This window comes from Flavonifractor sp. An4 (assembly GCF_002161755.1).
Classification (GTDB): Bacteria; Bacillota; Clostridia; order Oscillospirales; family Oscillospiraceae; genus Flavonifractor; species Flavonifractor avicola.
In genome coordinates this window covers 1-50,676 of record NZ_NFIL01000023.1, presented here as the reverse complement: position 1 = coordinate 50,676, position 50,676 = coordinate 1, and the positions used below count along the sequence as shown (strand labels likewise).

Genomic DNA, 50,676 nt, shown 5'->3' with positions numbered 1-50,676 from the left:
CCAACCTGGAGACCATCCTGGCCTACGAGCGGGAGATGGGGTGGCGGCAGTGAGACGACTGTGCTGCCTGGCGCTGATGGCGGCGGCCTGTTCCCCACTCTGTCCGGCGCAGCCGGTACACAGCAGCGCCGCCATCAGCGCCAGGCAGCACAGTCGTCTCACTGCCGCCACCCCATCTCCCGCTCGTAGGCCAGGATGGTCTCCAGGTTGGCCTGCTCGTAGGCATTGAATACGCTGGTGTCAAAGGTGGAGGCGTTGAGCCCCTCCACCGGGGTGTACCAGTTCTGGCGGTCAAAATAGTCCTGGATCTCCTGGCTGGAGAACTGATAGCCATACCGGGCATAGATCTCGTTGCGGATCAGGCTTACCTCCTCCTTGGTGAAGGGGGCCAGATCGCTCTTATCGATGTACTGGCTGTCGGTGGGCAGCAGATAGTCGCCGTCCATGGTGTCCGGATCGTCGTCGTCCCGGCTGCCCAGCAGCTCCAGCCAGATGTCGCCCCAGCCCGCCGATGCGGCCTGGCTGTAGGTGATGCCGTAGTAGGTCCACTCCCGCAGGCCGTCGTCGTACCAGTAGGCCTCATAGGGGGAAGATCCGTCGGAGCTGCCGTTGACATAGAGGTTCATCCACTCATCCAGCCAGCCCTGCTCCCAGGCCTCCCGGAAGGTGGTTCCATTGATCCGGCTAGTGAGCAGTTGGTCCATATCCAGCTGAATGGGATAGCTGCTCTGCTCCTGATCGGGGGTCTGGGTGGGCTTGCCGTCCTCCTCCGGCGGCTCACTCTCAAGGGGCTGCGTCTCCATGACGTCGGTGGGGCTGGGGCTGGCCTCAGCATCGGAAGAAGTGGGCTTCAGAATGCCCATAGCCATCACCAGGACCACAATCGCGCCGATCACCAGCACGCACAGAATCACCGCCAGGGCAATGTAGCCCCCCTTCCGGCGGGGCGGCTCATACCCGGGCTGCTCATACTTGGGCTGCTCGTATTTGGGCGGTTCCTGCCGGGGCGGCTCCGCCGGAGCCTGGGGTCTGAGCCGGGGCGGACGGCTCTCGGGCTTGGTGGTGGGCTTGCCGCACTTGTAGCAAAAGGCGGCGGTATCCGACAGCTCCGCTCCGCAGTATTTACAAAACATGGTGCAGAAACTCCTTTCCGTCAGGCAGGCTTACAGGGTATCCACCTGATAGCCCAGGGTACGGCTCTCGCCGGGGGCCAGGGTGATGCAGTAGGCCTTGTCGGCCAGCTCCGGGCCCTCCCCCGCCTCGGCGGACATTCCGTGCCAGGGCTCGATGCACACATAGGGCGCCGCCTTGCCCGGCATGGACCACAGAGCCAGCAGCGGGAAGTCGTGGAAGCGCACCCGCACGCCCTTGCCGGACTTTTTGCTGTGCAGCTCCACCTGCCGGGACTTGAGGCCCCGGAAAATCAGGGTATCCATCTCGTCAAAGTATTTGTAGTCCAGGGGGAGCACGTCGGTGTCCTCCAGACAGGGCCGGGTGCGGTTCAGGTCCACCCCGTTGGCGTCGGGCACCAGGGTGGGACAGGTCTCTTTCTGCTCAAAGCGCACCTCGTAGTCGGTAAAGGCCTCCCCCTCCTCCAGGGGGCAGCGGAAGCCGGTGTGGGCCCCCAGGCAGAAGGGCATGGGCTTGTCCCCGGTGTTGGTCACCGTCACAGAGGTGGTAAAGCCGGTGTCGGTGAGCTGCTGGCGCACCACCAGCCGGAAGGGATAGGGATAGACCGCCAGAGTGTCGCCGCTCTCCCGCAGCTCCAGCTCCGCCCAGTCCTCCCCCTGCCCGGCCACCGCAAACTCGCTGGTGCGGGCAAAGCCGTGCCGGTTCATGGAGACCTCCTTGCCCTCAATGTGGACCTTGCCGTCCTTCAGGCCGCCCACAATGGGGAACAGCAGGGGATTGCGCCCCGGCCAGTAGGCCGGATCTCCCGTCCAGATATATTCCAGGCCGTTCTCGTCCCGATAGGACACCAGCTCGCCGCCGTGAGTGGCCACCCTTGCGGTCCGCCCGCCCCGTTTCAGTTCCAGTTCCATCACATACGCCTCCTTGTGTTGCTACCTGCATTATACCGGCCCTTTTCCTCCAATGCAAGGCTGCGATGTTTGACATATGGCCGGTTCGGGGATAAAATAGGAGAGACTTTAGAATAGGAAGGAGCAGCCACTATGCTGTTTGCCCCATATGAGCGGTTCCATTATGTCCGTTCCCCTCTGGTGGAGGTCATCTGTCAGCTTCGCTTCCCCACCATTCTGTCCATCGGTGCCAATGAGCCCGCCGCCTTCCAGGAGGCCATCCGGAAGGACTTCCCCAAGTATATGACCCGGCAGGAGCAGCTGCCCCCCAAGGTGGTGAAGAAGGGCAACGCCACCGCCCTGGAGCCCCAGAAGCCCATCACCAACTACCACTTCATCTCGGAGGACGGCCGTTGGAAGATCAACCTGACCCAGAACTTTATCGCCCTGTCCACCCTGTCCTATCAGCGGTGGGAGGACTTTGCCATCCGGCTGGACCAGGCTCTGGCCCAGTTCATCCAGATCTATCAGCCCGCCTACTTTGAGCGCATCGGCCTGCGGTACGTCAACGCGGTGTCCCGGAAGGCCCTGGGCCTGGAGGACCAGCTGTGGGACGATCTGATCCAGAGCCAGTATCTGGGCATCCTGGGCGAGCCCGACGTGGAGGAGAGCGAGATCGTCAAGTGCGCCCTGGATGTGGAGACCCCCCTGGTGGGTGGCTACCGCATGAAGCTCCATGCCGGTCCCGGCCTGGTGGGGGCCAACAATCCCCAGAACGCCAACCAGCCCAAGGAGACCCGGTTTATTCTGGACGGGGACTTCTCCGCCGCCGGTCAGGTCAATGCCGACGCCGTGCCTGAGAAGCTGGAGAAAATGCACCGCTTTGCCGTCTGCCTCTTCCGGGGCGCGGTGACCAACACCCTCCACGAGGCCATGGGCCCCACCCCCGTGGCCGAATGACCGGGGAGGTGACCATCCGTCCCGCCCGCCGGGAGGAACTGGAGGAGATCTGGGCCATGGTGGGCCGGGCGGTGGCCCACATGAACCAGCTGGGCAACCCCCAGTGGGGGGAGGACTACCCCACCCGGGACTTCTACGCCGGGGACATGAACCGGGGGGAGCTCTACGCCGCCTTCCTCGGCGGCAAGTTGGCCGGTGTGGCCTGCGTCAACACCAGCGAATCTCCCGAGTACGATCCCCTGCCCTGGACCACCAGCCGCCCCGCCGTGGTGATCCACCGCATGGCCATTGATCCTACCTTCCAGCGTCATGGGGTGGGCTCCGCCCTCTTCGCCTTTGCCGAGGAGGAAGCCCGCCGCCGGGGCATTGCCGCCATGCGCATCGACACCTATTCCCTCAATGACCGGATGCAGGCTCTGATCCGCAAGATGGGCTTTTCCAAGGTGGGGGAGATCCACCTTCACGGCCGACCCCTCACCTACCCCTGCTTTGAGAAGGATCTGCATCAGGAGGAACAGCCATGAAAAAACTGCTGCTGGTGGTGGACTACCAGAAGGACTTTGTGGACGGCGCCCTGGGCTTTGCCGGGGCGGAAACCCTGGACGGCCCCATTGCGCAGAAAATTGCCGCCTATTACGCCGCCGGTGACGACGTGGCCTTTACCCTGGACACCCACCAGGAAAACTACCTGGACACCCAGGAGGGGCGGAAGCTGCCGGTGCCCCACTGTCTGATGAATTCGGAGGGCTGGCAGCTCTACGGCAAAACCGGACAGGCCATAGACAGGAGCCGGGACATGGTGGTATGCAAGCCCGCCTTCCCCTCCCTGTGGCTGGGCAACTGGCTCAAAAGCCAGGGGTATGACCGCATTGAGCTGGTGGGGCTGGTGTCCTACCTGTGCGTGCTGTCCAACGCCATTATGGCCAAGGCCGCCCTGCCCGAGGCGGAGCTGGTGGTGGACGCCGCCTGCACTGCCGGTCCCGACCCCGTCCTCCACCACAACGTGCTGGACCTGATGGAGGCCCTGCAGATCACGGTCATCAACCGGGAGGTTACAACACCATGAAGGAACATATGAACTACACCCTGCTCTGTGATTTCTACGAGCTCTCTCCCAGGTGAATGTCCCATTCACCTGGGGTCCCAATCCCATTTAATATGCGGGCGGCGAAACTGAATTCCGCCGCCCTGCGCCGCTTACCGCGGCGCCCCGCCTTGCGGGGCCCCATGGTGAGCCATAAACCGGGAGGTTTGAACGCCATGAAGCAACACATGAATTACACCCTGCTCTGTGACTTTTACGAGCTCACCATGGGCAACGGCTATTTCCAGACGCCGGGCTACACCGAGCAGATCTGCTATTTCGACGTCTTTTTCCGCAACGTACCCGACGGGGGCGGCTTCGCCATTGCCGCCGGGCTGGAGCAGGTCATCGACTATGTGGAGCGGCTCCACTTCGATGAGGAGGACATTGCCTACCTGCGGGGCAAGGGCTGCTTCTGCGAGGGCTTTTTGGAGTATCTGAAGAACTTCAAGTTCACCGGCGACATCTGGGCGGTGCCCGAGGGCACCCCCATCTTCCCCCGGGAGCCCTTCCTCACCGTCCGGGCCCCCGCCATTGAGGCTCAGTTTATTGAGACCTTCCTGCTGCTCACCCTGAACCACCAGTCCCTCATCGCCACCAAGACCAACCGCATTGTGCGGGCGGCGGACGGGCGGCCGGTGAGCGAGTTCGGCTCCCGCCGAGCCCAGGGTCCCGACGCCGCCATTCTGGGCGCCCGGGCCTCCTATATCGCCGGCTGCGCAGGCACCGCCTGCACCCTGGCCGACGAGGTGTACGGCTCCCCCGCTGGCGGCACCATGGCCCACTCCTGGGTCCAGATGTTCCCCGACGAGTATACCGCCTTTAAGACCTACTGCCAGCTCTACCCCCACTCCGCCACCCTGCTGGTGGACACCTACAACGTGCTGAAGTCCGGCGTGCCCAACGCCATCCGCGCCTTCAAGGAAGTGCTGCTCCCCCAGGGCATCACCAACTGCGCCATCCGGCTGGACTCGGGCGATTTGACCTATCTGTCCCGGAAGGCCCGGCGGATGCTGGACGCGGCGGGGCTCACCGAGTGCAAGATCGTGGCCTCCAACTCCCTGGACGAGTATATCATCCGGGACCTGCTGCTCCAGGGGGCCCAGATCGACTCCTTCGGCGTGGGCGAACGGCTCATCACCTCCAAGAGCGAGCCGGTGTTCGGCGGTGTGTACAAGCTGGCCGCCATTGAGGACAAGGAGGGGAACATCGTCCCCAAGATCAAGATCAGCGCCAACCCGGACAAGATCACCAACCCCGGCTTCAAGAAGGTGTACCGCCTCTTTGACAACGAGACGGGGAAGGCCTTTGCCGATCTTATCACACTGTGGGACGAGACGGTGGACGAGAGCAAGCCTCTGGAGCTCTTCGACCCGGACGCCACCTGGAAGCGCAGCGTGTTCACCAACTTTACCGCCAGGGAGCTGCTGGTGCCGGTGTTCCAGGGCGGCAAGCGGGTGTACGACTCCCCTCCCATCGCCGAGATGCGGGCCTGGTGCGCTGGGCAGATCGACCTGCTGTGGGACGAGGTAAAGCGGTTTGAGAATCCCCACAACTACTATGTGGACCTGTCCCAGAAGCTGTGGGATCTGAAGCAGAGCCTGCTGACCCGGGAAGGGAAATAAATAAACAGGACTGCCGCAAACTGTGCGGCAGTCCTGTTTTTTGTCTTATTCCAGATCCAGCTCCACCGGGCAGTGGTCGCTGCCGGTGACGTCGGCATGGATGATCTGGTCCTTCACCCGGGGCAGCAGACGCTCCGACACGATGAAGTAGTCGATGCGCCACCCGGCGTTGTTCTTCCGGGCGTTGAAGCGGTAGCTCCACCAGGTATAGGCCCCGGTCTTGTCCGGATAGAGGGCCCGGAAGCTGTCGGCAAAACCGCTCTGGAGCAGGGTAGTCATCTTGCCCCGCTCCTGGTCGGAGAAGCCTGCGTTGCCCCGGTTGGTCTTGGGGTTCTTCAGGTCGATCTCCTCATGGGCCACGTTGAGGTCGCCGCACAGCACCACTGGCTTTTTCTGGTCCAGAGCTATCAGGTAGGCGCGGAAGTCGTCCTCCCACTGCATCCGGTAGTCGATGCGGGCCAGCCCCTCCTTGGCGTTGGGGGTGTAACAGCACACCAGATAGAAGTCCTCATACTCCGCCGTGATCACCCGGCCCTCGGTGTCGTGCTCCGGGATGCCCAGGCCGTAGGTCACGGCCAGAGGCTCGGTTTTGGTGATGAGGGCGGTGCCGGAGTAGCCTTTCTTCTCGGCGCTGTTCCAGTAGATGTGGTAGCCCGGCAGGTCCAGCTCGATCTGGTGGGGCTGGAGCTTGGTCTCCTGGAGGCAGACGGCGTCAGCGTCCATCTCCTTGAAGAAGTCCAGAAAGCCCTTGCCCAGGCAGGCCCGCAGGCCGTTGACGTTCCAGGTGATCAGCTTCATTCCCAGTCCTCCGCCCTCCATTTCATGGGTTTTCCGTCGCTGTCCAGCAGCGGGGTGATACCGCCGGCATATCCGTCGTGCATCTCCAGGTAGAGCATACCGGTCTTGGTATCCAGCAGAACCCGGGTGGCATCGGCCACACCCTGGGTGTAGATCACCTGAAAGCGCTTATCCTTTCCCATAGACACGCTCCTTTATTCCTTTCGCATCTCACCCTCCAGATGGGGGAGGAATTTCAGCATAATGGGCAGATAGGTGGCCACAAAGACCACCACCGCCCCAAGAGCCGCCCATTTCCGCAGCTTTTTGGGAGCGGCCAGGCCCAGCATGACCCCGGCGGCGCACAGGTACAGCTTCACCAGGGCCAGGTCCTTCCAGTTCATTTTGGCGATATAAGCATCGGCGGCAGAAAACAGTTTTTTCATAAGATTCCCTCCAGCCGCAGCAGCCATTCCTTCAATTCCAGCCCACCCCCGTAGCCGGTAAGGGTCCCGTTGGCCCCCACCACCCGGTGGCAGGGCAAAAGGATGGGCAGGGGATTGCGGTGGTTGGCCTGGCCCACCGCCCGGCTCCCCTTGGGACAGCCCACCCGGCGGGCCAGCTCTCCGTAAGTAATGGTCTGCCCGTAGGGGATCTCCGCCAGAGCGGACCACACCTTGCGCTGAAAGGGAGTACCCCGGAGGGCAAGGGGCAGATCGAAGTCCCGCCGCTCCCCCGCCAGATAGGCCAGCAGCTCCTCCTTACCTCGGGAGAGCAGGGGCGTCTCCTCCCCCACCGGAGACATGGGGGAATTGGGCAAATACAGGGCGGTAAGCCCGCCCCCCTCCTCCTCCAGGGCCATGGGCCCCACGGGGGTATCAAAGACCACCCGGTTCATCTCAGTACCGCCGCACCACGGCGGTGACCTTGCCCAGGATGGCGCATCCTTCGCCGTCGATGGGCTCGTAGTCCGGGTTCTCGGGCATGAGCCACACATGGCCGTCCTTCCGGCGGAGGGTCTTCACCGTAGCCTCGTCCTCAAAGAGGGCCACCACGATCTCCCCGCTGTGGGCATCGGCCTGCTGGTGGACAATCACCAGGTCCCCGGGCAGGATACCGGCATACTTCATGGACTCCCCCCGCACCTTCAGGGCAAAATACTCCCCGGGCCGCCCGCCGGTGTCAAACGTCAGATAGTCCTCGATGCACTCCTGGGCCAGGATGGGCGACCCGGCGGCCACGCTGCCCACTACCGGCACCTTATCCTCCGGGACGGCCGGGGTCTCCGGCTGGGCCACGGTGATGGAGCGGGTCTTACCCTCCGCCTTGGTGATGAGGCCCGCCGACTCCAGCCCCTTCAGGTGGAAGTGGACGGTGGAGGGGGATTTCAGCCCCACATAGGCCCCGATCTCCCGGACGGAGGGGGGATAGCCGTGTTCCGCCGAGAAAGAAATGATATAATCGTAGATCTGCTGCTGTTTGGGTGAAAGCGCCTTCATGGCAGACCCTCCTTTGTCAAGTTCGTCCGGTTTCAGTATACCATACTTCCTCCAGCATTGCAAACATTTGTTCTAAAATCCCCCATTTTTTCCGCGCAGGCAGCCACCTGTGGAGCCACAGCGACCATCTGTAAAAAATACGTTGCGTACTGCCTGTCCGCTCTTTATAATGGCATCACCACAGGAAGAGGTGACCGATATGCAAGTGGAAGTGAACATCGACGAGACCTATACCCGGCCCAAGGCGGTAATCCTCACCGCCGCTCTCACCGACGAGGTTCGGCAGGCGGTGGAGTTCCTCTCCCACGCCGACGCCCCTCCGATCACCGGTTATCAGGGCGGGACCGTCCGGCTCCTGGACCCGGCGGAGCTGATCCGGGTGTACGCCAGCGCCGGGAAGGTGCTGGCCGCCACCGAGCGGGGGGAATACACCCTCCGTCTGCGGCTGTACGAGGCGGAGGCGCGGCTGGACCCCCATCTCTTTGTACGCATTTCCAACTCGGAACTCATCCATCTGAAAAAAGTGCAGAGCTTTGATCTGAGCCTGACCGGCACCATTCGGGTAAAGCTGTCCGACGGCACGGTCACCTATGTCTCCCGGCGATATGTATCAAAGCTGAAAAAACAACTTGGTCTGTGAGGTGAACCGTATGAAAAAAGAGTTGCTTTTGCGGGGGCTGCTGGGCATTCCTCTGGGTATTGCCATCGGGCATCTCATCACCGTTTTTTCCTCCCTGTTTTGGGGAACCGGCGCCTTTTATCCCTGTATGCCCGCCTTCGCGGCCCAGGTGGGGAGTGAGGCCCAGGCGGTCCTGCTCCAGACCGCCCTGTGCGGTCTGGTGGGCTTCGGTTTTGCCGCCGGCTCCGTGCTGTGGGAGCTGGAGCGGTGGAGTCTGGCCCGGCAGACTGCCGTCTATTTCCTGCTGGGGGCCGCCCTGCTGATCCCCACCGCTTACGTCTGTCACTGGATAGAGCGCAGTGCGGCGGGCATACTGGCCTATCTGGTCATTTTTACGGTGATTTTTTTCCTGATCTGGATCATTCGGTACCTTCTGGCCCTGCGCAGCGTCAAAAAGCTGAACGCCGCCCTGGGGCACGGAGATCAGAGCGGTTCCTGAGCCCTTCCTCCCCCGGTCTGCTCAACAAACACCGACAGCCGCAGCAGGTACTGGTCGTACCCCTTGCCTGCCAGCTCGTCCAGCAGCACATCCTCCCAGAACAGTTCTCCCAAAGTCAGGCCTTGGGCGTCGGCCCAGTCCAGCAGCCGCTGGTAGCCCTCCCGCACGGTGTCGAAGCTGCCGGCGTGGAAGTAGGTCAAATAGCGTCCCGCCGGGGCGGTGAGCAGCCGCACCCCCCGGATGGGCTTGTCCACCTGGGTGTAGCAGTAGGTATAGCCCTCCCAGTTCCCCCGCCGGGCGGCCTCCACCGGCAGGATGGCCCCCAGGGCGTAGGGGCTGGCCACCTGATGGGCCTCGCAGTATTCCAGGTGGCGGGCCAGAATACGGGCATATTTGCCCGCGTCGGTGAGGCCGGGGGCGGCGGTGGCCACATACCACCGCTGGGGCCACTCCTCCAACCTTACCTCGCCGGGCTGGACGGCCAGAGCCTGCCGGGTCAGCTCCGCCTTCCGGCGGATGAGGGTCCGCAGCCGCCGCAGCCGGGACATCTTCCCGGTCAGGGCTTCCTCTTCCTCCTCCAGCAGCTCCAGCAGGGTCTCCGGGCTGCGCCGGTCCAGGTAGGCCTTGATGTCGGACAGGGGCATTCCCAGCTCCTTGAGGACGGAAATGACCTGGAACACCTCGATCTGCGCGGGAGCATAGTAGCGGTAACCGTTCTCCCCCCGGATGGCGGGAGAGAAGATGCCGGTCTCATCGTAGTGAAACAGGGTGTGCTTGGTGACGCCGCACAGGGCCGCAAATTCCCCGGTGGTAAAGCGCATCTCTGTTTGATCCATGGCGCAAACCTCCCTCTTGACTATCGGGTTACCCGATAGCTTATCATGATTTGTACTGCTTGTAAACGCTTACTGGAAATGGAGGGAACACGCCATGAAAAACCGGTTGGATCAGGACTTTACCCTGGGCGGACTGCTCCGCTTTGCCCTGCCCACCACCATCATGATGCTGGTGACCTCCCTGTACACCATTGTGGACGGGGTGCTCACCTCCCGGCTGGTGGGAGAGAACGCCCTGGCCGCCATCAACATCGCCTATCCCGCTGTCAGCATTGTGCTGGCGGTGGGTATTATGCTGGGTACCGGCGGCAGCGCCGTGGTATCCCACCGGATGGGCGCGGGGGACCTGGAAGGCGCCCGCCGCACCTTTGGTTTTCTGACCCTGGCGGCGGTATGCGCCGGAGTGATATTCGCCCTGCTGGCCGTTTTTGGGGCGGAGCCTCTGGCCCGGCTGCTGGGGGCCAGCGATCTGCTGCTGGCGGACGCCGCCTGCTATCTGCGGATTCTGCTGATGTTTGCCCCCATGGCCATGCTCCAACTGCTCTTTGAGAGCTTTTTTGTGGCGGCAGGCAAGCCCGGCCTGGGGCTGTGGCTCACCATCGCCGCCGGCGTCACCAACGGCGTGCTGGACTGGCTGTACATGGGGCCTCTGGGCATGGGCATCGCCGGGGCCGCCGTGGCCACCGTCACCGGCTACTGCATTCCGGCGGTGTGCGGCGTGCTCTTCTTCCTCACCCGGAAGGAGGGGCTGCGCTTCTCCCGCCCCCGGCCCAACTGGCGGCTGCTGGGCAAGGCCTGCTTTAACGGCTCTTCCGAGATGGTGACCAACCTGTCCACCGCCGTCACCACCTTTTTCTTCAACGCCATCATGATGGAACTGCTGGGAGAGCCCGGCGTATCCGCCATCACCATCGTGCTCTACGCCCAGTTCCTGCTGGTGGCCCTGTTCCTGGGCTTCTCCATGGGCGTAGCCCCGGTGTTCAGCTTCAACCAGGGTGCGGAGCGGTATGACCGGCTGCGCTCCACCTTCCGCCACTGTTCCCGGTTCATCCTGTGCACCGCCGTGGGCATCCTGGCCGCCGCCCTGCTGCTGGCCCCGGTCATCGTGGGGGTGTTCTCCCCTGCCGGTACCCAGGTCAATGCCCTGGCCCTGGAGGGTTTCCACCTCTTTGCCCCCTCCTTCCTCTTCGCCGGGGTAAACATCTTCGCCTCCGCCCTCTTCACCGCTCTGTCCGACGGGCGGACCTCCGCCATTGTCTCCTTCGCCCGCACCTTCGGCTTCCTCATGGCCGGGCTGCTCCTGCTGCCCCGGGTGCTGGGAGTCACCGGCGTATGGATCGCGGTTCCGGTGGCAGAGGCTGTCTCCTGCCTGCTGTCTATCAGCTTTCTGTGGCACTACCGGGCCAAATTCGGCTACGGGACCATCCCAGCCTGACAACAAAGGCCGCCCAATCGGGCGGCCTTTGTTTCTGTCGTTTAGCGGTCCCACTTCTCGATGAGGGCCCGCAGCTGGTCGGCAAACTTGCCCAGGTCCTTGTTGGTGCCGCCCTTGTTGTGGGAGATGACCTCCATCAGCTTGCGGCCCACCTCCTCCAGCCGCTGGTAGGCGGGAGAGGCGCCGGGGGTGGCTGCGGGCTTCTGCTCCGGCGGCAGGCCAGGAGCCAGCATCTTGTTGGACAGCAGGTCGTAGACCTCCTCATAGTTGGGGGCGTGAGCAGCCAGCCCCATCTGCCGCAGGGTGTTGGCGTAGATCTCGGTGACCTCCGCGTCGCCGTGGACCACAAAGACCTGCCGGGGCTTGGGGTTATAGCTCTCAATCCACCGCAGCAGGCCGTCCCTGTCGGCGTGGGAGGACAGGCCGTGGAAGTTGACGATTTTGGCCCGGACGGCGATCTCCTCACCGAAGAGCTTCACCGACGTGACTCCGTTGATGAGCCGCCGGCCCAGGCTGCCCTCGGCCTGGAAACCCACAAAGACCACGGTACACTCGGGCCGCCACAGGTTATGTTTCAGATGGTGGCGGATCCGGCCGGCATCGCACATACCGGAGGCAGAGATGATAACCCGGGGGGTCTTGTCCTCATTAAGGGCCCGGGACTCCTCGCTGGACTCGGTGATGGTGAGGCCGGGGAACTGGAACAGGGCCCCTCCCTTCAGGGCGGCGATGGCCTCTTCGTCCAGATAGCCGTGGAGATCGCCGGAGAAGATGCGGGTGGCCTCGCCCGCCAGGGGGGAGTCTACCACCACCTGGAAGTCGGGCACGCTTTTTACCAGTCCCTGCTCTTTCATCTCCCGCATGAAGTATAAAAGCTCCTGGGTACGGCCCACGGCGAAGGAGGGGATGATCACGTTGCCTCCCTTGCCCAGGGTCTCGTCGATGATGGCGGCCAGGTCGCCGGTGTAGTCCGGCTTCTCGCTCATGTCGTGGAGCCGGTCGCCGTAAGTACTTTCCGTCAAAACATAGTCTGCCTCCCGGATGTACTCCGGGTCCCGGATGATGGGCTGGTCCCGGTTGCCGATATCGCCGGAGAATACCACCTTCCGGGTCTCCTCCCCTTCGGTGAGCCACATCTCCACACTGGCCGAGCCCAGCAGATGGCCCGCGTCCACAAAGCGCACCTTTACCCCGTCCTCGATCTGGAGGCGGGTGCCGTACTCACAGGTGACGATATGCTTGATAGCGGCCTCGGCATCGGCCACGGTATACAGGGGCTCCACCGGCTCGGCGCCGGCGCGCTTGCCCTTCTGGTTCTGCCACTGGGCGTCGCTCTCCTGGATGTGGGCCGAGTCCCGCAGCATAATGCTCAGCAGCTGCCCCGTGAGACGGGTGCAGTAGATGTTGCCTTCAAAGCCCTGCTTCACCAGCAGGGGGATGCGGCCGGAGTGGTCGATGTGGGCGTGGGTGACCACCACCGCGTCGATGTACCCGGCGTTGAAGTCCAGCTCCTGGTTGTCCCGCTCGTCCCTGCCCTGCTGCAGGCCGCAGTCCACCAGAATCTTCTTCCCGCCGCACTCCACACAGTGGCAGCTGCCGGTCACGGCACGGGCTGCGCCGAAAAAGGTCAGTTTCATGGGGCACCTCCTTGTGCATTTTCTACAAGTGTATTGTACTCCCAAAACCCGTCGGTGTAAATAGCGGAGTGACCGGGTCGGCCCGGGATGATTTCTTTCCTTTTTTGCCGGAATCCGGTATAATACGGGGGAAAGGGCGTGAGTCAATGGAGTTTTCCCAACTCAACTACTTCCGCACCGTGGCCCGCACGGGAAATATCTCCCAGGCGGCCCGGGAGCTGTTTGTCACCCAGCCCAACCTGAGCCGCTCCATTGCCCGGCTGGAGGGGGAGCTGGGGGTCCCCCTCTTTGAGCACCGGAAGGGCAAGGTGGTGCTCAACGAATATGGCCGGATCTTTCTCTCCGGGGTGGAGAACGCCTTCGGGGAGCTGAACGCCTGCATCCAGACGGTACAGCGGTTATATGAAAACAACCAGAATATCCTCTCTCTGGGCTGCTCCATCGACGGCTTTCTCCCCGACATCCTCCAGCCCTTCTCCCGGGCCCACCCGGAGATCGGCATCCGCCAGTACCAGGGGGACGCCTCCCGGCTGGCCCAGCAGCTGGTGGAGCGCACCCTCACCCTGGCCATTACCCCCTACCCCCTTAACCACAATCTGCTCACCTTCCGCCTGCTGGGGGAGATGGACTACGGCCTGTTCGTCCACCGGGACCACCCACTGGCAAAGGAAACCGTGGTGGAGCTGAAGGCCCTGGCCGGTCAGCCTCTGATCTGCGACGCCTCCCGGCTGGACGCCAAGACCCTCCGCTCCGCCTGCCGGGCCCGGGGCTTTGAGCCCACCCTGGCCTACGAGGTGGAGAGCACCAACCTGGTCTACCGCCTGCTGGAGCAAAAAGCCGGGGTGGCCCTGATGCCGGTGTCCCAGATGCTGCGGCTGCGGGCTCTCTTCCCCCACAGCCCTATCCTAGTCATTCCTCTGGAGGAAGGGATACCCCCCGCCAGCCTGGGGGTATCCTACCACAAAGGCTATCCCCTCACTGATGCGGCCAACGCCTTCATCCAGTTTGCCACCGACTGGCTGGTGCAGGAGAAGGTTCGGATGACTGCCGCAGGTATAACTTCAAGAGCATAATACTGCGCCGCAAGGGGCATTTTGAAAGTCCCCTCTGTTCCGCTATACTAAAGGTATCACAGCGGAACAGAGGGGACTTTCTCTATACCTATTTTGTATGACTCAGGTCTGTTCTGATTAACGGCGGTAGGGCCGCCCACAACATAGGAAGGATGAACATCAGCATGAAACGTCTGGAAGGAAAAGTCGCTATTATCACCGGCGCCAACGCCGGTATCGGCAAGGCTACCGCAGCGCTCTTTGCCCGGGAGGGCGCCAACCTGGTTCTGGCTGCCCGCCGGCTGGATAAACTGAAGGAAGTGGAGGCGTATGCCGCCGCCCACGGGGTGAAAGCCGTCTCCGTACCCACCGACGTCAGCGTGTCCGCCGACTGCCGCCGGCTGGTGGAGACCTGTGTGGAGACTTTCGGCCGGGTGGATATCCTGGTAAACAACGCCGGTATTGACGACAAGAATATGTCCATCACCAACTGCGGCGAGGAGCTGTGGAACAAGGTCATCGCCGTGGATCAGACCTCTGTGTACTACATGATGCGTGAGGCTCTGCGGTACATGGCTCCCGCCGGTTCCGGTTCCATCATCAACATCTCCTCCATCGGAGCCACCCGCTCCAACGCCGGTGTGTCCTACACCGCCGCCAAGATGGCCGTCATCGGCATGACCAAGAACGTGGCCATCCAGTTCGCCGGCAAGGGCATCCGGGTCAACGCCGTCTGCCCCGGCCCCACCCAGACCGACATCTTTGATCCCGCCAATCTGGCCACCTTCGACAACGAGTTCTGCCACCTGTGCGGCAAGCACTTTGACGGCTCCCTGCCCCGCACCCAGCCCGAGGATCAGGCCAACGCCATCCTCTTCTTCGCCAGCGACGAGTCCAAGGCCATCAACGGCGAGACCCTGGTGGTGGACTACGGCGCCACCATCTGATTCCATACAACACATTCCCTACAGCACAAAGAAGCCCGGCTCCCAAAAGGAGCCGGGCTTCTTTATTATCGCAAATCAGGCAAACGCGCCAATGAGCTTGACGGTACGGTTCTGGAAGCCCAGGGCCTTGGCGCTGGCGCTCCACAGGATATCGGAGATGGCCTCATGGGCCTCCATAATGTTATCCTCGGTGACGGTGATGTCATCCAGCTCACACAGAAGGTCATAGAGCTCTCTGACATACTCCTGCTCGGTGCTGCCGTTGGTCAGCTCCAGATCCACCCGGTTGTCCAGCAGATCCACCGCCTGCTTGATGCTGCGGGCGGCCGACTGGCCGTAGGAGATGGCCTGCTTCAGATAGAGCACCTGCTGGGCGGGCACTCTGGTCTTCAGCGCGTTGTTGAGGCAATCCAGGCCGTTGTTAATGGCCTTGGTGGCGCTGTCGGCATACTTGTTCAGATTCTTGGCGTCGGTGTAGGTAATCTTGCCGTCGCTGTCTCCGGGATCAGGATCGATGCCGGGATCAGGATCGGTGGTGCTGCCGCCGCCTTCCCAACCGCCGCTGGAGCTGCCGCCCAGAGTAATGGTGTAGGTGCCCCGGTCGCCCAGATCGTCAATGATGCGGAAGTCGCCTCCCACGGTGGTGACAGTGGAGGGAGTGGGGCCGCTGTACTCTCTCACGGTGACCTTCACATAGCCGGTGGAGTGGGCCAGGACGGGGTGGGACATGGTGGTGCGGTTGTAGCTTCTGCCGTCGATGACCACGGTGTCGTTCTGGATCAGCACGGTGAAGCCGGTCTTGTTGCGGACCAGCAGGTAGACCTCGATCTCGCTGCCGTCGTCAGAGTAGCGGTATTTCTGGGTCTTGCCGTAGTAGAATTCCACATTTTCGTCGCTGTACAGCTTCTCCTTGCCGCTGACGGCAGGGATGGTGTCGTCGGTCTTGCCGGTGTACAGGTTGGTGGCGTCAAAGCGGGCATAGGTGGTTTTGGAGCCGCTGCCCACGCCGCCCAGGATCACCCGGAACTGTCCGCCCACGGTCTGGACGCTGTTCAGGTTCACCAGGGAGGAATCGTAGTTCTGGATGGTGACCTTGACGGTGCCGGTGGAATTGGCCGACACGTCGTCGCTCATGACCAGGTCGTTGAAGGTGTAGCCGTTGAGGCTCACCGCGTCGGCCTGAACGGTGATGGTGCTCCCCGTCTTGTTGGTCACATTCAGATAGAGCTCGGCCTCGCCGGCGTCATATCTGCTCTTCTGGATCTTGGAGAACTTGATGCTGACGTTGGAGTCCTCATAGAGGGGCTGGGTGGACAGGGCCCGCTTGGACACGGTGACGGTGCAGGTGGCCTTGACGCCGCTGGAGGCGGCGGCGGTGATAACAGCGGTGCCGGGGGCCACGGCGGTGACGGTACCGTCGGCGGCCACGGTGGCCACGCTCTTGTTGGAGCTGGTCCAGGTCAGAGCCTCAGTGGAGTTGGCAGGGGTGACGGAGGCGGTGAGCTTGCCGCTCTCGCCCTGCTGAATGGCCAGGGTGGCCTTATCCAGGGTGATGGCGGTAACGGTCACCGGCTTCTCCTCCAGAATCACCTGGCGGCGCTGGTCGGGCAGAGCCATACGGGAGATGATGGTGGCCACCGAGGCACGGTCAATGGGGGTCTCGGGCAGGAAGGTGCCGTACTTGTCGCTGCCGGTGAGGATGCCCGCCCGGTAAAGGGTGTAGATATCCTCATAGTTGGCGGACCCGGCGGCCAGGTCGGGGATGTCCCCGTCCTCGATGGTGTTGATGGCCTTCAGTTCCTCGGCGGGCAGGGCCTTCACCAGGATACCGGCGAACTGGCGGCGGGTGGCGTTGGCGTTGTAGTCGGTGAACTGGCCGGCGGTGATGATGCCGTTTTTCACCGCGTAATCCACATACACCTGGTACCAGGGCTCACCCTGCTGGAAGCCGGCCTTGCCGGTGTGGTAGATGCTGTGCAGGCGGCAGGCCAGAGCCAGGGTGGAGCTGATGGTCAGATTCTGGGTGGGAGAGAAGGTGTTGCCGCTGCTTCCCTTCACCAGGTCCAGCTCGTAGGCCTTCTGCACGCTCTCGGCGTACCAGCTGGAAGTAGCCACGTCGGTAAATTTCCCGGCGGGATAGTCATTGACCTTTTTGAAGTGGTCCATGTTGTCTGCCGCCAGGGCCGCCGGCATCAGGCCCACCATAAGGGCAAGGGCCATCAGCAGGCTCAGCAGTTTGCGTTTCATCTCAGTTCCTCCTTGTCATTGACTTGCGGGCTTGTCATCCCAGAGTGGCAACAATCTCCTGTATGGCGGCGATCCGCCTCTCAGCTTTGTCCATGGACGCGCAGCCCTGATCAAAATAGAGACTCCAGGTATATTTGTTGATCTTGTTCTGGTGCCCGCTGCACTCATTCCACAGGTCATCCCGGGTCACTTTGATCAGCTCCTGAAGGCTGGTGTATCCGTCATAGGAGATGGGAATGGCATCCACATTCTTCAGCACATCCCGGGCCAGATCCAAAAACCCCACAGCCGTCACACCATTGGTCATGATTAAAAGGGTAGATGTGGGACCTACCAGATTGGGCATGGAAGAGTCCTCCACGATCTTGGCCGATCTCTGTCCGCCGGCAATGGCCTCACCGGCTTTGTCGATGTCATTCTTCAGGCTGCTCAGCTGTCCGGGGGTGAGCGTCGGGGTGCCGGGGGTGGGCTCCGGCTCCTTCTCCTCCAGGGTCAGCTGCTTGCGCTGGCCAGGCAGAGCCATACGGGAAACGATGGTGGCTACCGATGCCCGGTCAATGGGCGTCTCCGGCTGGAAGGTGCCGTACTTGTCGCTGCCGGTGAGGATGCCCGCCCCGTACAGGAAATAGATAAGCGCCCCGTAGGAGGAGCCAATATCCACATCGGGGATGTCCCCCGGCTCAATCTGGTTGATGACCTTCAGCGCGTCAGAGGGCAGAGACTTAGCCAGGATGCCGGCGAACTGGCGGCGGGTGGCGGTGGCGTTATAATCGGTAAACTCGTCACTGGCGATGATATCGTTTGAGATGGCGTAGTCCACATACACCTGGTACCAGGGCTCCCCCTGCTGGAAGTCGGCCTTGCCGGTGTGGTAGATGCTGTGCAGGCGGCAGGCCAGCGCCAGGGCGGAGCCGATGGTGATGTTCTGAGTAGGAGAGAAGGTGGTGGCGCTGCTCCCCTTCACCAGGTCCAGCTCGTAGGCGTCCTTTACGCTGCCAGCATACCAGCTGTCGGCGGCCACATCGGTAAAGGTCCCGGCGGTGTAAGTATTGACCTTCTGAAAGTTATCCAGGCTCTCCGCCGCCAGGGCCGCCCCGGGCAGCAGGGACACAGACAGCGCCAGGGCCAGCGCCCCGGCGCAGATCTTTTTTCCAATGAATCTCATGTGCTTTGCTCCTCTCATTTGGTGGACCGCATCAATACAGGGTCTTTTCATTTTCGGCAAACAGCTTGTCGTTGATCTCTCCCAACTCCATGTGATGTACGATGCCGAAACTGATGATGGCATCCCGCTTCAGCCGGGGATAGAGGGGGGCGTAGCCGGCCTGCTTAAGCAGCCGCTGGGCCTCCTCCAGGGTGGTCTCCAGGCCCACGCACAGGCAGAGCAGCCGGTCCCGGGAGGGATTGCGCCGGCCGGCAAATACCTGGTGGAGATAGACCTCGCTCATCCCCGCCCTCCGGGCCAGGGCCGCCTTGGAAAAGCTCTTCTTTTCATACAGCTCCGCCAGCAGCTCCGCAACGCTCTGGTTGGCAAAGAACGGCTGATTGTCGTGGAGATAAGAGTCAATGTTGGCCTCGCTCATCAGATCATGGCTCAGATCGCCCGTGGTCTTATTTTCCAATCCTATCACTCCCTTTACTTTCAAATGGAAATCGTTTATACTAAATTTACAACAATTTGTACCTGGATACAATATGCCCACTGCATAGTGTACAAGGTTTTTCAGGGGTGATTTCTATTTATACCTGGCTGTCAAATGCGCTTCAGGAAGAGTATGAGCTGGTCCAGATCTTAAAGGAAAGCCCCCGGGGCAGCGTACAGCTCATCCGGCACAACGCCACCGGCAGGCGTCTGATCCTGCGCCGTTTCACCGGCAATCCGGAAGTCTACCGAAAGCTGCTGGACTACACCTGCCCCAACCTGCCCACCGTGTACGAGGTGGCGGTAGAGGGAAGCAAGGTCCTGACGCTGGAGGAATTTGTGGAGGGCGACACCATGGGCTTCCTGCTGCAGGAGGCCCTCTTTTCACCGGAGGAGACCCGAAAGATCGTCCGGCAGGTGTGCAAGGCCCTGTGGGTCCTGCACTCCATCGGCGCCGTCCACCGGGACGTGAAGCCGGAGAACATCATCCTCCGGGGAGACGAGGCGGTACTCATCGACTTTGACGCCGCCCGTTTACATAAACCCGAGCACAGCAACGATACCCAGATTCTGGGCACCACCGGCTTTGCCGCCCCGGAGCAGTACGGTCTGTCCCAGTCGGACATCCGCACCGACATCTACTCCCTGGGGGTACTCATCAACGTGATGCTCACCGGCCAGCACCCCTCCAAAAAGCTGGCGGGGGGCAAAATGGGCCGCATTGTGGACCGGTGTACCCACGTCAACCCCCAGCACCGCTACCGCAATGTGCTGCGGCTGATGGAGGTCCTGTGACATGACCGGCGGGACCAGGCCCTGCCCTGTCTGCGGCGCCACCCTCCCCAGCGAGGCCTCCTTCTGTCCCTACTGCATGGAAGCTCTCCGCCCCCGGCGGGAGGCGAAGGCACCGGTCCGCCGGTGGCTCCGGCCACTGAGGCGGGTCCTTTTTCTGCTGGCGCTGGCCACCTTGGCTGCGGCGGTCTGTTTGCTCTATGACGCCGTTACCCCCGACACATACGACGCCCGGGGGGAGCTGACCTACCGTCTGAACGGCAACGATTACCATTTAGCGGCCACCTTCCGTAACGACAGCGCCCCGGAGCCGGTATACACCATCCAGACCATCCAGGACTGGGACTATGACCGGGCCGCCAGGCTGTTTGTCACCCATGTGGACTCCGGCGCCGATGCCGGGCAGGTCTTCCGCCAGCAGGTCGAGACTATCCAGGTCCAGGTGACCCAGCCCCAGGACAACCCCTCCCCCATCACCTGGCAGCAGCCCACCTATCAGGGCGATCCTGCCGCCGAGGGAATGGCCCTCTCGCCACTCTATTTTGACGGTCAGAGCCGGGGGGAGGCAGAGGTTCGGTGGGACATCCGCATGAAAAACGGGGACACCATCCTTCTGCGGCACAAGATGGTGATCGAGCCGGTGGATGTAGTGGACTACACCCCGGAGGAGTACGACATGGACACCATTGAGGATCTCCAGGCCCTGGTGGATCAGATCCAGGCGGAGGTCCCCCTGCCCACGGTGGTGCGGCTCAATCTGCCCGCCGTCCACTATGAGGGGGGCCTCACCATCAGGGGGCGGCCCATCAACCTGTACGGCGCCGAGGATGACAAGAAGATGCGCACCGCCTTTCTGGGCCCGGTGACGGTGGACGTGGACCAGGGCCCCCAGTGCTTCATCGAGAACATCGACTTCCGGGGCAGCGGCTCGGGCACCGGCCTCACCGTGGAGGCCGACGGCCGGGTGCAGGACTGCCTCTTCACCGGCTGGGACACCGGCCTGCTGGTGGGCGGAGACGACTGGGCCGACCCCACCGGGTGCTGGTTTGAGGACAACGGCGTGGGCTTCCGCTTTGACAGCGTGGGGGACTACGTCAACGGCACCATGCTGGAGGGCAACACCTTCCGGAACAACGGCACCGCCGTGGAGCTGCTCCGGGTACCCGGAGCCAAAACCCTCTACTTCAACGGCTGCGCCTTCTCCGGCAACGGCCTGAACCTCTCCAACCCCGCCGACCACCCCACCGACCTCACCCGGGCCACCTTTGACTGAGGGAGGCGAGTGCTATGAATTTACGCTGCCCCCACTGCGGCACGCCCCTTCCAGCGGAAGCCTCCTTCTGCCCCCACTGCGCCCAAAACCTCCGCACCCGACATGAGGTGGATACACCCGTCCGCTGGTGGCTGAAACCGCTGCGGCGGGCCCTCCTGCTGCTGGTGCTGGCCGCCCTTGGCTGGGGAGGCTGGCTGGTATCCGACGCCCTTGCCCCGGACGTATATAGGGCCTGGGGGGAGCTGACCTATACCCTGAATGGCAGCGACTACCACCTGTTCCTTACCTGCCGCACCGACATAGTCCCCGAGGCGGCCCACACCATGCAGGTGGAGGAGGGCGGGGTCTACGACCGGGTCTCCCGGCTGTTTGTCTCCCATGTGGACTCCGGCGAAGACGCAGGACGGGCCTTCCTCAACCAGACGTCTGAGGTTCAGGTCCGGGTGATCCAGCCGCCGGACAGCCCTTCCCCGGTGGTCTGCTCCCTGCCCATAGACCCCAATGACCCCTATGACGGCCTGGCCCTGACCACCCTGGATTTTACCGGCCGCAGTCAGGGGCCGGTGGAGGTAGAGTGGACCATCACCATGAAAAACGGGGACACCATCTTCCTCCGCCAGAAGATCGACTTCCAGAGGGTGGACACCGCCCACTACTACCCGGAGGACTACCCCATGGACACCATTGAGGACCTCCAGGCCCTGGTGGATCAGATTCAGGCGGAGGTCCCCCTGCCCACGGTGGTGCGGATCCACCTGCCGCCGGTGACCTATGAGGGAGGCCTCACCATTGACCGGCGGGGGATCAACCTCTCCGGCTCCACCGACGGGCAGGGCCGGCGCACCACCTTCTTAGGGCCGGTGGTGCTTGCGCCGGAGGAGGACCCTCTGTGCGACATCGAACACATCGACTTTGTGGGGAACAGCACCGGCACCGGCCTCACCGTGGCCGCCCAGTACCGGGTGCTGGACTGCTCCTTCACCGGCTGGGAGATCGGCCTGCTGGTGGGCGGGGAGGCCTGGGCCAACCCAAAAGACTGCCTCTTTACCGACAACGACATCGGCTTCCGCTTCGACAGCGGCGGAACTTACTGCAATTACACTGACTTTACCAACAACACCTTCCGGAACAACACGGTGGCGGTGGACCTTTTGCGGGTGCCCGGCCTCAGGACCATTGACTTTAAGTTCTGCCTGTTTGACAGCAACGTGGCGACCATCCTCAACCCCAACAACCTTGCCATTGATACCGGAGGCGCTACCTTTACATGAAAGGGATGATCCCTATGGAACACAAATGCCCCCACTGCGGCGCAGTTCTTCCGGAGGAGTCCTCCTTCTGCCCCCACTGCGCCCGGAGCATCCGCACCCGGGAGGCGGCCCCCGTCCCCACCCATATGTGGCGGAAGGGTCTGAAATGGGTGCTGGCTCTGGCCATCGTGGCGGCGGCCGCCCTGGTGGGCTGGGCGCTGCTCCATGAGCATCCCACCGGTCTCCCCGCCGGGGAGACCACACCGGTGGTCTTTCAGGAGGACGAGGACGGCATGGTGACGGCCACTCCCGAATATCTGGAGGAGTTCTTCCCCACCCTCACCTGCATCGACTTCCGCACCACCATCAAGACCAGCGACAACATCGACGACTATCTGGTGGACAGCTTCCAGATGGCCACTCTGGTGTCCTCCCGGGGCGCCCAGAACGCCGTGGGGGAACGGGGGATGTACAACGCCGGCAGCGACTCCAATAACCGGGTGGCTCTGATGATCTTTGACGACAACACCCACCTGATGGGCTATTTCATCGGCTCCCCCACCAACCTGGGGGGCGGCAAGTGGCAGATGGACGTGGTGAACTGCGACTACGACTTCACCCACCTCTACGAGGCGGAGCTGGCCGCCTTTGAGGGCAACTGGGAGGAGGATTTCTCCACCTACATCCCGCCGGAGGAGATCGAGTCCTCCGGGGCGGTGTGGTTCTTAAACGGTTACAACACCGGCCGTGGTCCGGTGCTGCGGGAGGACGACCCCCAGATCTACGCCCTGTGGCACACCCTCCACGGCCCGGAGCCGGGGCGCCAGTGCCGGGAGATCCAGCGGCTGGAGGAGTTCCTGCCCAATGAGGGCCGGTGGCGGTGCTACCTGCTGCTGGACCGGGACTACAACCTGCTGGGCTACACCATGCTGGATTACCAGGGGAACGGAGGATAAGTCATGGCGCACAAATGCCCCCACTGCGGCGCACCTTTGCCGGCGGAGTCCTCCTTCTGCCCCCACTGCGCCACCGACATTCATCCCCGAAAACAGGCGAAAACCGCCACTCCCCTGCTGAAAAAACTGCTGCTTGGACTGCTGGCTCTGGCGGTGCTGGCCGCCGTGGGGTTCGGGCTGTGGCTGGCCTTCGCCCCCAAGGCCTACGACGGCTATGGGGAGATCCGCTACGGGGACTATCAGCTCCTGCTCACCCAGCACGCGGACCGCTACACCCCCGTGCCGGAGATGACCATTCCGGGGGAGCCGGAGGGCCAGTACCGGGTGCCCTCCCGGCTGTTTATCAACGACAGCACCGGCAACGACGTCTCCGACGCCTTCCTGGCGGAGGTGGAGGAGGTCAGCGCGGCCTTCATCGGTCAGGAGGACAGCTCCTCCCCCTACCTGTGCTCCCAGCCCGCCTACAACGAGGGAGCGCCTGAGTGCCCCCTTATCTCCCTCATCGACTTCACCGGGGAAAGCGGCACGGCAGAGTTGGTATGGACCTTCCAAATGAAAAACGGAGACACCATTTACCTCCGGCAGACCTATGAGGTGGTTCCCATCCCGGTATATGACTACCACCCGGAGGACTACCCCATGGACACGGCTGAGGAGCTCCAGGCCCTCATCGACACCATCGGCGGCCAGGCGAACGACCCGGTGGCGGTGATCAACCTCCACCTGCCCCCGGTGACCTATGAGGGTGGGATCACCATCCGGGACCGGAGCCTGAACCTGTACGGCTCCGCTGACGAAGGCGGAAGCCGCACCACCTTCACCGGCCCTGTTCAGGTGGTGGCCCCCGACGGCGAGATTGCCTATCTCCAGGACATCGATTTTGTGGGGAGGGGCAGCGGCACCGGTCTCTCCGGCTCCGCTCCCTTCCGGGCCACCAACTGCACCTTCACCGGCTGGGACACCGGGGTCTATGCCTACGGCACCAGCTGGGTCAACGTCATCGGCTGCTCCTTCCAAAGCAACGGCATCGGCTTCCACTTCGACAGCACGGGAGACTACGCCAACCACTCCATGTACAACGACAACCGCTTTTTTGGCAACGATGTGGCGGTGCGGCTGGACAACGTACCCACCGACATAACCCTCAACTTCCAGGGCTCCATCTTCCGGGCCAACGCCCAAAGCATCCTCAACCTCTGCGACCAACCCCTGGATCTGTCCCAGGCCACCTTTGAGTAAAGGAGAATCCCACCATGGAACACAAATGCCCCCACTGCGGCGCGGACCTGCCGGAAAACGCCGCCTTCTGTCCCCACTGCGCGAAGGATATCCACCCCCGTAAGCAGGCAAAAACCGCCAACCCCCTGCTGAAAAAGCTGCTGGTGGGCCTGCTGATCCTGGCGGTGGCCGCCGCCATTGGCGGAGCAGTCTGGTACTTCAACCGGCCCTATGAGCCCCAGGAATTTGACGCCCTGGGAGAGGTGTACTACGAGAGCGGGGAGAAGACCTACCAGTTGCTGGTGGCCTGGCCCGACGACCGCTGCGCCCCCGCCCCCGACATCTACCAGCAGGGCTCTCCCGACGAGCAGTACCGCTGGCCCTCCCGTTGGTACGTCAACGACGCCGCCACCGGCGCCGACGCCTGGGCGGAATTTGAGCCTCTGGTGGAGCAGGTCACCGTGGAGGTGGTCCCCGACGAGAATGCCGCCGATCCCCTCACCGCCGGGGAGCCCCGTCATGACGAGGACTACTCCCCCGACGCCGCCATGATCTGCTCCCTGGACTTTACGGGCAATTCCGGGGAGTCCCAGATCGTCTGGACCGTCCAGATGAAAAACGGGGACGTGATCCGGGTCCGCCAGAACATCCACGTCACCGCCATTATCACCCACGAGTACCACTGGGAGGACACCCCCATGGACACCGTGGAGGACCTCCAGGCCCTGCTGGATCAGACCGCCAAGGAGATCGCCCCTTCCGATCTGGTGTACATCTACCTGCCCCCGGTGACCTATGAGGGAGATCTGAATCTGAGCCGCTCCTATGAGTTCTACGGCTGCACCGACCAGGGGGCGGACCGCACCACCCTCAAGGGTTCCATAACCATGGACGGCAGCGCCAGCTTCTACTGGATCAACTACTTCTACGACATGGATTTCGTGGGGGACGGCGCCGATACCGGCATCATCGCTCCCACCAAGGCCTGGGCCATCGGCTGCTCCTTCACCGGCTACAAGACCGGCTTCCAGTCCCAGGGGGAGGCCTGGATCAATGCGACCGAGTGTACCTTTATGGAGAACGAGGTGGGCCTCCACTTCAACGCCACCGGCCAGTCCGCCTCGGACAGCCGCTACCACGACAACCAGTTTGTGAACAACGGCACCGCCGTGCTGTTGGAGAACGTGCCCACCGACATCACCCTGGACTTTGCGGGTACCGTGTTCTCAGGCAACGACACCGACGTGGACAACCAGTGTGACCATCCCATTGATTTGTCCAACGCCATCCTTGATCCGGAAGGATAACCCATATTGATAGACACACAGCCAAACCGACTGATTGCCATCTGGACGAACAAGGGCCTGCTGTCTGCGTATCGCAGACAGCAGGCCCTTTCCTTATCGGTGGGTTTCTGCATTGCAATGGAAAAAGGGCAATGCTATAATAATATACAAAATATCCAGCTTTTGCATAGAGCGATCATTTGAAGAAACTGGGAGCGTGGATCGGGTGAACTTTGAACAGGTATATCGTGACTATTATCTCAAAGTATTCCGCTATGTAAAACAGCATACGCTATCCCGCCAGGACGCAGAAGATCTGACCCAGGAGGTCTTTGTGGCTTGCTACCGGAATTTTGACAGCTTTGACCCCCAAAAGGCCTCTGTGGGGACCTGGGTTTATGTCATTATGAAAAACCGCCTGAAAAACTACTACCGGGACAAGAAGGAGTTCCTGTCCCTGGACGATGAGAATATCCCGGAACTGCCCGGGGACACCTCTGTGGCCCAGGCTATCCTGCTGGAGGAGGAGCGGCGGGCCCTGTCCTCTGCCATGAACATTCTGTCTGAGCGTGAACGCACCATCATTGCAGAGCGGTATTTCCATAAAAAGACCTCGGGGGAGATTGCCGGCATCCTGAAGATGACGGACGTCAATGTCCGGGTGACCCTCAAGCGGGCCCTGGAGAAGATCCGGAAATACTTTGAAGCCCACGGACTGTGAGGTGCATGATCCCATGACAAGCGTATTTCGCAAAACCGCGTTGGAGCGGCTCAGCTCCCCCGACCGACTGGATGGTATGCTCAAGCTCACAAGCCCCATGTCCTGGCTGGGCATTGCCGCGGCGGCCGTCCTTGCGGCCAGCGTGGTCATCTGGTCTTTTGTGGGGCGCATCCCCACAACGGTGGATACATACGGCTTTTTGACCTATGACTATGGCGCCAACTCCCTGTACAATACAGCAGCCGGAGAGGTGTCCTCCCTGCTGGTGCACAGCGGCGACTCTGTGGAGGCAGGAACGCCGGTGGCGGAGATCCTGACTTCCACCGGCCAGACCGTTGTGGTACCGGCGGACCAGTCCGGCATGATCCGGGAGGATCTGGTGGCGCCGGGGGAGTATGTGGTGCCCAATCAGGCCCTGTTCCGCATCTCTCCGGACAGTGACAGCGGGCTGTCGGTGGTCTGCTATGTGAGTCAGGAAACCGCCCTTCAGCTGGAACCCGGCATGGAGGCGGTGATCTATCTGGACGGCGTGGGGGATGCCTGCGGCTGTATGGAAGGCCAGGTGGCCTGTGTGGACCGGGTCCACACCACCGCCGAGGCGATGGCCGCCGTGGTGGGAAACGACGCCCAGACCATCGAAATGCTGATGAGCTCAGGGCCTGTGGTGGCGGTGACCTGTACCCTTCGGGAGGACAGCACCACCGCCAGCGGATATTATTTTTCCGGCGCCGCCGGGGCTGAGCAGGTCCTGTACGGAGGCTCCTCCGCCTCGGTGCAGATCACGCTGGGACAGAGCGCCCCCATCGCCTGGGTCTTTCCCATGTTTGGAGGGGAGGGCTCATGAGCAGATTATACTGCAAAACCCCCACCATCTTTCAAATGGAAGGAACGGAGTGCGGCGCCGCCTCTCTGGCCATGATCTGTGCCTATTGGGGCAAATATGTGCCGCTGGAGCAGATGCGGGTGGAGACGGGCGTATCACGGGACGGCTGCAACGCCCGCAACATCATGTACGCCGCCCGCAAATTCGGGCTGGAATGCCACGGCTACCGCAAGGAGCCGGAAGCTTTGAAGCAGCTGGAGATGCCCTGTCTGATTCACTGGAACTTCAACCATTTTGTGGTGCTGGAGGGCTTTAAGGGGTCCTTTGTCTACCTCAACGACCCGGCCCTGGGCCGGCGCAAGCTGACCATGGAGGACCTGGACGAGGGGTTTACCGGCGTGGTGCTCACCTTCCACCCCACCCCCCAGTTTGAAAAGGCCAAACGGGAAAACACCCTGTTTCCTCTGATCAAACAGCGCATCCGGGGGCAGAAGGGCGCCCTGGCCCAGATGCTGTGTCTGGGTCTGCTGATGATCCTCCCCGGCCTCATCCTCCCTGTCTTTTCCCAGGTGTTTCTGGACCGGGTCCTGGGGGCGGGCGCCGTCCCCTGGTTTTACCAGTTCATTGGCTTTCTCATCCTGACCCTCCTGTTCCGGATTCTGTTGGAGGCATACAGCGCCAGGCTCCTGTTGAAGATGCAGAACAAACTGACGCTGCTCTCCTCCCGGGAATTGCTGGAGCACCTGTTCCGCCTCCCGGTGGGCTTCTTTGCCCAGCGCTCCCCCGGCGACCTCCTGGGCCGGGTGGGCAACAACGACAACGTCAACAACTTCATCGCCGGCGATCTGGCAAACATTTTCCTGGACATTTTTGTGGCTGCCTTTTATCTGGTGCTGCTGCTTTTCTACAACCCCCTGATGACCGCCATCGGACTGGTGGGGATTCTGTTCAATGTTGTGATCGCCAGAATTACCGCCAGCCGGATCTCCAACCGGGTGCAGAAGCTGCAGCAGGACAGCGGCAAACTGACCGGCGTGGTGTGCGCCGGTCTCAGCGTTACCTCTACCCTGAAAGCCTCGGGCGCGGAGAGCGCCTACAGCTCCCGTGTCCTGGGCTACCAGGCCAAGGCGGCCTCCACAGAGCAGGCCATCAGCCAGACCCAGTCCGTGACAGGGGCGCTGCCCGGAATGGTGGACAACCTCATCGATATTCTGCTTTTGCTGGTGGGCGCTGTCTTTGTCATCCAGGGCCACATGACCCTGGGTATGCTGTCGGCGTTTACCTCCCTGTTTGCCTCCTTCTCCGCACCTGTGGAGACGCTGGTGGCCTTTATTCAGCAGATTCAGACGCTGAAAGCCGATATCGCCCGGGTAGACGACATCCTGCGCCATCCGGTGGATGAGAAATTCCAGGAAACCACGGTGCAGAAATTTTCTCAGGCCAAGCTCTCCGGCCGGGTTGCTCTGGAGGAGGTCTCCTTTGGGTACAGCCATCTGGCCAAACCCCTGGTCACCGGCTTTTCCTTTTCTCTGGAGCCCGGCAGTTCGGTGGCCCTGGTGGGCGGCTCTGGCTGTGGAAAGTCCACCATTGCCAAACTCGTCAGCGGGCTGTATCGCCCCTGGGCAGGCAGGGTCCTGCTGGACGGAGTCCCGCTGGAAGAGATCCCGTCGGACGTGCTCCATGCCAGCGTGTCCACCGTAAGCCAGAATATTACCCTCTTTTCCGGTACCATCCGGGACAATCTGACCATGTGGAATCACGCCGTTCTGGAGCGGGACATGATTAACGCCGCAAAGGACGCCTGCATCCACGAATTGATTACCCAAAAGCCGGGCGCATATGAGTTCAGGCTCACCGAGGGAGGAAGCAACCTCTCCGGCGGCCAGCGTCAGCGCCTGGAAATTGCCCGTGCCCTGGCGACCAACCCCACGGTGCTCATCATGGATGAAGCCACCAGCGCCCTGGACCCCATCACCGAAAAACAGATCATTGAGAACATCAAGCGCCGCGGGTGTACCTGCATCATTGTGGCCCACCGGCTCAGCGCCGTACGCAACAGCGATGAGATCCTGGTGATGGATGGCGGCAGCATTGTGGAGCGGGGTTCCCATGCTCAGCTGGCGGCTCTGGACGGACTCTACTGCCGGTTCATGTCAATGAACTGAAAGGAGGCTGCATCATGCAGACGGAAACCGCCAATCTCATTGGATTGACCGGCGGCGCATATTACATCACCGAAACTCCCACAGACGCATACCGGGTGCTGTCAGGCAGCGTCCACATCTATGTGGTGCCCTGGACGGAGGGCCAGCCGGGACGCCGCTCCCTGATCTGCACCGCAGAGCAAAATACCATTTTTCCCGCCTTTTCTCACACAGATGCTGAGGGCGGCCTGTGGCGCTTTCTGGTAACACCGGCGGAGGAGCACGCCCAGCTGGAGCGTCTGGAGGGGCTCTCCACCGGACCCCTGCAAAAAAAATTCCTGGGCAGAGCGGGGATCGAGAACCCCGGCCAGGAGACTTACGGCAATCTGCTGGTGGACCGCTACCGCCTGAACCTGGTGCAGGAGGACGGCTACCTGATCCGCACGGACAAGGAAAAAGAGGATGTGCGGGCCCGCACCGATGAGATGATCGCCTCCTTCTTTTCCAAGGAAAAGGACATACCCAGGGAAAACGGGGAGCACCCGGTCTATCAGGTCATGGCAGAGCTGTGCCACCGTATGCGCATCCCCATCGCCCCCTACGAAAAGATCACAGCCTGCTGCCGGCAGGAGGTCTCCGTGGAGGAAGTGGCCCGCATTTCTCACATTCCCTGCCGGAAGATTTTGCTGGAGGAAAACTGGCATAAGGCGGATGCCGGGCCCATTATGGTACAATTTGGCCGGGAAAAGGAACCGGCCGCCTGTATTCCCAGAGGGCGGGGCAAATATCTGCTCTGCCGCAGCGGGAAAAAGGCGGTCCCTCTGACCCGAGCGCTGGCGGAGCAGTGCGACCCCCAGGCCTATGTCATCTACCGCCCCTTCCCCCTTCAGGGAATGACGGCGAAGGATCTGGCGGCCTACTGCTGGTCCTGTCTGTCCCGGGCCGATCTGGCGGTTATCATCGGGCTGACCATCCTGTCCGCCCTCATCGGCCTGCTGATCCCCACCCTGAATCAGATGCTCTACGACCGCTTCATTCCCTCCGGACAGATGGGAATGGTGTTTCAGATTTGCTGTCTGGTAGGCGCGTTTATGGTGGGCAATCTGCTCTTTTCCGTGGTAAAAAGTCTGGCCACCTTCCGTTTGGACAGCCGGATCCGGTACGATGTGCAAAACGCGGTCTACCACCGGATCTTTGAATTGCCGGAAAACTTCTTCCGCAACTACGAGAGCGCCGATCTGGCCCAGCGGGTTATGGAGCTGGGCAGCCTGGTCAGCTCTGTATCCGGAATGCTGTTGGGGCTGGGGCTCAGCCTGATCTCCGCCCTGTTCTACGGCATACGGATGTTCACCTATTCTCCCCAGCTCTCGCTGGTGTCCCTGTCGGTCACGCTGCTGTTCTCCTTGATCAGCTATCTTCTGACGCGCCGCCGTATGGTCTATCAGGCCCAGGTCATGGAGATGGACGGAAAGAGCAGCTCTCTCCTGTTCCAGTTTTTGCTGGGGATCGAGAAGATCAGAACCGCCGGCGTGGAGGAGCGGACTATTTTTGAATATATGCGCGCTTTTATGGAGCAGCGCCGGCTGGAAACACGGCTGGGCCGGCTGTCCAACCTCAGCGCCCTGCTCTCCTCCGCCAGCAGCGGGATCTTTCTGGTATTGATCTATTGGATCGCAGCCCAGTCCGCTTCCATCACCATGGGCAGCTTCGTCGGTTTTAACTCGGCGTTCGGCATGGTCTCCGGCGCCATCAGCAGCCTGTTCAGCGCGCTGATCTCCTATCAGCTGCTGAAACCCACCTACCGGCGGGTGAAGGCCATTCTGGAGACGGTGCCGGAAGGGGGCGGCGACAAGCGTCTGCCCGGCCAGCTCACCGGCAGCATCGACTTGGATCACGTGGCCTTCTCCTACGACCCGGAAACCCCGCCTGTGTTTCGGGACCTCTCCCTTCACATCCGGCCCGGCGAATATGTGGGGATCGTGGGCGCTTCCGGCTGCGGAAAATCCACCCTGCTCAAGCTTCTGCTGGGATTTGAGAAGGCCACCTCAGGCCGGATCTACTATGACGACCAGGATATGGACGAGCTGGACCTGCAGGAGCTGAGAAAACACTTCGGCGTGGTGCTGCAGGACGGCGAGCTCATCTCAGGGAGCATCTTTGAGAACATCACCCTTACCGCCCCCAACGCCGGACGAACCCGGGTGGAGCAGGTGGTGGAGGCGGTAGGCCTGGCCAGAGATATCCAGGAGATGCCCATGGGGCTGGAGACCATGGTCAGCGAACACTGCAACACCATCTCCGGCGGCCAGAAGCAGCGCATTCTCATTGCCAGGGCCATCATCAACAGGCCCAACATTCTCTTCTTTGACGAGGCCACCAGCGCACTGGATAACCTGACACAGGCCCAGGTGTGCAAAGCGCTGGAGGAAATGGGCAGCACCCGGGTGGTCATCGCCCACCGGCTCAGCACCATACAGAGCTGTGACCGCATCCTGGTGATGGACCATGGAGATATTGTGGAAGAGGGAAATTATGAACAGCTGATGGCCCAGGGCGGGCTCTTCCATGAGCTGGCCAGCCGTCAGATCCTGTAAGGATTCGCATTCCTTGTAACAAGTCCGGTTTTGGCGTGTATATCAGTTTAGAATAACCATAGCAGTTGATTGGCCGCAGAGCGATCCATGCCGGACCGGCCCGACCAGAACATATACCCGGGGAGGTAATCTGATGGAGCCAGATCAAATCAAAAACATCAACCATATGCCGGAGGAGATCCCGGAGGAACTGAAAGCCATCGACCAGCGGCTGAAGCGGGTGTCCGATCTCCAGTGTTTTGACGGATGCTCCGATGAACTGGGAGAGGACGAGCTGGAACTGGTCACAGCTGCAGGCAGTTCCAACCCATACAAAGATTTTATCAAGCAAATCGACAACAAAAACCATTGAGCGCCAGCGCTGAGGGGCCGCAGTCTGTCTGCGGCATTGTGGGCAAATAAGACAGCCGGCGGGAAGGGGCTAGTAACATGAACAGGCACATAGAGCAGGACTGCGTGCGCTGGGAGGAGGACGATGGGAAACTGCTGTTTTCCATCACAGAAACCCTATCAGGAGATACCGTAACCCTAAGTTTGTCGGGCACACTCTCCTCGGTTGTGGCGCCCGCCTTTGAGGACGAGCTGATGGCTGCGGCCTGCGTCCGCAGCAGGATTGCCGTGGATTTTTCCGGCTTGCAAGTCATTTCCAGCGGGGGCCTGAAGGCCCTGCTCACCGTCCAGCGCCTGCTGGACCAACGTCCCGGCTCCATGCTGAAGCTGTGCGCCATGAGCCCTGCGGTCCACGCCACCTTTGCAGAGATCGGGTTTGACGAACTGTTTGAGATTGAGAGCTGAGGTGAACGTGGATGTTGATGCAAGAGGACTATACAGAGAACCTTCCCTTTGTTTACGCGCTCTGCTGCCCGGCCGACTGGAAGCGGGTGTCCCCCCTGCTGGAGATCCTGCAAAAGAATGACTGCAGGCTCTGTTGGGACCAGCCGTCCGCTGCTGGAAACGCCCCTGTCCCCCAAAACGCCGAGGTCATACTGGCCTTCTTATCCCGGCAGTCGGTGGAGGACCACAGCTTTCGCAGCCGCTTCAACCGCAGCATTCTGGGCGGCAAACCGGTGGCGGCGGTGCTCCTTGAAGCGGTGGAGCTCTCCCCCGTCATGAAGGCCCAGCTGGAGCTGGAGCAGGTGGCGGCGGTGGACTACGCCGTCTGCCACACCGACGGTGCCTGCTGTCTTGCCCTGCTGCAGCTGCCCGCGATGAAGCCCTGCCTGGAGGAGGGCAAGACCATCCACATCCCCAAGGCCAGTATCAAAAAATATTACCTGAAACGGCGGTCTACGGGAGAGGCCATCCAGATCTCCAAGGACGAGTTTACCGTGGGAAGAAAGCTCACCTGCAGCTACGCCATTCCGGACAATGAGAGCATCAGCCGCATCCATGCGGTGTTTCATCTGAAAAACGGGATCTGTACCGTGATGGACCATCATTCCACCAACAAGGTCTATGTCAATGACCGGGAGTTGGATGAGGAGGAGCAGTGCCAAATCAAGAGCGGGGATGTGCTGGAGTTGGGTACGGAAACCTTTATTGTGGACGTCATAGAGTAAGGAGGCCTCCCCATGAACGTCAGCGCATCCTATTATTCGGATATCGGCGGCCGGAAGGAAAATGAAGACGCCGTTGCGCTGCTGGAGAGCGGCGACACCATGGCAGGCCTGATCGCAGATGGGCTGGGCGGGCATAAGGGCGGCAAGGCCGCGGCCCAGCTGGCCGTCCAGACAGTGGGGGGCGGCATCATGGGCAAGCCCGTCTCGGTGGTCGCCCTCAGGGGGGCTGTGGAGCAGGCCAACACCCTCATTTGGGAGCAGCGTCAGACCTCCGGCATGAAAAGCACCCTGGCCGCCGTGTGGTTTGACGGCCGGGCCGCTTTGGCCGCCAATGTGGGCGATACCCGGATCTATCAGTTCCGGGAAGGCAGTATCCTGTATCAGTCCCGGGACCACAGCACCGCCCAGCTGGCCCTGTGGGCCGGCGACATCACCCCGGCCGAGCTGCGCACCTGCAAGGACCGCCACCGGCTCACCCGTGCCCTGGGCGCACAGGATGATGTGACGGTGGATATTGCCCATCTGGAGCTGGCTCCGGGGGACGGGCTGCTCCTGTGCAGCGACGGTTTCTGGGAGAAGATCCAGGAGTCGGAGATGGCATACGACCTCTCCGGCGCCTCCACCGCCCTGCAATGGCTGGAGGCCATGCGCGCCCGCCTTGCCGTCCGGGGCGCCCACACCGGAGATAACCATTCCGCCATCGCCATGCTCATCCGGTGAGCGCGGGAGCAACCGTGTTAAGAGAAGGAGAATACAGGATATGACAGATTACTGCTTACACTGTATGCTGCCCACCGGCGGAGCGGATGTGTGTCCCCACTGCGGATATCAGGGCGGGGATACGGAGCTGCTCCACCACCTTCGCCCCGGCAGCAAACTGAACGGCAGATATCTGGTGGGGCGTTCGCTGGGTCAGGGTGGATTCGGCATTACCTACATTGGCCGGGATCTGCTGTTGGATACCCGGGTGGCTATCAAGGAATATTACCCCAGTGGGATCGCCAGCCGAAACGTGGCTTTTTCCCCTGAGATCACCATCTCTGATCAACGACAGGTGGATTCCATCGAGGAAGGAAAACGAAAATTTCTCAGCGAGGCCCGGGCATTGGCACAGTTTGCAGATGACCCGGGCGTGGTTACGGTCCGGGACTTTTTTGAAGCCAACAACACCGCCTACATCGTCATGGAGTACCTGGACGGACATGACCTGCGCTCCATCCTGAGACTGACCCGCTTTTCTGCCGACGATATCTTTGAACGGATGCGGCCCGTTATGGACGCTCTGGAAAAGATCCACCAGGTGGGCATCATTCACCGGGATATCAGTCCGGACAACATCATGCTGCTGAAGAGCGGCACCGTCAAACTGATGGACTTCGGCGCCGCCAGACAGCTGGACCTCAGCGGCAACACCAGCGTATCGGTGATCCTCAAGACGGGCTTCGCCCCGGAGGAGCAGTACCGCAGCAAAGGCCATCAGGGGCCGTGGACCGACGTCTACGCGCTGTGCGCCACCATCTACTGCTGTATCACCGGTCTGAAGCCGGACGACGCCCTGGAACGGGCCCAGCTGGATGAATTGAAGTGGCCCTCCGAACTGGGGGTAGAGATCAGCGCCCTGCAGGAAGCGGTATTGAAAAAGGGAATGGCCGTCCGGGCGGAGGACCGGTTCCAGACCATCGGTGAGATGAAGGAGATGCTCTTCCGGCCCGCAGGGGAAAATCATGCGCTGGAGCTGGATGACGACGACGATGTGACCCGTCCCATTCCCCGCCGCGCAGAGCCCGACCCCCACCACACCCCGCCGGAACCTCAGCCGGTCCCGGAACAAAAAGCCCGAAAAAAATGGCTGCGGCCGCTGGCCGCGGTGCTGGCCGTGGCGGTGCTGGCCGCAGGGATCTGGGGGGCCAGCCGGTTCATCCCCCAGGGAACCGGACGCAATGGCGGCGTCAGCCAGGCGGATATCGATTCGGGCAACTATATGCGGATCATTTTGACCGCCCACGAGGAGATGCCCGTCCACGATTTTGCTCAGGCAGCGGAGACGGTGGAGCAGCGGATCGATCTTCTCTGCGACGGCCAGCCCTACGATTTTGCGGTGGAGGACGATCAGATCAAGCTGTTTCTGCCCCGCTCGGTGATCGAGCCGCTGGGGCTGGAAAAGACCATGCAGTGCTACATCAGCCGGTCCATGGAATTCAGCCTGATCAATTTTCAGGAATACCAGACAGACCGTAGCGACTCCATCCGGGTGACCCCCTCCGATGTGGAATCCATCACCATTGAGACCCAGGCGCCGGAAGATTGCAGCGCACCCGATCTGGCGGAGGCTCTGGAGAAGGGCGGCCTGGAGAAGCTGGTATTCACCGAGGAATTTGTCCAGAAAAACCGGGATAAAATGGCCCAATGGGGCACCGATATGGCCCTGGCCCAGGATATTGAGAGTTCCTCCAATCTCTGGTACACCTATCTCTATTCAGCGGGGGACGGACGGACCTTCTACATCACCAATACGGACGGCGCGGCATTTGCCCGGCTGCTTCAGCACAACCTGTCCCAGGAGCCCCTGCCAAACCCCTTCTACTACCAGCTGGATGTAAACTACGAGGCAGCGTGGGAGACTCCGGACACCGGCAATCAGGCCGAAACCTTCCAGCGCTCCCCTGACCAGGTGACCGGCCAGACCGTCACCCTGCTCTATCCCTGGGTGGACAGCGATGCCCTCCCCGGGGAAGGCCGGTGGGCCGACGCCTGCGCCGCCATGAAGCGCCGCCTGGACCTTCTGGGTGAGGAATACGCATTTGGTACCATCTGCTCCGGGGATACCTATCAGATGGTGGTAAAAACCGGCGCTGAACATATGAGTATCCCGCTGCTTCAGCTGCTGGAATTCAGGCAGGTTACCTTTTATCTCAGCGCCGGCTTAAACAATCTATATGTCCGGCAGCTGGACTGGATCAGCCGCCCGGACGGCACCTACGCCCTGGAGGCCACGGCAGGCAGCAGTGAGGAGGACCTGGCAAACTTCCTCCAGCTGGCTCAGGACGCCGGGTATGACAAGATCTATCTCAAGGTCAACAACATTCCCTGGCTTGCCTGCGACCTGGAGGATGGGGCCGACGGCACGGTGGTGACCCTGGATCAGGGCTGCTTCTGGGACAATCAGCCCATCGGAGAGGAGCAACGCTGGCTGGTGCAGCTGCTGACTGCCATTTCCCAGGACGTCAATCTGCCCTCCGGGGCAAGTACGGCCCAGTACCAGTGCAACGAGGACGAGAACGGCGTTGCCTTTGACGATGCCAACTTCTCCATGCAGTACGGCGACCTGACCAAGCAGGTGCGGGACAACATTGAGAACTGTGATGCCGCAGCTCAGTACGAGCAGATGGAAGTGGTCAGCGACGGAATGAACATCCGGGTCTATCTGCACATGAACACAGGCAAGAACTTCGCCTCCCAGGTAGTAGCGCTGACCAAGGCCTTATATGAGCAGTCTGATTTGGAGCACTCCCCCGCCGACGGCCTGTATCTCTATTTTATCGACGAAAATGACGTGCTGAAAGAGCGGGCGCGCATCTGGTTCAGCAAAACCTACGGCACCGGCAGCATCCTGCCCGGCTATGTCACAGGCGGCGGAATCTTTACCGGCGGCCGTATGGAAGAATATCTGGAGGAGCTGCAGGCTCTGATTGAAGAAGATCCCTTCTTCCTAGAGAAAAAAGGATCACCGGACCGCACATTCTGCGAGTATACTGCGTGGTGGTGATCCCAGACAGACACAAAATGGAGGTGTTGTATCTTACAACACCTCCATTTAACCACCTGCGCCGTCCAAACCAGACCGCAGCAGAAGGGGCGGGGCAAACAGCCCCGCCCCAACAGAGACCGGCGTTCCGGATCAGCTGAACTTCTTGATCCAATTGGGAATGGCCTCATCCAGGTCTTTGCTGACCTTTTGGACTTCCTTCTCACTGTAAGTCCGGTACGGATCGCCATATCTGACGGCGTCGTACAGGCATCTGGCAGCCATCTTGGTGCCTTTCCAGGTCAGCTTGCCCCAGTCAGTATTTTTCAGCAGCCACTTCAGCGCGGAAAACTCGGTCACACCTCCGGTGACATTCTCCAGATCGGCCTCTCCCAGCTCATCGCCGGACTTGGCACCGGTATCATAGCCGTACTCCTTCAGGATGCTGTTTACAGCAGCCTCGTCCTCCGCCTGCTCCAGCTTGTCAGCAAACAGTTCCAGGTCCTTCACGTCCTGCTCGGAAAAATTCTTCTGCATCTCCATCTCTGTGTCCTCCTTATAAATTGTATTTGTGTCTTGCTTTGCCTGTTCTGCCTATATATACCCGCGACCTGCAAAACTGTTACAGTGGTTACACAAAATTCAAGTAAAAAAAGAAGGGCTGCTATATGAGCATAAACCACGACTCCAACAGCATCACCAGTCCCCTGGAAAGCGCCCCCATGGCGCCTCTGCGCCCCGTAGGGCTGATATATACACCTCTGACGAAAAAGGCCCTGCTGATCTGCTTTGCGGCCCACAACGGCCAGACGGATAAAAGCGGACTGCCCTATGTGATCCACCCCCTCCATCTGGCCGAGCAGCTGGAAACAGAGGAGGAGGTGTGCACAGCTCTGCTCCACGACGTGGTGGAGGACTCCCACTATACCATCTGCGATCTGCGGGATGAGGGGTTCCCGGAGGCGGTACTGGAGGCCCTGGGGCTTCTGACCCATGACGAATACACTCCCTATCTGGAGTATGTGGTCCGGCTGCGCAGCAATCCCATCGCCCGCCGGGTGAAGCTGGCGGACCTGACCCACAACAGCGACCTGGCCCGTCTGAACACGGTCACCGTCCGGGACAGACGGCGTGTTCTCAAGTACCGCATGGCCCAGGCCATGCTGGAGGACGACCGGTTCCATGCCTCCCTGAGTCTGTTCCACAAGCGCCTTCCCCTCTCCCTGGAGCACCCTTTCTTCCTCTCTGTGTTCTATGACCAGCGCGGCACAGTGGAGCGCTACAGCATCGACGTGGAGGCTGAGAAGGAGTATCACTATGGATTGGAGGCGTCCCAGGGAGAGCGGCTTCAAATGTCCCTGAATCCAAACCGTACCCTGCCGGAAGCTCTGGCGGACTGGGCGGAAGGGGGCTGCACCGCCTGCCACGTGGAGTCCATGCTCCGGCAGCTGGGCATCACCTTCCAGATCCATACTGCAATGTAAGCCCACGCGGCGGATCAAAAAAAGCGCACTGGAAAGGAAATGCTTCCTGTCCAGTGCGCTTCAATTTTTACAACAAAAAACCCTTGAAAGGTTCGGCTTTCAAGGGTTTTTGGAGCTGCTAGCCAGATTTGAACTGGCGACCTCATCCTTACCAATTATAGTTGGCCCTGTTTTAGCTTACTGTATTTTGTCGTATCTTAAACCTTGTACCCATTGTGGCACAATGGATTTACGGTTTTCCCCTGTTGTGCTTTGTCGTAGATTGTTATAGCCTTACCTCAATCCTTTTAGCGTGTAGCTCAATCCTTTGCTCAATCCTTTTCAGAGGGCATGAAAAAGCGATGCGGAAATCCGCACCGCTCTTTTTTATCCGTTTTGTGCGTTCCGTAATGCGTCCCGGACAGTCTGCCCGGCCCGCCGGATGCTTTCCTCATTGGCGTGGGCGTACATCCGCAGCGTTACCGCCGTGTCGCTATGGCCCAGCCGCTCCGATACGCTGACCACATCCGCGCCGTTGGTGATCGCCACCGAGGCGGAGCTATGCCGGAGCAGATGCGGGTGGAAGTTTGGGATGCCGTACTTCTTCCCGAACTTCTTAAAGTATCGTGTGGGGCTTTGCGGGTGCATGGGAACCGTCTCCCCGTCCTGGGTAAACACATACTTGGAAATGCACGTTGCAGCCTGTTCCCGCTGGAGCTGTTTCAGCATGGACAGTGTTTCCGGGCCAATGTCCACCGTGCGGGCTTTGCCGTTTTTGGGAGATGTCTCAAAAACCCCCGCTTGCGCCGTGTACTGGAGGTTTCGTCTAATCGTCACCGTCCCGGCGCTCCAGTCAATATCTGACCACCAGAGGCCGCACAGCTCCCCTCTGCGCGCCCCTGTATCGGCGGCAAGGTTGATATATGCCCTCCACTTCAACGGCTCCTGAGCGGCACAGGAAAGGACATGGGCCAGCTCCTGGGCCGTCAATGCCTTTTCCCCTTCCTCCTGCACCTGCTCCCCTTTGCGGGGTGCTGGCCGCTTTACTTTCAGCATGGGATTCATGGGGATGCTGTCATCCAGAAACGCCATTTCAAAGACACCATTCAGGATGTTATACAGCTTTACCGCCGTAGCGTGGGCATATCCGGCCTTTTGGAAATCCACCAGCAACTTGGAGATCATGGCCGGGGTGACTTCCGTTAACAGATGCTCCCCCAGAACCGGGAGAATGTGCCTGTCCAGGAACATCCGATAGCTTGACCGGGCATTTTCGGAAAATGTCGCCTCTTTGGTGGGCATAAATACCCCGTCCGCATATTGGCGCACCGTTTTCAGCTTTGCCGCCTCCGCCGCCTCCTGGGCGGCTTTTTCACGCTCCTGGGCACGGTTTAGGACTTTCCCGTTTTTACAGGCCAGCTCAAAGGCTGCGGCCCGTTTTGCGGCCTCCCGCTCCGCTGTCCGCTTGCTCCAGCCGTCCGGCCAGTACCAGCGCGTTTTATAGGGGGCCTTGCCATATCCACGGGAAACGCTGATTTGAAAGAACCGGCGACCGTCCTTTGTCTCTGACAGTTTAATGCTGGCCATGTTATTACCCTCCTAATTCGTCCAACGCAGATCGTGTAACATCATCAATCACCATTTTCAACCATTCCGCAATTCTGTACTCCAACACAGAAAGGTATTCATCCCCACCAACTACATATTGTCCACACCCTATTTCTCTGGACGGTGTAAAGTCACAGCTGAATCGGTCAAACTCCGCTGCAATCTGCACTTTTTTTAATTCATATACAGACGGCAATATTGCTTGAAAGGTCTTATTCCCCAAAATTGCATTGAGCATTTCCAGACGAACAGGATCTCCAGTGATCGACTTCAACCAATTTATGACCCCCGCAGAAAGGCCCAAATCATTTGAGCATACATAGTTTTCTGCTTGTACTCCTGTCATAAGGTAATGGCAATCTACGCCCAAATAATCTGCTATTTTAATTATCATCGAAAGGCGCGGCTCCTTTTTGCCATTTCTCCATGATGAAATACTTCCCGTTGAGATGCCAAGCGCCCGAGCCATATCGTCTTGATGCACATTTTTTTCAACTAATAGAGCATTTAAAGTTTTCGCAAATATAGCCATTTCCGGACTTTGCGCGTTTTCTTCTATCGCGGCAGTATCAACCTCATGCGGTATCCTTTTCCGTGACATTTATTTCCCCTCCAAAGTGAAAGTTTTTCGTTTGTTTCACCAGAAAAAATTATAGTGAAATTTTTTCCTGTTTTTCACTTTCGCATATATAATTCAATTAAAGTGAAAGATTAAGATAACTTTCATCTTTATCTTATCACGGCGTATCGCACCAGTCAAGATAAATGTAATGGAAAGGACTGATTATTTTGGATTCAGTAAAGCAGCTTGACGAACAGGCGAGAGCAGCACGGGCAGCATATTTTCGTGAGTGGAGAAAAAAGAACCCGGATAAAGTCCGGGAAAGCAACCGGCGCTACTGGGAGCGGCGTGCGCAAAAACTCCAGGCCAGCGAAGGGAGGACGGACGATGCCAAAACGCATACTTGACCTCACCACCCCCTATCAATCCATCCGGGGGGCCAGCAGAATCAGCGGATTAGCGCAGGGGTACATCCGGGCCGGGTGCAAAAACGGGACAATTCCTTGCCTGCGAGTGGGACAGGAATACAGAGTCAATATGCCTCTCTTCCTCCAGCAACTGGAGGCGGCAAGTACAGCGAATTTGAAAGGAGTACACGCATGACAACAAAAGAAAAAGCCCCCACCAGCGCGGCAACGCTGACAGGGGCGGCGACGGAAATGACGGCTTGCAGGGCGTCTATTCCTGTTTTTAATTGTACCACGGAGACGGCGGGCCGTCAATGGAAAGTCTCTGACCTATTGAACCGTGGCCGGGAAAACGCCGTTCCCCTCCGGCACCTAAAAAAGCTGCTGGGCGTTGATGGAAGAACCGTCCGCCTGATGATCGAGCGGGAGCGCCGGAGCGGGACACCGATTTGTGCAGACAACCTGACCGGCTACTATCTTCCGGGCAGCGAGGATGAGAAAGCCGCCTGTGTTCGCTCCATGCGGCACCGGGCCGGGGAGATCATGCGGACAGCACGGGCAATCGAGGAGGCGGCTGCGCTTGACTGATGTTTTCCGGGAAGTCCGGGAACGGGTGAGCGCCCAGGATGCCGCCCGGCACTATGGCCTGACATTTGATCGCCGTGGGTGGGCACTGTGTCCCTTCCACAATGACAAGCACCCCTCTATGAGCTTCCGCAATGGCCGCTTCCGCTGCTGGGTGTGTGATGTGGGCGGGGATTCTATTGACTTCACCGCCCGCCTGCTGGGCCTGGACGCTATGGGAGCCGTTGAGCGCCTATCTCTGGAAGAGGATCAGCAGCACCGGCCAGGATGAAATGAGCAAGCGAGATTTGTTCCGGCTGTGTAAAGGGAAATTTAAGCGTGTTGAAGATATGGAGCCCGCCCTGCAAGCCCTTGTAAATATGGGGTATGTCCGAGAGGTTGAAATAGCAACCGGCGGCAGACCGACAAAAAAACTATTGATAAATCCCTGTGACAAAAGGGCCAAAAGGGACAAAAGGGGGCTTGTAGATGGCCGGTAGATCGTCGCAGAGGAAGGGTGCAGACGGAGAGCGGGAACTTGCCGCCCTGCTCCGTGAGTATGGCTATCAAGTCGAGCGGGGCGGTTCTCTGTCCTTTGGTGATGTGCCGGACTTGACCGGCCTCAGAGGGGTACATATTGAAGTCAAGCGTGTTGAGCGGTTGAATGTGCCGGAGGCAATGAAACAGGCAGTAAGGGATGCAGAGAAATTCCACGATGGAGTGCCCGCCCTGTTCCACCGCCGGAGCCGTGAGCCGTGGCTTGTAACCATGCGCCTCCATGATTGGGTTGCCCTCTATGACCGCCAGAAAGCCGCAGAAACCAACGAAAGAAAGGGGTGATACCCACGACACCGAGAAAAGAAAAAGCCCTGCAAGCCCTCCTTGTGAGCCGCACACGGGCAGAGGCGGCAAAGGCCGCAGGGATAGGAGAAAGCACCTTGCGGGAGTACATGAAAGACCCGGAGTTTATGGAGCGATACCGAGAAGCGTTTGGAAACCTTGTCCATGACGCAACCCGGCAGGCACAACAGGCCCTTGCCCTTGCCATTTCCACACTCACAGAAATCATGGGCAACACGGACGAACAGGCCACGGCCCGCATACAGGCTGCCCGCTCAACGCTGGAATATGCGTTGAAGCTGACCGAACAGACCGACATTCTGGAGCAGCTGCGGGAACTGGAGAAATGGAGGGAAGAAACCGATGGCAAGCACTGAACAACGCCTTTCCGCACTGCGGGAATATCTAAAAACGCTGTCCGCCGGTCAAACAACCTTTATTGTCGAGGGCGGCGGAGAATTTCACACCAGCAAAGACCCCTTTGCCTATCTGCTGGAGCATGGCGCATACACCCCGGACGGGCGGAGGATCGTCCTTTACCCTCATCCCATAGAGGGCATAGACGCTTTGAGCCTGTCCTTTTACCAAATGATTGATGAGGCAATAGAGGCTGGCAAGCTGGAACTGCCAGAACTGGAGAGTGATGAACCATGAACGATGTAATGGCGCGGCTGAAGCGCCTCCAGGCATACATGGCCAGCAAGCGTGGAGTCCCCTTGTGGATTCTATACAGTGTAGCCGGGACAGAGAAAACCGGAACCGTTGATGATATGAAAGCGGATCAAGGCGAGTTTGCGCGTGTTCTTGGCGGCAGCAGTTTAGACGATCTTGACCGGATATTACAATTTGAACTTGATAATATCCATGTAGTGGAGGGGTAATATGACCGATATTCAAAAGCGGCTAGAGAGGCTGAGAAAAGCGATACCAGGCCCAAACGTCGGGATTATCATACAGACCTCCAGCGGATGGGAGGCAAACTATACCGGGCACGAAACAAGGAATTTTGCCACCGAGCAAGAAGCCCGGCAATATCTGAACAAATGCAAGACCGTTATCATTATTGACATCTGAAAGGATTGAACTATGAAACAGATTGAACCTGAACACTGGGAAATAGATGAACACGGGCGCAAATTCCGCCGCGTCGGAAGGGCCGCGATTGAGTATGCTCCGACCATTACAACATCTTACGGAGAATTTGAGGTAGGGAGCGCGCCGCCGGTTCAGAAGATCGCAGAGGACAACCGCCCCAAACCCGGGGATTGCCCTTTACTCTCCAAGTGTACCCAGAAATGCGCCCGATACGGGGAGCACGGATGCGGACTTGTGACCGGCGAGGCCCCGTCCATTGGGGGGCGCTGTCCTTTTGGCAGTAAGCAAACCCCATTCATGTGCAGTGAAAAATGCGCACTTTGGAATTTATGCAACAGAAAGGAAAATAAAAATGACTAAATTTAACCACTTTGCAAAAGACCTTGACGCCGCTTTTCAGGCGGCACGGCGGGAGTATATGGAAGCATGGGACAAATTCCAGGCGGCAAGCGATGCCCACAGAATGTCCAGGGGCAGCGACATGGAACGCCAGCGGGCCAAACTGAAATACCAAGAGGCAGAACTGACCTTTAAGGAAGCGGAAGCCCGTATCTGGCCGGAGTTCAACCGGAGGCGGTCGGAACTGCGGGCTGCCCTGGAGCGGGAGGTGCGCGGAGGAAACCTTGCAGACCCGGACGCGGTTGACCCTAACGGCCTGGAACTACTGAAAAGCGGTATCCTCTCCACCGATGACTTCTATTCCCTAGTGGGCAAGTACGATGATAACCCCGTCATGCTGCGCTTTGTGGCAAAGTACGCAAAGGAAGCCGCCGATGATATGGACAGCACCCAGGCGAAAGAGCGTGGAGCGCTGTACCATTTGGCCCAGGTATGCAGCCAGGGGCAGGGCCGAACGATGCGGGCATGGGATGACCTGTCCCGGATTGCGGACTATTGCAGCGGACAGAGCCGGGCACGGCGGGACACCCCCGCCCACACTGTCAGCATGGGCCAGCGGTGGGAGCAGCTGTCCGGCGAAGCTGTAAATAACTTTTGACCTGGGAGGAATCTTGTAATGGATCGAAGCCACGCACAAGGGCAGGAAACCCGCAAGCGCAATGAACAGGCCAGGAGAGAACTCCGCGAGCAGGAACGGGCCGAGCGGGAGGCGCAGATCACCACGCTGCGGCAAATCCGTCAGAATCCAAAATCTAGCCCCGGCGAAAAATTGCGGGCCGTGGAGCTGCTGCTGGAGCTAGAGAAGCAAGGCTATTTCTATTTATGACAAACAAAGCCGGGGAGCAATCCCCGGCCCATTTTTTGCCCTACCTCAATCCTTTGCTCAATCCTTTTACCACAAGTCAACCATTGGAAGAAAAAGTAAAAACCCGCTATCCCTTGTGGGACAACGGGTTTGTGTGGAGCTGCTACCCAGATTTGAACTGGGGACCTCATCCTTACCAAGGATGCGCTCTACCGACTGAGCTATAGCAGCATAATGGCGACGCGGAAGGGACTTGAACCCTCGACCTCCGGCGTGACAGGCCGGCGTTCTAACCAACTGAACTACCGCGCCATCGTGATATCTATATCCACAGCAAAGGCTGAATATTTGTTTGGCAGGGGCAGAAGGATTCGAACCCTCGGCACTCGGTTTTGGAGACCGATGCTCTACCAGCTGAGCTATACCCCTAAATGGTGGGCCTTCACGGGCTCGAACCGTGGACCGGCCGGTTATGAGCCGGCTGCTCTAACCAACTGAGCTAAAGGCCCATACCGATCCAACTGTCTTAAAAAGAGGCTCGCCGTCACACTTGTGGCGGCGAGCCACATTGTCTGGCTCCCCCTGTTGGACTCGAACCAACGACCCTGCGGTTAACAGCCGCATGCTCTACCGACTGAGCTAAGGAGGAATGTAAAAGGGCCCGGTCTGGTCAGACCAGACCCTTCTTTGTGTTGGCGTTACCTATCTTCCCGGTCCGTCTCCAGACAAGTATTTTCGGCGCAGGTGAGCTTAACTTCCGTGTTCGGGATGAGAACGGGTGGACCCTCACCGCAATCAACACCAACTTACTTTCTTTTGAAAAAGAAAGTAAGCAAAGAAAACTTCATCTGAACTTTTCTCTCCTTACCGTCTTTCTCAACGATAAGTTATTATATTCTATTTTCTTCTCACTGTCAAGACCAATTTTAAAAAAATTGGTGACCCGTGCGGGAATCGAACCCACGTTTGCGGCGTGAGAGGCCGCCGTCTTAGCCGCTTGACCAACGGGCCATTGGTGCGCCTTCACGGATTCGAACCGGGGACCCACTGATTAAGAGTCAGTTGCTCTACCAGCTGAGCTAAAGGCGCATCTGGAGCTTTGTCAGCACCCTCAAAACCGAACAATGCAGTTTCCTGTACCAGGCAAGCGCCTGCAATCATCATGTTAAGGTCAAGCCCTCGGCTTATTAGTATCGGTCAGCTGCACGCGTTACCGCGCTTCCACCTCCGACCTATCAACGTCATAGTCTACGACGTGCCTTACTCCCGAAGGATGAGAGATCTAATCTTAGGGGGAGTTTCACGCTTAGATGCCTTCAGCGTTTATCTCGTCCGTACATAGCTACCCAGCCATGCCCTTGGCAGAACAACTGGTGCACCAGAGGTACGTCCATCCCGGTCCTCTCGTACTAAGGACAGCTCCCTTCAAATCTCTTACGCCCGCAACAGATAGGGACCGAACTGTCTCACGACGTTCTGAACCCAGCTCGCGTGCCACTTTAATCGGCGAACAGCCGAACCCTTGGGACCGAATTCAGCCCCAGGATGTGACGAGCCGACATCGAGGTGCCAAACCTCCCCGTCGCTGTGGACGCTTGGGGGAGATCAGCCTGTTATCCCCAGGGTAGCTTTTATCCGTTGAGCGACGGCACTTCCACTTGCATACCGCCGGATCACTAACTCCAACTTTCGTTACTGCTCGACCCGTCGGTCTCGCAGTTAGGCTCGTTTATGCGTTTACACTCACTGCACGGTTTCCGTCCGTGCTGAACGAACCTTTGAGCGCCTCCGTTACCTTTTAGGAGGCGACCGCCCCAGTCAAACTGCCCACCTAACAGTGTCCCCCGACCGGATTCACGGCCGCAGGTTAGAAAACCAGCAAATCAAGGGTGGTATCCCAAGGGTGACTCCACCAAAGCTGACGCCCTGGCTTCCAAGTCTCCCACCTATCCTGTACATGATTTACCGATTTCCAGTATTAAGCTACAGTAAAGCTCCATGGGGTCTTTCCGTCTAGTTGCGGGTAACTGGCTTCTTCACCAGTACAACAATTTCGCCGGGTGGGCTGTTGAGACAGTGCCCAAATCGTTACGCCATTCGTGCGGGTCAGAACTTACCTGACAAGGAATTTCGCTACCTTAGGACCGTTATAGTTACGGCCGCCGTTTACTGGGGCTTCGATTCAAACCTTCGCTTGCGCTAAGCTCTCCTCTTAACCTTCCAGCACCGGGCAGGCGTCAGCCCCTATACGTCATCTTTCGATTTAGCAGAGACCTGTGTTTTTGGTAAACAGTCGCTTGGGCCTATTCGCTGCGGCCTCCCGTAGGAGGCTCCCCTTATCCCGAAGTTACGGGGTCATTTTGCCGAGTTCCTTAACAACCCTTCTCCCGTTGGCCTTAGGATTCTCTCCTCATCTACCTGTGTCGGTTTGCGGTACGGGCACCTTAGCATACCACACACCTTTTCTCGCCACAGAGCATCGCGGACTTCCCTACTCTATTTCGGTCCCTTACGCCCGGGTCAACCAACGCCCGGGTCCCGCTATCTCCATGTGTCAGTGTGCTTAAGGTTCGGTGGCTACGGAATTTCAACCGTATGTGCATCGACTACGCCTTTCGGCCTCGCCTTAGCTCCCGGCTTACCCTGGGCGGACGAACCTTCCCCAGGAAACCTTAGATTTTCGGCCATTATGATTCCCACATAATTCTCGCTACTCATTCCGGCATTCTCACTCGTGTAAAGTCCACCGCTGCTTCCGCTGCGACTTCACCCCGTACACGACGCTCCCCTACCCCTGTCTTACGACAAGCCCAAGCTTCGGTGTTACGCTTAGCCCCGTTATATTTTCCGCGCAGAGTCACTCGACCAGTGAGCTATTACGCACTCTTTTAATGAGTGGCTGCTTCTAAGCCAACATCCTGGTTGTTTTCGCAACTCCACATCGTTTTCCACTTAGCGTATCTTTGGGACCTTAGCTGTGGGTCTGGGCTGTTTCCCTTTTGTCCACGAGACTTATCTCACGTAGACTGACTGCTAACCATCAATTATCCGGCATTCAGAGTTTGATAGGGTTCAGTAACCTTATCGGCCCCTAGCCCATTCAGTGCTTTACCTCCGGTAATCTAAGTTAACGCTAGCCCTAAAGCTATTTCGGGGAGAACCAGCTATCTCCGAGTTCGATTGGAATTTCACCGCTATCCACAGGTCATCACCGACCATTGCAACGGGCGTGTGTTCGGTCCTCCATGGGGTTTTACCCCCACTTCAACCTGCCCATGGATAGGTCACCCGGTTTCGGGTCTATTGCCACTGACTTCATACGCGCTGTTCACACTCGGTTTCCCTTCGCCTCCGGTACTGAATACCTTAAGCTTGCCAGTAACAATAACTCGCCGGACCATTCTACAAAAGGTACCTCATCACTCATTAACGAGCTTTGAGTGCTTGTAAGCACAAGGTTTCAGGTTCTCTTTCACTCCCCTCCCGGGGTCCTTTTCACCTTTCCCTCACGGTACTGCTCCTCTATCGGTCATCAGGTAGTATTTAGGGTTGGAGGGTGGTCCCCCCAGTTTCCCACCGGGTTTCACGTGTCCGGCGGTACTCTGGAACTCGACTAACAAGATTCGGTTTTCGCCTACGGGGCTCTCACCCGCTATGGCCGGCCTTCCCATACCGTTCGGCTAACCTATCCTGCCGTTGTGTCGGTCCTCAACCCCGAAGGATAAATCCTTCGGTTTGCCCTCTTCCGCGTTCGCTCGCCACTACTTGCGGAATCTCTGTTGATTTCTCTTCCTCGCCCTACTTAGATGTTTCAGTTCAGGCGGTTCCCCACCTACGCCTATTTGATTCAACGCAGGCTGACAGAGTATTGCTCTGCCGGGTTTCCCCATTCGGAAATCTGCGGGTCAAAGCTTATGTGCAGCTCACCGCAGCTTATCGCAGCTTGTCACGTCCTTCTTCGGCTCCTGATGCCAAGGCATTCCCCTTGCGCTCTTTATAGCTTGACCTTAGTAGAACAGTCTCATTTCTGAGCTGTTCTCTATTCGATCATGAATTATGCAGGCCTCACAGAAGTTTTGCAATTTGGCTACATTGTTTTACCCATTCACTAAAACGGCTTTCGCCATTCTATCTTTAAGTTCCACAACATTGCTGTTATTGCCCTCTGTTGCTTGCTCTTCATACTTTCAATCTGCATTGTTCAGTTTTCAAGGTGCTGACTTCCAACCTCTTTCAAGGTCAGATCGAAACATCTGTCTCCAGGTGCTTCGATCTGATATTGAATTGGTGGAGATAGTCGGGCTCGAACCGACGACCCCCTGCTTGCAAAGCAGGTGCTCTCCCAGCTGAGCTATACCCCCATCGAGAGAGAAGTGGTGGGCCCAAGTGGACTCGAACCACCGACCTCACGATTATCAGTCGTGCGCTCTAGCCAGCTGAGCTATGGGCCCGTAAATAGGTGCCATTCACTTCTTGCCTACCTGGCCCGCGTCGGCATAGCCGCCGCGGTACACGCTAAAAATATGCCGGCGGCATATTTTCTTAACGCGTGTACCCTCTAAATTAAACAACGTGAAAGCTCATTCGCTCCAGAAAGCTGACCGTAGGACGTTACAAACAACTCTCGGTTGCTTGAAGTCTCCTTAGAAAGGAGGTGATCCAGCCGCACCTTCCGATACGGCTACCTTGTTACGACTTCACCCCAATTATCGAACCCACCTTCGGCCGCGCCCCCCTTGCGGTTAGGCTACGGACTTCGGGTGTTCCCGACTCTCATGGTGTGACGGGCGGTGTGTACAAGGCCCGGGAACGTATTCACCGCGGCATGCTGATCCGCGATTACTAGCGATTCCAACTTCATACAGGCGGGTTTCAGCCTGCAATCCGAACTGGGATGGCTTTTAGGGATTTGCTCCACCTCGCGGTTTTGCCTCCCTCTGTTAACCACCATTGTAGTACGTGTGTGGCCCAGGACATAAGGGGCATGATGATTTGACGTCGTCCCCACCTTCCTCCGTTTTGTCAACGGCAGTCTCGCTAGAGTGCTCTTGCGTAGCAACTAACAATAAGGGTTGCGCTCGTTGCGGGACTTAACCCAACATCTCACGACACGAGCTGACGACAACCATGCACCACCTGTCACCGGCGCCCCGAAGGGAAACTCCATCTCTGGAGCGGTCACCGGGATGTCAAGCCCTGGTAAGGTTCTTCGCGTTGCTTCGAATTAAACCACATACTCCACCGCTTGTGCGGGCCCCCGTCAATTCCTTTGAGTTTCAACCTTGCGATCGTACTCCCCAGGTGGGATACTTATTGTGTTAACTGCGGCACGGAGGGGGTCAGACCCCCCACACCTAGTATCCATCGTTTACGGCGTGGACTACCAGGGTATCTAATCCTGTTTGCTCCCCACGCTTTCGCGCCTCAGCGTCAGTTACTGTCCAGCAATCCGCCTTCGCCACTGGTGTTCCTCCGTATATCTATGCATTTCACCGCTACACACGGAATTCCGATTGCCTCTCCAGCACTCAAGAACTACAGTTTCAAATGCAGGCTATGGGTTGAGCCCATAGTTTTCACATCTGACTTGCAGTCCCGCCTACACGCCCTTTACACCCAGTAAATCCGGATAACGCTTGCCACCTACGTATTACCGCGGCTGCTGGCACGTAGTTAGCCGTGGCTTATTCAT

At 59.5% G+C, this 50,676-nt stretch carries 49 protein-coding genes, 9 tRNA genes and 3 rRNA genes; 34 read left to right on the top strand and 27 right to left on the bottom strand.

Annotated features, from left to right (window positions below; all coding sequences use genetic code 11):
* Positions 1–158 precede the first annotated feature (158 nt).
* Together B5F94_RS10940 and B5F94_RS10935 are read right to left on the bottom strand one after the other, a co-directional pair.
* On the bottom strand, positions 159–1,133 hold the full coding sequence (locus B5F94_RS10940; protein ID WP_087330116.1) for a YARHG domain-containing protein: 975 nt from the start codon (positions 1,131–1,133) through the stop codon (positions 159–161).
* Between the two features lie 30 nt (positions 1,134–1,163).
* The gene (locus B5F94_RS10935; RefSeq protein WP_087330114.1) at positions 1,164–2,042 is read right to left on the bottom strand and encodes an aldose 1-epimerase family protein; all 879 of its coding nucleotides are present in this window, start codon (positions 2,040–2,042) and stop codon (positions 1,164–1,166) included.
* Positions 2,043–2,174: 132 nt separating this feature from the next.
* On the opposite strand from B5F94_RS10935, the gene B5F94_RS10930 reads away from it, so the two are divergent.
* The 4 genes from B5F94_RS10930 to B5F94_RS10915 all read left to right on the top strand — a co-directional run bounded on the left by B5F94_RS10930 (position 2,175) and on the right by B5F94_RS10915 (position 5,690).
* On the top strand, positions 2,175–2,981 hold the full coding sequence (locus tag B5F94_RS10930) for a TIGR04255 family protein (RefSeq protein ID WP_087330112.1): 807 nt from the start codon (positions 2,175–2,177) through the stop codon (positions 2,979–2,981).
* Positions 2,978–3,505, top strand: coding sequence for a GNAT family N-acetyltransferase (locus B5F94_RS10925; RefSeq protein ID WP_087330110.1), 528 nt, complete (start codon positions 2,978–2,980; stop codon positions 3,503–3,505). The genes B5F94_RS10930 and B5F94_RS10925 overlap by 4 nt, the downstream gene beginning before the upstream one ends.
* Entirely contained in the window at positions 3,502–4,047 is a 546-nt protein-coding gene (locus tag B5F94_RS10920) for a cysteine hydrolase family protein (protein WP_087330108.1), read from the top strand. The genes B5F94_RS10925 and B5F94_RS10920 overlap by 4 nt, the downstream gene beginning before the upstream one ends.
* A gap of 194 nt (positions 4,048–4,241) precedes the next feature.
* Entirely contained in the window at positions 4,242–5,690 is a 1,449-nt protein-coding gene (locus B5F94_RS10915) for a nicotinate phosphoribosyltransferase (protein ID WP_204247487.1), read from the top strand.
* Between the two features lie 45 nt (positions 5,691–5,735).
* On the opposite strand, the gene B5F94_RS10910 is transcribed toward B5F94_RS10915, so the two are convergent.
* From B5F94_RS10910 to lexA, 5 genes are read right to left on the bottom strand one after another with little or no spacing between them, the layout of a single operon-like run.
* On the bottom strand, positions 5,736–6,488 hold the full coding sequence (locus tag B5F94_RS10910) for an exodeoxyribonuclease III (protein ID WP_087330105.1): 753 nt from the start codon (positions 6,486–6,488) through the stop codon (positions 5,736–5,738).
* Positions 6,485–6,670, bottom strand: a complete 186-nt coding sequence (locus B5F94_RS10905; protein ID WP_087330103.1) for a DUF6440 family protein — start codon at positions 6,668–6,670, stop codon at positions 6,485–6,487. Before B5F94_RS10905 ends, B5F94_RS10910 begins: the two co-directional genes overlap by 4 nt.
* Positions 6,671–6,682: 12 nt before the next feature.
* Positions 6,683–6,913, bottom strand: a complete 231-nt coding sequence (locus tag B5F94_RS10900) for a permease of phosphate ABC transporter (protein ID WP_191433448.1) — start codon at positions 6,911–6,913, stop codon at positions 6,683–6,685.
* Positions 6,910–7,365 carry a methylated-DNA--[protein]-cysteine S-methyltransferase gene (locus B5F94_RS10895; RefSeq protein WP_087330101.1) on the bottom strand — a complete coding sequence of 152 codons (456 nt, stop codon included), beginning with the start codon at positions 7,363–7,365 and terminating at the stop codon, positions 6,910–6,912. The genes B5F94_RS10900 and B5F94_RS10895 overlap by 4 nt, the downstream gene beginning before the upstream one ends.
* A 1-nt stretch (position 7,366) precedes the next feature.
* A complete protein-coding gene (lexA, locus tag B5F94_RS10890; protein ID WP_087330099.1) occupies positions 7,367–7,966 on the bottom strand; it encodes a transcriptional repressor LexA in 600 nt (199 codons plus the stop codon).
* Between the two features lie 199 nt (positions 7,967–8,165).
* Here lexA and B5F94_RS10885 point away from each other — a divergent pair, with 199 nt between their 5' ends.
* Both B5F94_RS10885 and B5F94_RS10880 read left to right on the top strand, forming a co-directional pair.
* Positions 8,166–8,606, top strand: a complete 441-nt coding sequence (locus B5F94_RS10885; protein WP_087330097.1) for a LytTR family DNA-binding domain-containing protein — start codon at positions 8,166–8,168, stop codon at positions 8,604–8,606.
* Between the two features lie 10 nt (positions 8,607–8,616).
* A complete protein-coding gene (locus tag B5F94_RS10880) occupies positions 8,617–9,084 on the top strand; it encodes a DUF3021 domain-containing protein (protein WP_087330095.1) in 468 nt (155 codons plus the stop codon).
* Here B5F94_RS10880 and B5F94_RS10875 read toward each other — a convergent pair.
* Positions 9,069–9,920, bottom strand: coding sequence for a MerR family transcriptional regulator (locus B5F94_RS10875; RefSeq protein WP_087330093.1), 852 nt, complete (start codon positions 9,918–9,920; stop codon positions 9,069–9,071). The two genes, B5F94_RS10880 and B5F94_RS10875, sit on opposite strands and share 16 nt — an antisense overlap.
* Positions 9,921–10,014: 94 nt before the next feature.
* On the opposite strand from B5F94_RS10875, the gene B5F94_RS10870 reads away from it, so the two are divergent.
* Positions 10,015–11,355, top strand: coding sequence for an MATE family efflux transporter (locus tag B5F94_RS10870; protein ID WP_087330091.1), 1,341 nt, complete (start codon positions 10,015–10,017; stop codon positions 11,353–11,355).
* 41 nt (positions 11,356–11,396) lie between these two features.
* Here B5F94_RS10870 and B5F94_RS10865 read toward each other — a convergent pair whose 3' ends face one another.
* Positions 11,397–12,992, bottom strand: coding sequence for an MBL fold metallo-hydrolase RNA specificity domain-containing protein (locus B5F94_RS10865; protein ID WP_087330089.1), 1,596 nt, complete (start codon positions 12,990–12,992; stop codon positions 11,397–11,399).
* 146 nt (positions 12,993–13,138) lie between these two features.
* On the opposite strand from B5F94_RS10865, the gene B5F94_RS10860 reads away from it, so the two are divergent.
* Together B5F94_RS10860 and B5F94_RS10855 are read left to right on the top strand one after the other, a co-directional pair.
* Complete coding sequence (locus tag B5F94_RS10860) at positions 13,139–14,065, top strand: LysR family transcriptional regulator (protein ID WP_087330087.1); 927 nt, start codon at positions 13,139–13,141, stop codon at positions 14,063–14,065.
* A gap of 164 nt (positions 14,066–14,229) precedes the next feature.
* Positions 14,230–14,991, top strand: a complete 762-nt coding sequence (locus B5F94_RS10855) for an SDR family NAD(P)-dependent oxidoreductase (protein ID WP_087330118.1) — start codon at positions 14,230–14,232, stop codon at positions 14,989–14,991.
* A gap of 75 nt (positions 14,992–15,066) precedes the next feature.
* Here the strand turns inward: B5F94_RS10855 and B5F94_RS10850 are convergent, their stop codons facing one another.
* From B5F94_RS10850 to B5F94_RS10840, 3 genes are read right to left on the bottom strand one after another with little or no spacing between them, the layout of a single operon-like run.
* Positions 15,067–17,238, bottom strand: coding sequence for an S-layer homology domain-containing protein (locus B5F94_RS10850; protein ID WP_087330085.1), 2,172 nt, complete (start codon positions 17,236–17,238; stop codon positions 15,067–15,069).
* A gap of 34 nt (positions 17,239–17,272) precedes the next feature.
* Positions 17,273–18,403, bottom strand: a complete 1,131-nt coding sequence (locus B5F94_RS10845; RefSeq protein WP_158094704.1) for an S-layer homology domain-containing protein — start codon at positions 18,401–18,403, stop codon at positions 17,273–17,275.
* Between the two features lie 31 nt (positions 18,404–18,434).
* Positions 18,435–18,869, bottom strand: coding sequence for a helix-turn-helix domain-containing protein (locus tag B5F94_RS10840; protein ID WP_087189125.1), 435 nt, complete (start codon positions 18,867–18,869; stop codon positions 18,435–18,437).
* A gap of 98 nt (positions 18,870–18,967) precedes the next feature.
* On the opposite strand from B5F94_RS10840, the gene B5F94_RS10835 reads away from it, so the two are divergent.
* From B5F94_RS10835 to B5F94_RS10765, 15 genes are all read left to right on the top strand, one after another.
* Positions 18,968–19,675, top strand: coding sequence for a serine/threonine protein kinase (locus B5F94_RS10835; RefSeq protein WP_087330083.1), 708 nt, complete (start codon positions 18,968–18,970; stop codon positions 19,673–19,675).
* Position 19,676: 1 nt separating this feature from the next.
* Complete coding sequence (locus B5F94_RS10830) at positions 19,677–20,945, top strand: hypothetical protein (protein WP_087330081.1); 1,269 nt, start codon at positions 19,677–19,679, stop codon at positions 20,943–20,945.
* 14 nt (positions 20,946–20,959) lie between these two features.
* Positions 20,960–22,216 carry a zinc-ribbon domain-containing protein gene (locus B5F94_RS10825; protein ID WP_087330079.1) on the top strand — a complete coding sequence of 419 codons (1,257 nt, stop codon included), beginning with the start codon at positions 20,960–20,962 and terminating at the stop codon, positions 22,214–22,216.
* A 14-nt stretch (positions 22,217–22,230) separates the two neighbouring features.
* On the top strand, positions 22,231–23,151 hold the full coding sequence (locus B5F94_RS10820) for a zinc ribbon domain-containing protein (protein WP_158100281.1): 921 nt from the start codon (positions 22,231–22,233) through the stop codon (positions 23,149–23,151).
* A gap of 3 nt (positions 23,152–23,154) precedes the next feature.
* Complete coding sequence (locus B5F94_RS10815) at positions 23,155–24,390, top strand: zinc-ribbon domain-containing protein (protein WP_087330075.1); 1,236 nt, start codon at positions 23,155–23,157, stop codon at positions 24,388–24,390.
* A 14-nt stretch (positions 24,391–24,404) separates the two neighbouring features.
* On the top strand, positions 24,405–25,676 hold the full coding sequence (locus tag B5F94_RS10810; protein ID WP_087330073.1) for a zinc ribbon domain-containing protein: 1,272 nt from the start codon (positions 24,405–24,407) through the stop codon (positions 25,674–25,676).
* A gap of 205 nt (positions 25,677–25,881) precedes the next feature.
* On the top strand, positions 25,882–26,376 hold the full coding sequence (locus B5F94_RS10805) for an RNA polymerase sigma factor (protein ID WP_158100280.1): 495 nt from the start codon (positions 25,882–25,884) through the stop codon (positions 26,374–26,376).
* Positions 26,377–26,389: 13 nt separating this feature from the next.
* Positions 26,390–27,220 carry an HlyD family efflux transporter periplasmic adaptor subunit gene (locus B5F94_RS10800; RefSeq protein ID WP_143383286.1) on the top strand — a complete coding sequence of 277 codons (831 nt, stop codon included), beginning with the start codon at positions 26,390–26,392 and terminating at the stop codon, positions 27,218–27,220.
* On the top strand, positions 27,217–29,364 hold the full coding sequence (locus B5F94_RS10795) for an NHLP family bacteriocin export ABC transporter peptidase/permease/ATPase subunit (protein WP_087330067.1): 2,148 nt from the start codon (positions 27,217–27,219) through the stop codon (positions 29,362–29,364). Before B5F94_RS10800 ends, B5F94_RS10795 begins: the two co-directional genes overlap by 4 nt.
* Positions 29,365–29,378: 14 nt before the next feature.
* Positions 29,379–31,937 (top strand): NHLP bacteriocin export ABC transporter permease/ATPase subunit, encoded by a 2,559-nt coding sequence (locus tag B5F94_RS10790; RefSeq protein WP_087330065.1) that lies wholly within the window; start codon positions 29,379–29,381, stop codon positions 31,935–31,937.
* Positions 31,938–32,070: 133 nt separating this feature from the next.
* Positions 32,071–32,289, top strand: a complete 219-nt coding sequence (locus B5F94_RS10785) for a hypothetical protein (protein ID WP_087330063.1) — start codon at positions 32,071–32,073, stop codon at positions 32,287–32,289.
* Between the two features lie 77 nt (positions 32,290–32,366).
* Positions 32,367–32,732, top strand: coding sequence for an STAS domain-containing protein (locus B5F94_RS10780; RefSeq protein ID WP_087189113.1), 366 nt, complete (start codon positions 32,367–32,369; stop codon positions 32,730–32,732).
* A gap of 11 nt (positions 32,733–32,743) precedes the next feature.
* The gene (locus tag B5F94_RS10775; protein WP_087330061.1) at positions 32,744–33,496 is read left to right on the top strand and encodes an FHA domain-containing protein; all 753 of its coding nucleotides are present in this window, start codon (positions 32,744–32,746) and stop codon (positions 33,494–33,496) included.
* Positions 33,497–33,508: 12 nt separating this feature from the next.
* Positions 33,509–34,216 carry a PP2C family protein-serine/threonine phosphatase gene (locus B5F94_RS10770; RefSeq protein WP_087330059.1) on the top strand — a complete coding sequence of 236 codons (708 nt, stop codon included), beginning with the start codon at positions 33,509–33,511 and terminating at the stop codon, positions 34,214–34,216.
* A 40-nt stretch (positions 34,217–34,256) separates the two neighbouring features.
* Positions 34,257–37,262 (top strand): serine/threonine protein kinase, encoded by a 3,006-nt coding sequence (locus B5F94_RS10765; protein WP_087330057.1) that lies wholly within the window; start codon positions 34,257–34,259, stop codon positions 37,260–37,262.
* Positions 37,263–37,394: 132 nt separating this feature from the next.
* Here the strand turns inward: B5F94_RS10765 and B5F94_RS10760 are convergent, their stop codons facing one another.
* Entirely contained in the window at positions 37,395–37,784 is a 390-nt protein-coding gene (locus B5F94_RS10760) for a hypothetical protein (protein ID WP_087189109.1), read from the bottom strand.
* Positions 37,785–37,909: 125 nt separating this feature from the next.
* Between B5F94_RS10760 and B5F94_RS16715 the strand changes: the two genes are divergently transcribed.
* Positions 37,910–38,725 (top strand): hypothetical protein, encoded by an 816-nt coding sequence (locus B5F94_RS16715; RefSeq protein WP_204247486.1) that lies wholly within the window; start codon positions 37,910–37,912, stop codon positions 38,723–38,725.
* 366 nt (positions 38,726–39,091) lie between these two features.
* On the opposite strand, the gene B5F94_RS10750 is transcribed toward B5F94_RS16715, so the two are convergent.
* Positions 39,092–40,291, bottom strand: a complete 1,200-nt coding sequence (locus B5F94_RS10750; protein WP_087330056.1) for a tyrosine-type recombinase/integrase — start codon at positions 40,289–40,291, stop codon at positions 39,092–39,094.
* A gap of 4 nt (positions 40,292–40,295) precedes the next feature.
* Positions 40,296–40,913, bottom strand: coding sequence for a helix-turn-helix domain-containing protein (locus tag B5F94_RS10745; RefSeq protein WP_087330054.1), 618 nt, complete (start codon positions 40,911–40,913; stop codon positions 40,296–40,298).
* Positions 40,914–41,473: 560 nt separating this feature from the next.
* Between B5F94_RS10745 and B5F94_RS16250 the strand changes: the two genes are divergently transcribed.
* The 9 genes from B5F94_RS16250 to B5F94_RS10695 all read left to right on the top strand — a co-directional run bounded on the left by B5F94_RS16250 (position 41,474) and on the right by B5F94_RS10695 (position 45,005).
* Positions 41,474–41,869 (top strand): hypothetical protein, encoded by a 396-nt coding sequence (locus B5F94_RS16250; RefSeq protein WP_143383285.1) that lies wholly within the window; start codon positions 41,474–41,476, stop codon positions 41,867–41,869.
* Entirely contained in the window at positions 41,862–42,137 is a 276-nt protein-coding gene (locus tag B5F94_RS10735; protein ID WP_158100279.1) for a CHC2 zinc finger domain-containing protein, read from the top strand. The genes B5F94_RS16250 and B5F94_RS10735 overlap by 8 nt, the downstream gene beginning before the upstream one ends.
* Positions 42,138–42,334: 197 nt before the next feature.
* The gene (locus tag B5F94_RS10725; RefSeq protein ID WP_087330046.1) at positions 42,335–42,685 is read left to right on the top strand and encodes a putative PDDEXK endonuclease; all 351 of its coding nucleotides are present in this window, start codon (positions 42,335–42,337) and stop codon (positions 42,683–42,685) included.
* A gap of 98 nt (positions 42,686–42,783) precedes the next feature.
* A complete protein-coding gene (locus tag B5F94_RS10720; RefSeq protein WP_087330044.1) occupies positions 42,784–43,062 on the top strand; it encodes a hypothetical protein in 279 nt (92 codons plus the stop codon).
* Positions 43,049–43,339, top strand: a complete 291-nt coding sequence (locus B5F94_RS10715; protein WP_087330042.1) for a hypothetical protein — start codon at positions 43,049–43,051, stop codon at positions 43,337–43,339. The genes B5F94_RS10720 and B5F94_RS10715 overlap by 14 nt, the downstream gene beginning before the upstream one ends.
* Entirely contained in the window at positions 43,336–43,566 is a 231-nt protein-coding gene (locus tag B5F94_RS10710; protein ID WP_087330040.1) for a hypothetical protein, read from the top strand. The genes B5F94_RS10715 and B5F94_RS10710 overlap by 4 nt, the downstream gene beginning before the upstream one ends.
* Position 43,567: 1 nt before the next feature.
* Complete coding sequence (locus tag B5F94_RS10705) at positions 43,568–43,759, top strand: hypothetical protein (RefSeq protein ID WP_087330038.1); 192 nt, start codon at positions 43,568–43,570, stop codon at positions 43,757–43,759.
* A gap of 373 nt (positions 43,760–44,132) precedes the next feature.
* Positions 44,133–44,777, top strand: a complete 645-nt coding sequence (locus B5F94_RS10700; protein WP_087330036.1) for a hypothetical protein — start codon at positions 44,133–44,135, stop codon at positions 44,775–44,777.
* Between the two features lie 18 nt (positions 44,778–44,795).
* Positions 44,796–45,005 carry a hypothetical protein gene (locus tag B5F94_RS10695; protein WP_087330034.1) on the top strand — a complete coding sequence of 70 codons (210 nt, stop codon included), beginning with the start codon at positions 44,796–44,798 and terminating at the stop codon, positions 45,003–45,005.
* A gap of 134 nt (positions 45,006–45,139) precedes the next feature.
* On the opposite strand, the gene B5F94_RS10690 is transcribed toward B5F94_RS10695, so the two are convergent.
* From B5F94_RS10690 to B5F94_RS10635, 12 genes are all read right to left on the bottom strand, one after another.
* Positions 45,140–45,215, bottom strand: a tRNA-Thr gene (locus tag B5F94_RS10690).
* Positions 45,216–45,219: 4 nt separating this feature from the next.
* Positions 45,220–45,296, bottom strand: a tRNA-Asp gene (locus B5F94_RS10685).
* Between the two features lie 41 nt (positions 45,297–45,337).
* Positions 45,338–45,413 (bottom strand) — tRNA-Trp (locus B5F94_RS10680).
* Positions 45,414–45,416: 3 nt separating this feature from the next.
* Positions 45,417–45,493: transfer RNA gene (locus tag B5F94_RS10675), tRNA-Ile, on the bottom strand.
* A gap of 64 nt (positions 45,494–45,557) precedes the next feature.
* Positions 45,558–45,633, bottom strand: a tRNA-Asn gene (locus tag B5F94_RS10670).
* Between the two features lie 41 nt (positions 45,634–45,674).
* Positions 45,675–45,790: ribosomal RNA gene (gene rrf, locus B5F94_RS10665) — 5S ribosomal RNA — on the bottom strand.
* A gap of 130 nt (positions 45,791–45,920) precedes the next feature.
* Positions 45,921–45,995: transfer RNA gene (locus B5F94_RS10660), tRNA-Glu, on the bottom strand.
* A 2-nt stretch (positions 45,996–45,997) separates the two neighbouring features.
* Positions 45,998–46,073, bottom strand: a tRNA-Lys gene (locus B5F94_RS10655).
* A 78-nt stretch (positions 46,074–46,151) separates the two neighbouring features.
* A 23S ribosomal RNA gene (locus tag B5F94_RS10650) occupies positions 46,152–48,991 on the bottom strand.
* A gap of 278 nt (positions 48,992–49,269) precedes the next feature.
* Positions 49,270–49,345 (bottom strand) — tRNA-Ala (locus B5F94_RS10645).
* Between the two features lie 13 nt (positions 49,346–49,358).
* Positions 49,359–49,435, bottom strand: a tRNA-Ile gene (locus tag B5F94_RS10640).
* A 196-nt stretch (positions 49,436–49,631) separates the two neighbouring features.
* A 16S ribosomal RNA gene (locus B5F94_RS10635) occupies positions 49,632–50,676 on the bottom strand; the annotation flags it as partial.

What these genes read in the sequence shown, in the direction of transcription:
- B5F94_RS10765 (WP_087330057.1), top strand. Translation starts at nt 34,257, where the DNA reads ATGACAGATTACTGCTTACACTGTATGCTGCCCACCGGCGGAGCGGAT.
- B5F94_RS10885 (WP_087330097.1), top strand. Translation starts at nt 8,166, where the DNA reads ATGCAAGTGGAAGTGAACATCGACGAGACCTATACCCGGCCCAAGGCG.
- B5F94_RS10875 (WP_087330093.1), bottom strand. Translation starts at nt 9,920, where the DNA reads ATGGATCAAACAGAGATGCGCTTTACCACCGGGGAATTTGCGGCCCTG.
- B5F94_RS10750 (WP_087330056.1), bottom strand. Translation starts at nt 40,291, where the DNA reads ATGGCCAGCATTAAACTGTCAGAGACAAAGGACGGTCGCCGGTTCTTT.
- B5F94_RS10795 (WP_087330067.1), top strand. Translation starts at nt 27,217, where the DNA reads ATGAGCAGATTATACTGCAAAACCCCCACCATCTTTCAAATGGAAGGA.
- B5F94_RS10715 (WP_087330042.1), top strand. Translation starts at nt 43,049, where the DNA reads ATGGCAAGCACTGAACAACGCCTTTCCGCACTGCGGGAATATCTAAAA.
- B5F94_RS10695 (WP_087330034.1), top strand. Translation starts at nt 44,796, where the DNA reads ATGGATCGAAGCCACGCACAAGGGCAGGAAACCCGCAAGCGCAATGAA.
- B5F94_RS10900 (WP_191433448.1), bottom strand. Translation starts at nt 6,913, where the DNA reads ATGAAAAAACTGTTTTCTGCCGCCGATGCTTATATCGCCAAAATGAAC.
- B5F94_RS16715 (WP_204247486.1), top strand. Translation starts at nt 37,910, where the DNA reads ATGAGCATAAACCACGACTCCAACAGCATCACCAGTCCCCTGGAAAGC.
- B5F94_RS10880 (WP_087330095.1), top strand. Translation starts at nt 8,617, where the DNA reads ATGAAAAAAGAGTTGCTTTTGCGGGGGCTGCTGGGCATTCCTCTGGGT.
- B5F94_RS10785 (WP_087330063.1), top strand. Translation starts at nt 32,071, where the DNA reads ATGGAGCCAGATCAAATCAAAAACATCAACCATATGCCGGAGGAGATC.
- B5F94_RS10725 (WP_087330046.1), top strand. Translation starts at nt 42,335, where the DNA reads ATGGCCGGTAGATCGTCGCAGAGGAAGGGTGCAGACGGAGAGCGGGAA.
- B5F94_RS16250 (WP_143383285.1), top strand. Translation starts at nt 41,474, where the DNA reads ATGACAACAAAAGAAAAAGCCCCCACCAGCGCGGCAACGCTGACAGGG.
- B5F94_RS10910 (WP_087330105.1), bottom strand. Translation starts at nt 6,488, where the DNA reads ATGAAGCTGATCACCTGGAACGTCAACGGCCTGCGGGCCTGCCTGGGC.
- B5F94_RS10870 (WP_087330091.1), top strand. Translation starts at nt 10,015, where the DNA reads ATGAAAAACCGGTTGGATCAGGACTTTACCCTGGGCGGACTGCTCCGC.
- B5F94_RS10745 (WP_087330054.1), bottom strand. Translation starts at nt 40,913, where the DNA reads ATGTCACGGAAAAGGATACCGCATGAGGTTGATACTGCCGCGATAGAA.
- B5F94_RS10825 (WP_087330079.1), top strand. Translation starts at nt 20,960, where the DNA reads ATGAATTTACGCTGCCCCCACTGCGGCACGCCCCTTCCAGCGGAAGCC.
- B5F94_RS10800 (WP_143383286.1), top strand. Translation starts at nt 26,390, where the DNA reads ATGACAAGCGTATTTCGCAAAACCGCGTTGGAGCGGCTCAGCTCCCCC.
- B5F94_RS10915 (WP_204247487.1), top strand. Translation starts at nt 4,242, where the DNA reads ATGAAGCAACACATGAATTACACCCTGCTCTGTGACTTTTACGAGCTC.
- B5F94_RS10935 (WP_087330114.1), bottom strand. Translation starts at nt 2,042, where the DNA reads ATGGAACTGGAACTGAAACGGGGCGGGCGGACCGCAAGGGTGGCCACT.
- B5F94_RS10845 (WP_158094704.1), bottom strand. Translation starts at nt 18,403, where the DNA reads ATGAGATTCATTGGAAAAAAGATCTGCGCCGGGGCGCTGGCCCTGGCG.
- B5F94_RS10700 (WP_087330036.1), top strand. Translation starts at nt 44,133, where the DNA reads ATGACTAAATTTAACCACTTTGCAAAAGACCTTGACGCCGCTTTTCAG.
- B5F94_RS10760 (WP_087189109.1), bottom strand. Translation starts at nt 37,784, where the DNA reads ATGGAGATGCAGAAGAATTTTTCCGAGCAGGACGTGAAGGACCTGGAA.
- B5F94_RS10770 (WP_087330059.1), top strand. Translation starts at nt 33,509, where the DNA reads ATGAACGTCAGCGCATCCTATTATTCGGATATCGGCGGCCGGAAGGAA.
- B5F94_RS10850 (WP_087330085.1), bottom strand. Translation starts at nt 17,238, where the DNA reads ATGAAACGCAAACTGCTGAGCCTGCTGATGGCCCTTGCCCTTATGGTG.
- B5F94_RS10920 (WP_087330108.1), top strand. Translation starts at nt 3,502, where the DNA reads ATGAAAAAACTGCTGCTGGTGGTGGACTACCAGAAGGACTTTGTGGAC.
- B5F94_RS10940 (WP_087330116.1), bottom strand. Translation starts at nt 1,133, where the DNA reads ATGTTTTGTAAATACTGCGGAGCGGAGCTGTCGGATACCGCCGCCTTT.
- lexA (WP_087330099.1), bottom strand. Translation starts at nt 7,966, where the DNA reads ATGAAGGCGCTTTCACCCAAACAGCAGCAGATCTACGATTATATCATT.
- B5F94_RS10710 (WP_087330040.1), top strand. Translation starts at nt 43,336, where the DNA reads ATGAACGATGTAATGGCGCGGCTGAAGCGCCTCCAGGCATACATGGCC.
- B5F94_RS10830 (WP_087330081.1), top strand. Translation starts at nt 19,677, where the DNA reads ATGACCGGCGGGACCAGGCCCTGCCCTGTCTGCGGCGCCACCCTCCCC.
- B5F94_RS10925 (WP_087330110.1), top strand. Translation starts at nt 2,978, where the DNA reads ATGACCGGGGAGGTGACCATCCGTCCCGCCCGCCGGGAGGAACTGGAG.
- B5F94_RS10790 (WP_087330065.1), top strand. Translation starts at nt 29,379, where the DNA reads ATGCAGACGGAAACCGCCAATCTCATTGGATTGACCGGCGGCGCATAT.
- B5F94_RS10810 (WP_087330073.1), top strand. Translation starts at nt 24,405, where the DNA reads ATGGAACACAAATGCCCCCACTGCGGCGCGGACCTGCCGGAAAACGCC.
- B5F94_RS10775 (WP_087330061.1), top strand. Translation starts at nt 32,744, where the DNA reads ATGTTGATGCAAGAGGACTATACAGAGAACCTTCCCTTTGTTTACGCG.
- B5F94_RS10780 (WP_087189113.1), top strand. Translation starts at nt 32,367, where the DNA reads ATGAACAGGCACATAGAGCAGGACTGCGTGCGCTGGGAGGAGGACGAT.
- B5F94_RS10815 (WP_087330075.1), top strand. Translation starts at nt 23,155, where the DNA reads ATGGCGCACAAATGCCCCCACTGCGGCGCACCTTTGCCGGCGGAGTCC.
- B5F94_RS10895 (WP_087330101.1), bottom strand. Translation starts at nt 7,365, where the DNA reads ATGAACCGGGTGGTCTTTGATACCCCCGTGGGGCCCATGGCCCTGGAG.
- B5F94_RS10905 (WP_087330103.1), bottom strand. Translation starts at nt 6,670, where the DNA reads ATGGGAAAGGATAAGCGCTTTCAGGTGATCTACACCCAGGGTGTGGCC.
- B5F94_RS10930 (WP_087330112.1), top strand. Translation starts at nt 2,175, where the DNA reads ATGCTGTTTGCCCCATATGAGCGGTTCCATTATGTCCGTTCCCCTCTG.
- B5F94_RS10705 (WP_087330038.1), top strand. Translation starts at nt 43,568, where the DNA reads ATGACCGATATTCAAAAGCGGCTAGAGAGGCTGAGAAAAGCGATACCA.
- B5F94_RS10820 (WP_158100281.1), top strand. Translation starts at nt 22,231, where the DNA reads ATGGAACACAAATGCCCCCACTGCGGCGCAGTTCTTCCGGAGGAGTCC.
- B5F94_RS10860 (WP_087330087.1), top strand. Translation starts at nt 13,139, where the DNA reads ATGGAGTTTTCCCAACTCAACTACTTCCGCACCGTGGCCCGCACGGGA.
- B5F94_RS10855 (WP_087330118.1), top strand. Translation starts at nt 14,230, where the DNA reads ATGAAACGTCTGGAAGGAAAAGTCGCTATTATCACCGGCGCCAACGCC.
- B5F94_RS10865 (WP_087330089.1), bottom strand. Translation starts at nt 12,992, where the DNA reads ATGAAACTGACCTTTTTCGGCGCAGCCCGTGCCGTGACCGGCAGCTGC.